59 protein-coding genes, 5 pseudogenes and 1 riboswitch (1 of these 65 running past the window's edge) are annotated in these 57,671 nt (G+C 35.7%); of the genes and pseudogenes, 27 read left to right on the plus strand and 37 right to left on the minus strand.

Features of this window, described 5'->3' with window-relative positions; all coding sequences use genetic code 11:
* Positions 1 to 237 precede the first annotated feature (237 nt).
* From BR77_RS19670 to BR77_RS17610, 6 genes are all read right to left on the minus strand, one after another.
* Positions 238 to 492: an AbrB/MazE/SpoVT family DNA-binding domain-containing protein gene (locus BR77_RS19670; RefSeq protein ID WP_080732592.1), complete on the minus strand. Its 255-nt coding sequence runs from the start codon at positions 490 to 492 to the stop codon at positions 238 to 240.
* Positions 493 to 581: 89 nt separating this feature from the next.
* Positions 582 to 869, minus strand: coding sequence for a hypothetical protein (locus tag BR77_RS17590; RefSeq protein WP_034558228.1), 288 nt, complete (start codon positions 867 to 869; stop codon positions 582 to 584).
* Positions 870 to 1,240: 371 nt separating this feature from the next.
* Positions 1,241 to 1,843 (minus strand): protein adenylyltransferase Fic, encoded by a 603-nt coding sequence (gene fic, locus BR77_RS17595; RefSeq protein ID WP_034558230.1) that lies wholly within the window; start codon positions 1,841 to 1,843, stop codon positions 1,241 to 1,243.
* 84 nt (positions 1,844 to 1,927) lie between these two features.
* Positions 1,928 to 2,278, minus strand: coding sequence for a type II toxin-antitoxin system PemK/MazF family toxin (locus BR77_RS17600; RefSeq protein WP_034558232.1), 351 nt, complete (start codon positions 2,276 to 2,278; stop codon positions 1,928 to 1,930).
* The gene (locus tag BR77_RS17605; RefSeq protein ID WP_051926839.1) at positions 2,272 to 2,535 is read right to left on the minus strand and encodes an AbrB/MazE/SpoVT family DNA-binding domain-containing protein; all 264 of its coding nucleotides are present in this window, start codon (positions 2,533 to 2,535) and stop codon (positions 2,272 to 2,274) included. The genes BR77_RS17600 and BR77_RS17605 overlap by 7 nt, the downstream gene beginning before the upstream one ends.
* Positions 2,536 to 2,815: 280 nt before the next feature.
* On the minus strand, positions 2,816 to 3,376 hold the full coding sequence (locus tag BR77_RS17610) for a tyrosine-type recombinase/integrase (RefSeq protein WP_034558409.1): 561 nt from the start codon (positions 3,374 to 3,376) through the stop codon (positions 2,816 to 2,818).
* A gap of 248 nt (positions 3,377 to 3,624) precedes the next feature.
* Between BR77_RS17610 and mazE the strand changes: the two genes are divergently transcribed.
* Complete coding sequence (gene mazE / locus BR77_RS17615; RefSeq protein ID WP_034558234.1) at positions 3,625 to 3,855, plus strand: type II toxin-antitoxin system PemI/MazE family antitoxin; 231 nt, start codon at positions 3,625 to 3,627, stop codon at positions 3,853 to 3,855.
* Entirely contained in the window at positions 3,855 to 4,196 is a 342-nt protein-coding gene (locus BR77_RS17620) for a type II toxin-antitoxin system PemK/MazF family toxin (protein WP_034558236.1), read from the plus strand. Before mazE ends, BR77_RS17620 begins: the two co-directional genes overlap by 1 nt.
* A gap of 231 nt (positions 4,197 to 4,427) precedes the next feature.
* Here BR77_RS17620 and BR77_RS17625 read toward each other — a convergent pair whose 3' ends face one another.
* Complete coding sequence (locus tag BR77_RS17625) at positions 4,428 to 5,747, minus strand: IS1380 family transposase (RefSeq protein ID WP_035067040.1); 1,320 nt, start codon at positions 5,745 to 5,747, stop codon at positions 4,428 to 4,430.
* A gap of 278 nt (positions 5,748 to 6,025) precedes the next feature.
* Between BR77_RS17625 and clpL the strand changes: the two genes are divergently transcribed.
* Positions 6,026 to 8,140, plus strand: coding sequence for an ATP-dependent protease ClpL (gene clpL / locus BR77_RS17630; protein WP_035067042.1), 2,115 nt, complete (start codon positions 6,026 to 6,028; stop codon positions 8,138 to 8,140).
* 334 nt (positions 8,141 to 8,474) lie between these two features.
* On the opposite strand, the pseudogene BR77_RS18880 reads toward clpL, so the two are convergent.
* A pseudogene (locus tag BR77_RS18880) lies at positions 8,475 to 8,798 on the minus strand (transposase); the annotation flags it as partial.
* A gap of 83 nt (positions 8,799 to 8,881) precedes the next feature.
* Here BR77_RS18880 and BR77_RS17635 point away from each other — a divergent pair.
* Complete coding sequence (locus BR77_RS17635) at positions 8,882 to 9,448, plus strand: recombinase family protein (RefSeq protein ID WP_035067045.1); 567 nt, start codon at positions 8,882 to 8,884, stop codon at positions 9,446 to 9,448.
* 193 nt (positions 9,449 to 9,641) lie between these two features.
* Here the strand turns inward: BR77_RS17635 and BR77_RS17640 are convergent, their stop codons facing one another.
* From BR77_RS17640 to BR77_RS17650, 3 genes are all read right to left on the minus strand, one after another.
* On the minus strand, positions 9,642 to 10,436 hold the full coding sequence (locus tag BR77_RS17640; RefSeq protein ID WP_035067047.1) for an ABC transporter permease: 795 nt from the start codon (positions 10,434 to 10,436) through the stop codon (positions 9,642 to 9,644).
* The gene (locus BR77_RS17645) at positions 10,411 to 11,400 is read right to left on the minus strand and encodes an ABC transporter ATP-binding protein (RefSeq protein ID WP_035067049.1); all 990 of its coding nucleotides are present in this window, start codon (positions 11,398 to 11,400) and stop codon (positions 10,411 to 10,413) included. The genes BR77_RS17640 and BR77_RS17645 overlap by 26 nt, the downstream gene beginning before the upstream one ends.
* Positions 11,401 to 12,121: 721 nt before the next feature.
* Positions 12,122 to 12,568 (minus strand): hypothetical protein, encoded by a 447-nt coding sequence (locus BR77_RS17650; RefSeq protein WP_035067052.1) that lies wholly within the window; start codon positions 12,566 to 12,568, stop codon positions 12,122 to 12,124.
* 468 nt (positions 12,569 to 13,036) lie between these two features.
* Here BR77_RS17650 and BR77_RS17655 point away from each other — a divergent pair, with 468 nt between their 5' ends.
* From BR77_RS17655 to BR77_RS19750, 4 genes are all read left to right on the plus strand, one after another.
* Positions 13,037 to 13,648: a helix-turn-helix domain-containing protein gene (locus tag BR77_RS17655; RefSeq protein ID WP_035067055.1), complete on the plus strand. Its 612-nt coding sequence runs from the start codon at positions 13,037 to 13,039 to the stop codon at positions 13,646 to 13,648.
* Between the two features lie 149 nt (positions 13,649 to 13,797).
* The gene (locus BR77_RS17660) at positions 13,798 to 14,052 is read left to right on the plus strand and encodes a helix-turn-helix domain-containing protein (RefSeq protein WP_035067058.1); all 255 of its coding nucleotides are present in this window, start codon (positions 13,798 to 13,800) and stop codon (positions 14,050 to 14,052) included.
* 184 nt (positions 14,053 to 14,236) lie between these two features.
* Positions 14,237 to 14,371, plus strand: a complete 135-nt coding sequence (locus BR77_RS19635) for a hypothetical protein (RefSeq protein ID WP_257613397.1) — start codon at positions 14,237 to 14,239, stop codon at positions 14,369 to 14,371.
* Between the two features lie 197 nt (positions 14,372 to 14,568).
* Positions 14,569 to 14,904: a DUF6075 family protein gene (locus BR77_RS19750; RefSeq protein ID WP_051926841.1), complete on the plus strand. Its 336-nt coding sequence runs from the start codon at positions 14,569 to 14,571 to the stop codon at positions 14,902 to 14,904.
* A 169-nt stretch (positions 14,905 to 15,073) separates the two neighbouring features.
* On the opposite strand, the gene BR77_RS17670 is transcribed toward BR77_RS19750, so the two are convergent.
* The 5 genes and pseudogenes from BR77_RS17670 to BR77_RS17685 all read right to left on the minus strand — a co-directional run bounded on the left by BR77_RS17670 (position 15,074) and on the right by BR77_RS17685 (position 19,846).
* A complete protein-coding gene (locus BR77_RS17670; RefSeq protein ID WP_080732586.1) occupies positions 15,074 to 15,958 on the minus strand; it encodes a hexose kinase in 885 nt (294 codons plus the stop codon).
* A gap of 110 nt (positions 15,959 to 16,068) precedes the next feature.
* Positions 16,069 to 16,185: pseudogene (locus BR77_RS19280) on the minus strand (tagatose-6-phosphate kinase); the annotation flags it as partial.
* 152 nt (positions 16,186 to 16,337) lie between these two features.
* Positions 16,338 to 18,028: pseudogene (locus BR77_RS17675) on the minus strand (PTS lactose transporter subunit IIBC).
* Complete coding sequence (locus BR77_RS17680; protein WP_010051933.1) at positions 18,025 to 19,485, minus strand: glycoside hydrolase family 1 protein; 1,461 nt, start codon at positions 19,483 to 19,485, stop codon at positions 18,025 to 18,027. The pseudogene BR77_RS17675 and the gene BR77_RS17680 overlap by 4 nt, the downstream one beginning before the upstream one ends.
* A gap of 49 nt (positions 19,486 to 19,534) precedes the next feature.
* On the minus strand, positions 19,535 to 19,846 hold the full coding sequence (locus BR77_RS17685; protein ID WP_029451375.1) for a PTS sugar transporter subunit IIA: 312 nt from the start codon (positions 19,844 to 19,846) through the stop codon (positions 19,535 to 19,537).
* 403 nt (positions 19,847 to 20,249) lie between these two features.
* On the opposite strand from BR77_RS17685, the gene BR77_RS19640 reads away from it, so the two are divergent.
* The 6 genes from BR77_RS19640 (at position 20,250) to BR77_RS17710 (ending at position 26,207) form a co-directional block, all read left to right on the plus strand.
* The gene (locus BR77_RS19640) at positions 20,250 to 20,435 is read left to right on the plus strand and encodes a hypothetical protein (RefSeq protein WP_010051928.1); all 186 of its coding nucleotides are present in this window, start codon (positions 20,250 to 20,252) and stop codon (positions 20,433 to 20,435) included.
* A gap of 34 nt (positions 20,436 to 20,469) precedes the next feature.
* The gene (locus BR77_RS17695; protein ID WP_010051926.1) at positions 20,470 to 22,221 is read left to right on the plus strand and encodes an IS1634 family transposase; all 1,752 of its coding nucleotides are present in this window, start codon (positions 20,470 to 20,472) and stop codon (positions 22,219 to 22,221) included.
* A 300-nt stretch (positions 22,222 to 22,521) separates the two neighbouring features.
* On the plus strand, positions 22,522 to 23,280 hold the full coding sequence (locus tag BR77_RS17700; protein WP_010051925.1) for a DeoR/GlpR family DNA-binding transcription regulator: 759 nt from the start codon (positions 22,522 to 22,524) through the stop codon (positions 23,278 to 23,280).
* A gap of 143 nt (positions 23,281 to 23,423) precedes the next feature.
* A complete protein-coding gene (locus BR77_RS17705; protein WP_010051924.1) occupies positions 23,424 to 24,407 on the plus strand; it encodes a DNA/RNA non-specific endonuclease in 984 nt (327 codons plus the stop codon).
* 181 nt (positions 24,408 to 24,588) lie between these two features.
* A complete protein-coding gene (locus BR77_RS19645; RefSeq protein ID WP_233638330.1) occupies positions 24,589 to 24,825 on the plus strand; it encodes a hypothetical protein in 237 nt (78 codons plus the stop codon).
* A 53-nt stretch (positions 24,826 to 24,878) separates the two neighbouring features.
* Positions 24,879 to 26,207, plus strand: a complete 1,329-nt coding sequence (locus tag BR77_RS17710; protein WP_420919914.1) for an IS1634 family transposase — start codon at positions 24,879 to 24,881, stop codon at positions 26,205 to 26,207.
* Between the two features lie 144 nt (positions 26,208 to 26,351).
* Here the strand turns inward: BR77_RS17710 and lacG are convergent, their stop codons facing one another.
* From lacG to lacA (BR77_RS17760), 10 genes are all read right to left on the minus strand, one after another.
* Positions 26,352 to 27,755, minus strand: a complete 1,404-nt coding sequence (gene lacG / locus BR77_RS17715; protein ID WP_010051923.1) for a 6-phospho-beta-galactosidase — start codon at positions 27,753 to 27,755, stop codon at positions 26,352 to 26,354.
* Between the two features lie 15 nt (positions 27,756 to 27,770).
* Complete coding sequence (locus BR77_RS17720; protein WP_010051922.1) at positions 27,771 to 29,486, minus strand: lactose-specific PTS transporter subunit EIIC; 1,716 nt, start codon at positions 29,484 to 29,486, stop codon at positions 27,771 to 27,773.
* A gap of 5 nt (positions 29,487 to 29,491) precedes the next feature.
* Positions 29,492 to 29,809 carry a PTS lactose/cellobiose transporter subunit IIA gene (locus BR77_RS17725; RefSeq protein ID WP_010051921.1) on the minus strand — a complete coding sequence of 106 codons (318 nt, stop codon included), beginning with the start codon at positions 29,807 to 29,809 and terminating at the stop codon, positions 29,492 to 29,494.
* 19 nt (positions 29,810 to 29,828) lie between these two features.
* Positions 29,829 to 30,809: a tagatose-bisphosphate aldolase gene (gene lacD, locus BR77_RS17730; protein ID WP_010051920.1), complete on the minus strand. Its 981-nt coding sequence runs from the start codon at positions 30,807 to 30,809 to the stop codon at positions 29,829 to 29,831.
* A gap of 3 nt (positions 30,810 to 30,812) precedes the next feature.
* Entirely contained in the window at positions 30,813 to 31,745 is a 933-nt protein-coding gene (lacC, locus tag BR77_RS17735) for a tagatose-6-phosphate kinase (RefSeq protein ID WP_010051918.1), read from the minus strand.
* Between the two features lie 12 nt (positions 31,746 to 31,757).
* Positions 31,758 to 32,273, minus strand: a complete 516-nt coding sequence (lacB, locus tag BR77_RS17740; protein WP_010051917.1) for a galactose-6-phosphate isomerase subunit LacB — start codon at positions 32,271 to 32,273, stop codon at positions 31,758 to 31,760.
* Positions 32,274 to 32,293: 20 nt separating this feature from the next.
* Positions 32,294 to 32,722 carry a galactose-6-phosphate isomerase subunit LacA gene (gene lacA, locus BR77_RS17745; protein ID WP_010051916.1) on the minus strand — a complete coding sequence of 143 codons (429 nt, stop codon included), beginning with the start codon at positions 32,720 to 32,722 and terminating at the stop codon, positions 32,294 to 32,296.
* A gap of 233 nt (positions 32,723 to 32,955) precedes the next feature.
* Positions 32,956 to 33,834, minus strand: coding sequence for an aldose 1-epimerase family protein (locus BR77_RS17750; protein WP_010051915.1), 879 nt, complete (start codon positions 33,832 to 33,834; stop codon positions 32,956 to 32,958).
* Positions 33,835 to 33,998: 164 nt separating this feature from the next.
* Positions 33,999 to 34,520 carry a galactose-6-phosphate isomerase subunit LacB gene (gene lacB / locus BR77_RS17755; RefSeq protein WP_010051914.1) on the minus strand — a complete coding sequence of 174 codons (522 nt, stop codon included), beginning with the start codon at positions 34,518 to 34,520 and terminating at the stop codon, positions 33,999 to 34,001.
* Positions 34,521 to 34,557: 37 nt separating this feature from the next.
* Positions 34,558 to 34,986: a galactose-6-phosphate isomerase subunit LacA gene (lacA, locus tag BR77_RS17760; RefSeq protein WP_035067063.1), complete on the minus strand. Its 429-nt coding sequence runs from the start codon at positions 34,984 to 34,986 to the stop codon at positions 34,558 to 34,560.
* A 244-nt stretch (positions 34,987 to 35,230) separates the two neighbouring features.
* On the opposite strand from lacA (BR77_RS17760), the gene BR77_RS17765 reads away from it, so the two are divergent.
* Entirely contained in the window at positions 35,231 to 35,983 is a 753-nt protein-coding gene (locus BR77_RS17765; RefSeq protein ID WP_010051912.1) for a DeoR/GlpR family DNA-binding transcription regulator, read from the plus strand.
* 582 nt (positions 35,984 to 36,565) lie between these two features.
* Positions 36,566 to 37,108, plus strand: coding sequence for an IS110 family transposase (locus BR77_RS17775; protein WP_035067068.1), 543 nt, complete (start codon positions 36,566 to 36,568; stop codon positions 37,106 to 37,108).
* On the opposite strand, the gene BR77_RS17780 is transcribed toward BR77_RS17775, so the two are convergent.
* The gene (locus BR77_RS17780) at positions 37,050 to 38,654 is read right to left on the minus strand and encodes an IS1634 family transposase (protein ID WP_034558278.1); all 1,605 of its coding nucleotides are present in this window, start codon (positions 38,652 to 38,654) and stop codon (positions 37,050 to 37,052) included. The two genes, BR77_RS17775 and BR77_RS17780, sit on opposite strands and share 59 nt — an antisense overlap.
* A 515-nt stretch (positions 38,655 to 39,169) precedes the next feature.
* On the opposite strand from BR77_RS17780, the gene BR77_RS19290 reads away from it, so the two are divergent.
* The 6 genes from BR77_RS19290 (at position 39,170) to BR77_RS17805 (ending at position 42,684) form a co-directional block, all read left to right on the plus strand.
* Positions 39,170 to 39,343 (plus strand): hypothetical protein, encoded by a 174-nt coding sequence (locus BR77_RS19290; RefSeq protein ID WP_155520245.1) that lies wholly within the window; start codon positions 39,170 to 39,172, stop codon positions 39,341 to 39,343.
* A gap of 235 nt (positions 39,344 to 39,578) precedes the next feature.
* Complete coding sequence (locus BR77_RS17785) at positions 39,579 to 40,052, plus strand: JAB domain-containing protein (RefSeq protein WP_051926833.1); 474 nt, start codon at positions 39,579 to 39,581, stop codon at positions 40,050 to 40,052.
* A gap of 277 nt (positions 40,053 to 40,329) precedes the next feature.
* On the plus strand, positions 40,330 to 40,539 hold the full coding sequence (locus BR77_RS17790) for a hypothetical protein (RefSeq protein WP_034558279.1): 210 nt from the start codon (positions 40,330 to 40,332) through the stop codon (positions 40,537 to 40,539).
* A 193-nt stretch (positions 40,540 to 40,732) separates the two neighbouring features.
* Positions 40,733 to 41,155: a cupin domain-containing protein gene (locus BR77_RS17795; RefSeq protein ID WP_034558281.1), complete on the plus strand. Its 423-nt coding sequence runs from the start codon at positions 40,733 to 40,735 to the stop codon at positions 41,153 to 41,155.
* A 120-nt stretch (positions 41,156 to 41,275) separates the two neighbouring features.
* Positions 41,276 to 41,929 carry an ABC transporter ATP-binding protein gene (locus tag BR77_RS17800; protein WP_034558286.1) on the plus strand — a complete coding sequence of 218 codons (654 nt, stop codon included), beginning with the start codon at positions 41,276 to 41,278 and terminating at the stop codon, positions 41,927 to 41,929.
* Positions 41,926 to 42,684 (plus strand): ABC transporter permease, encoded by a 759-nt coding sequence (locus BR77_RS17805; RefSeq protein ID WP_034558288.1) that lies wholly within the window; start codon positions 41,926 to 41,928, stop codon positions 42,682 to 42,684. The genes BR77_RS17800 and BR77_RS17805 overlap by 4 nt, the downstream gene beginning before the upstream one ends.
* Positions 42,685 to 42,837: 153 nt before the next feature.
* On the opposite strand, the gene BR77_RS17810 is transcribed toward BR77_RS17805, so the two are convergent.
* The 4 genes and pseudogenes from BR77_RS17810 to BR77_RS17830 form a co-directional block, all read right to left on the minus strand.
* Complete coding sequence (locus BR77_RS17810) at positions 42,838 to 44,676, minus strand: heavy metal translocating P-type ATPase (protein WP_035067070.1); 1,839 nt, start codon at positions 44,674 to 44,676, stop codon at positions 42,838 to 42,840.
* A gap of 99 nt (positions 44,677 to 44,775) precedes the next feature.
* Positions 44,776 to 44,880: riboswitch (NiCo riboswitch) on the minus strand.
* Positions 44,881 to 45,035: 155 nt separating this feature from the next.
* On the minus strand, positions 45,036 to 45,587 hold the full coding sequence (locus BR77_RS17815; protein WP_035067072.1) for a tyrosine-type recombinase/integrase: 552 nt from the start codon (positions 45,585 to 45,587) through the stop codon (positions 45,036 to 45,038).
* Positions 45,588 to 45,783: 196 nt separating this feature from the next.
* Positions 45,784 to 46,355: pseudogene (locus BR77_RS17820) on the minus strand (helix-turn-helix domain-containing protein).
* Between the two features lie 758 nt (positions 46,356 to 47,113).
* A complete protein-coding gene (locus tag BR77_RS17830) occupies positions 47,114 to 47,470 on the minus strand; it encodes a hypothetical protein (RefSeq protein WP_021150714.1) in 357 nt (118 codons plus the stop codon).
* Between the two features lie 153 nt (positions 47,471 to 47,623).
* On the opposite strand from BR77_RS17830, the gene BR77_RS17835 reads away from it, so the two are divergent.
* Both BR77_RS17835 and BR77_RS17840 read left to right on the plus strand, forming a co-directional pair.
* Positions 47,624 to 48,058, plus strand: coding sequence for an RrF2 family transcriptional regulator (locus BR77_RS17835; RefSeq protein ID WP_035067081.1), 435 nt, complete (start codon positions 47,624 to 47,626; stop codon positions 48,056 to 48,058).
* Complete coding sequence (locus tag BR77_RS17840; RefSeq protein WP_005237714.1) at positions 48,055 to 49,446, plus strand: dihydrolipoyl dehydrogenase family protein; 1,392 nt, start codon at positions 48,055 to 48,057, stop codon at positions 49,444 to 49,446. The genes BR77_RS17835 and BR77_RS17840 overlap by 4 nt, the downstream gene beginning before the upstream one ends.
* 374 nt (positions 49,447 to 49,820) lie before the next feature.
* Here BR77_RS17840 and BR77_RS17845 read toward each other — a convergent pair whose 3' ends face one another.
* Positions 49,821 to 50,099 carry a DUF1905 domain-containing protein gene (locus tag BR77_RS17845; protein ID WP_005875075.1) on the minus strand — a complete coding sequence of 93 codons (279 nt, stop codon included), beginning with the start codon at positions 50,097 to 50,099 and terminating at the stop codon, positions 49,821 to 49,823.
* Between the two features lie 227 nt (positions 50,100 to 50,326).
* Between BR77_RS17845 and BR77_RS17850 the strand changes: the two genes are divergently transcribed.
* Positions 50,327 to 50,647 carry a hypothetical protein gene (locus BR77_RS17850; RefSeq protein ID WP_035067086.1) on the plus strand — a complete coding sequence of 107 codons (321 nt, stop codon included), beginning with the start codon at positions 50,327 to 50,329 and terminating at the stop codon, positions 50,645 to 50,647.
* 178 nt (positions 50,648 to 50,825) lie between these two features.
* On the opposite strand, the gene BR77_RS17855 is transcribed toward BR77_RS17850, so the two are convergent.
* Positions 50,826 to 51,164, minus strand: a complete 339-nt coding sequence (locus tag BR77_RS17855) for a type II toxin-antitoxin system PemK/MazF family toxin (RefSeq protein WP_035067089.1) — start codon at positions 51,162 to 51,164, stop codon at positions 50,826 to 50,828.
* Positions 51,158 to 51,400 carry an AbrB/MazE/SpoVT family DNA-binding domain-containing protein gene (locus BR77_RS17860; protein ID WP_051926844.1) on the minus strand — a complete coding sequence of 81 codons (243 nt, stop codon included), beginning with the start codon at positions 51,398 to 51,400 and terminating at the stop codon, positions 51,158 to 51,160. Before BR77_RS17860 ends, BR77_RS17855 begins: the two co-directional genes overlap by 7 nt.
* A gap of 251 nt (positions 51,401 to 51,651) precedes the next feature.
* On the opposite strand from BR77_RS17860, the gene BR77_RS17865 reads away from it, so the two are divergent.
* Positions 51,652 to 51,858, plus strand: a complete 207-nt coding sequence (locus BR77_RS17865; RefSeq protein WP_035067092.1) for a hypothetical protein — start codon at positions 51,652 to 51,654, stop codon at positions 51,856 to 51,858.
* Positions 51,859 to 52,154: 296 nt separating this feature from the next.
* Here the strand turns inward: BR77_RS17865 and BR77_RS18885 are convergent.
* Positions 52,155 to 55,160: pseudogene (locus BR77_RS18885) on the minus strand (Tn3 family transposase).
* A gap of 184 nt (positions 55,161 to 55,344) precedes the next feature.
* Here BR77_RS18885 and BR77_RS17880 point away from each other — a divergent pair.
* Positions 55,345 to 55,929 carry a recombinase family protein gene (locus BR77_RS17880; protein WP_010051903.1) on the plus strand — a complete coding sequence of 195 codons (585 nt, stop codon included), beginning with the start codon at positions 55,345 to 55,347 and terminating at the stop codon, positions 55,927 to 55,929.
* A gap of 121 nt (positions 55,930 to 56,050) precedes the next feature.
* Here BR77_RS17880 and BR77_RS17885 read toward each other — a convergent pair whose 3' ends face one another.
* Both BR77_RS17885 and BR77_RS17890 read right to left on the minus strand, forming a co-directional pair.
* A complete protein-coding gene (locus tag BR77_RS17885; RefSeq protein ID WP_035067094.1) occupies positions 56,051 to 56,722 on the minus strand; it encodes a hypothetical protein in 672 nt (223 codons plus the stop codon).
* Between the two features lie 197 nt (positions 56,723 to 56,919).
* Positions 56,920 to 57,671: the 3' portion of a helix-turn-helix transcriptional regulator gene (locus BR77_RS17890; RefSeq protein ID WP_035067097.1), read on the minus strand. 139 nt of this gene lie beyond the right edge of the window; the window shows 752 of its 891 coding nt (coding positions 140-891); its start codon lies off the right edge, out of view — the gene reads right to left on this strand; its stop codon occupies positions 56,920 to 56,922.

Consider the following 57,671-nt stretch of genomic DNA (forward strand, 5'->3'; position numbering starts at 1 on the left):
TTTTTCCGAATAAATTTTTAATCTTAAAGTCTAAATAAAAAAAGAAATGCTGAGTTAGAAGCATTTCCTTTTTTATTGTAGAGCATACCGTAACTTTGGGTGAATGCGCTGTGTTGCAATGTATTATGTTCAACTTTCAGGAAAACTAATATTTTTATGAAAGTTGAATAAGGCTAACAACTGAATAGCTGTTAGCCTCTTTTAATTTGTATATTCAACAGAATACTCTATCATTTTCTAATTACCCCATCTATAATTTCCAAATTCTTTTACCATTTCTTTTTCAGTTACAACATTGCCTTCCTCGAAATCTTTAAAACTTTCTTCAATTAGATTTCTATCATGTAATTTTTGTGTTTCTGATAAGTCTAATTGAATGATGCTTCCATTTTCTTTATACGTTAATGATTCGTCAACTGTTATTCCGTTATCTTTAGGTAAAATGACTCCAAGAGAATTCCCGATACGTATAACTTTTGTTTTTTTATGAATTCCACCTCATTTCCATTTAAAACTTTACTCTAAATAATAAAAAAATTGACATTGGACTCAAACTCATTTAATTACATATCTTCATTATATTATTTATCTCTTAACTCAATAAGTTTATTTACATTGCTAACTATTAACTCAAAGTATTCTTTTTGATGATCAGTAAACTCAGGTGATTTTCTACTTTGATAGATCAGAATTTCTTCACTATCATTGAAAACTCCGTAAGGACGATTTTCTTTTAATATTGCCTTTTCAAAAAAACTTTTTCTTTTTGGAAACTGTGTATACTCAATAATTCTGTTTAAACTCAAAGTATCATTTTCTAATTCTAAAATATTACTAATCTCATTCAACAATTTTTCCCGTTTTTGCATAATTTATTCAACCTCTCAACAGTTATTTTTCTAACTTAATTATACCTTTTTCTTTCAACAAGTTAAAGGAAGTAAATAATGCCATAACACTTGATTAAGTTCTTATTTTTTTATTACTACTCTAATACAACTTCTTTATATAGAAGCCAAGTTATCTAAATTGATAATATTAAGATTTTGCGATAACTCCCTAATTGCAAATCCATTATGCTTAAAATATGATTAACTCATAATTTTTATCTCATTTTAAATAAAAAATAAAAGAATCAACTTATGTGCCGACATAGGTTGATTCTTTTATTTGTTTCTATCGTTATATATTTGTACTTATAAGATTAACATGATATCTTAATAATTACAATACCACAGAATTAAAGGTCTTCTGTATTGTATTCCGTATATCCTTCATAATAGTAACTAACATCGATACCTTTCATATATATTTCTCGGTTATCAATAAATTTAGTCAGGGCATTAGTCAGAAGATATCGTATTTCCAAATCGTTAACCGGACTACGCTCCATAGCTGATAAATAATATTCTTTATTGATTAAATTCCAATCAATAACTTTTTTCACTTCTTTTTTTAAAATTAAATCTAACCATATTCTAGTGCTGCGTCCATTACCTTCTCTAAAAGGATGCGCTACATTCATTTCCACATATTTTGCTACAATCTCTTCAATTGTTTGTTGCGGCATCTGATCAATAAACTTTAATGAAGCCTCTAAGTACATAACTGGAGCAAATCTAAAATTACCTTTAGAAATATTAACGGTTCGAATTTCACCTGCAAAATCATAAATATCTGAAAATAGGTATCTATGAATATCAGATAAACCTTTATACGTACCAACCTCTAATGTATGAATATCGCCTGAATCATATAATTTCTTAGCATTAGCTTTACTAATTTTTTCTTCAGCCCTTGCTAACTTTACTTGATCAGTAATCCCTAGTTTATTATTTAGCATATTTCCCCTCCGTAATACTTACCTAAGCAGCAAAGCAAAAAAATGAAATATAGGCCAGGTTGTAAAATCAAAAAAGTATATAAACTACTCATTTACTTTTTTTGTCAATTCATGTATAGTATTTAAAACCGTATCAAGAATGTCATTTGGTATTTTCTCAAGATACTTTAAAGGCCTTACTCTATAATCAATCGTCATTAATTGTTCTACAAATAGTTGACCACTAGTTTTTGTTCGATCATCCAATACTACATGAGTAGGATAATTCCATTTTCCATTACTAATAGGAACAACCCAAGTAAAAGGAGATGTTTTTGATAGTAAATTTGCACTAACAACTAATGCAGGGCGTTGATCTTTTTGTTCGTGTCCTAATGAGGGGTCAAAATTTACTAGAATAATATCTCCTTGCTTAGGTATATATTTTCCTACCATTCTTCTCCAACTCTCCCCATACTTAACCAAGCACTGTCTTCTACAGTTGGTTCATAAAATCCACCATCATAATTTTCAAACATCTCTTCTAAAGTTTTAGTTTGTCTTCTTTTTTTTATAATAATTTGATCCGCATCTGCTACAATTTCAATTTCTTCAGAATCATGAAATCCAGCAACTGCTAAAAGTTCTTTTGATAGACGAACAGCACTACCATTCCCCCATGTTTTAACACTAGCATCAACAACATAGCTCATAAGAACACCTTCCTTCTAAAATAAGTATACACGAAAGTAGATACATTGTAAAGTAGATACTTTCGTGTATACTTATACTTAATAATTATTTATGACTAAATTTTAGAAACGTATTTTGATGCATTTATGACCAATAATCCATATGAATAGTTTCAAATGACCTTAAAAAGCTCCTCACAACATTCAACTATCACTATATTTTAAAATTATCTTTGATTTCTCCTTGAACAATGAACTTATTAACTTCTGATGTATTCATTAAAGACTGATAATATTGGATTTAAAAGCCTAATTTAAAATCAGCCAAACTTTCACCAATTTCTTGATCTGTGATACCTAAATATCGTTTTGTAATCTTTTCGCTAGAATGATTAAAAATAATCATTAAGGTTCCAATATCTTTTGTCTTCATATAATAATTATAACCAAATGTTTTTCTCATCGTATGTGTGGCCAAGTCTGATCTCTCTAATTGGATACCTACATTTTGAAATACACGGTATAATCCATTTACAGTTAAGTGACTATTCCCCACATGTGAAGGAAACAAATAATCCTCTTCAGTTAAATTCATTTCTTCAATATACGTTTTAATTAATGGCTGTAAATTTTCTAAATGTAGTGTTTGAGTTTTCCCCGTTTTTTTCTCAATAATTTTTGGTGTAAGTGAATATGAAATATCTTTCACTTTTCGACAAACAATATCTGAAGCACGTAATCCAACATTGATTCCAAATAAAAAGAGAAAAACATTTCTTTTAGAATATTTTGTTCGTCTAAGAACAAAAAGTACATCGTCAATATCTGATTTTGTTCGAAGTGGTTGCACATTATAAGACAAAAAATCATTCCCTTCCGGAATTTTTAACTGCACTATTTCCTTTCTATTGTACCATATTCATGCGGTTAGTTATACAAAATTCAGAAACCCTTTATTTGAAACAAAGTAACCGCACTATTTTATCTAAAATAGTGCCCTTGTTTTATTTTTAATTTTCTCCTCAGTTTCATGTTGTTATTTATAAAACATGAAATTATCTTTGCAACACATAGTTTTTTATACTATAATAAATAAAAGGAGTGTTTAAAATGTTGCTAACAAAATCAAGAATGCAAGGTAGTTCTGTAGTGATAACACTACCACCTCATAATGGTAAAAAACCAGAGTCAAATAAAGAATATTTAGTTGTCTATTCTTCAGACGGCACTATTCTTTTAGTTCCTAAATTATCTGACCCTTTTGAAGGCGGAGATGAAGGAGAGTTTTATGAATTGGATGATTGGGAAGATATTTCACCTGAAGGGAGAGAATTAATCTAATGTCAGAAAAAGAAAAATATATTCCTAACAAAGGAGATATTGTTTGGGTTGATTTTGATTCCTCATCAGAACAAAAAAATCAAAAACGTCGATCTGGTTTGGTTGTTTCTCGTTATGATTTTAACAGAAAGACACGATTTGTAATTATTTGTCCGATTACCTCTACAATAAAAGACCTACCCACTAGATACACACTCCCAACTGAAATGGATATTAATGGACAGGTCCTCATTTCTCAATTAAAATCACTGGATTTCAATTCTCGGAATTTAGTACTTGCGGATTATTTACCATTACAAGATATGGCAAAAATAGATCAAATTATTGACTATATATTTTAGTTTTTCTATTCTTAATAACTAGCATCTATCCTGAATAATTCATAGATCTAATTTTTTTGGGAAAATAACGTTTATACATCGATTTGAGTTGAATTTTCTTTTTTCAACCGGTTTGTACTTGCGAAAACAGATTTCCTTTTGTTTTTTTAACGAAGATAGGGAATCTGGAGCTGTTTTTGGGCGCACGAATCCCTTAGTGATTCCATGTCTTTTTAAAAGCTGATTGCTATTTTACGCTTGCCAACTGAGTTGCTGGATTTTATCCAGTAACTGATAAAACAAGTCTTGATAGACATGATAGGAGCTCATCCGTAAAAGCAATCTTCGGCCACTGTGGACTAATTTACCCGACACCTTGAACAGGCGGAGCCGCAATGTGTCGACTTGGAATGTCGCTTCCTTTTCAGGTAGACAGATGGTCTTCATGAAGTTGACCAGGTTGTAAGCCAACAGGCTTACCATCATCCGCGCATGATTTTCCAAGAAGCTTGAGCTATCCGTCTTGTCGAAATAGAACCCATTTTTCGCTTCCTTGATGAAGTTCTCCATGGTGCCACGTTTATGGTAAATCTGGAAGATGGTTTTCGCGGATAATTCCTCGTGAAAATTAGTGACCACGTACTCGTGACTGAACACCAGCTGATTCGCTTCCCGAGTCGATTTGATACAGATTCGACGTTTTTGGGGCCAGCTATTGGCTTGATAGAACGCGGAATAGTGGTGGACTTCCCTTTCATCCCAGGAATGGTTGTCCCCAACCAGGACATAGGATTCCGCTAGTTTTTCCACGACTTTATTTGATTTCAGGCGGATGACATAGAAACTTCCGTTGGATTCACATGTATCATAGACCTCGGGCGTCGCAAAGCCGCTGTCTCCCCGGACCAAAATATCAGTGCAGGGAAGGACTTGACAGTAATGTGCGAGCATCGGTGCCAGAAAATCTTTTACACCTTTTGACGTATACACATTGCCAGAACGAAGTTCTGCTTTCAGAAAGTCTCCCGTGAGGCCATCGAAGGCCACCAACGGATGATAGCCCTGTGTGCCGTAATGGGCATTGTACTCAGTCTTTTCTTGGTTCCCGAACGTATCCGAATGTGTGGAATCTAAATCGATGATCATTTGGGTATTGTTCCGTTCCATGCGGACCTTGTCCAGCATGGCTTGGTTCAGTTCCTGAAACTGTGCAATGTTCTCCTCGCTGATCCGGTCCCAGAAGCGGGATAGTGAGGCCTGGGAGGCGATGGCTTCCTTATCCAAAACCAACCGAAAAATGGGATCTTCCTTCAAGAGATTGGCGGATGAATCCGCGGAATATCTGGCAATCAACTGGAAGAGCAGCTGTTCGAGCAGGGAGATGTTGTCATGAGTCCAATAAATACGGTCCTCATTGAAGTGGAGGAATTGCTTCGCGAACGAATAAAATCCAAGCGAATCCATGAATTCCTTCACCAAGATGAGACCGGCATCCGACGAAAGATTACCACCGGTGTTTGACACCACCATTTTAGAGTTGAATTTTACGTGTTTTTCCTGTAATGTAGCCATTGAGAGAACCCCTTTCTTGGTTTAGTTTAGTCACTTTAACCATAGCAGATTGGGGTTCTTTTTGTACACCCAAAGGGTGCGGAAAAAGAAAAGAAGAACCGCGCGTTAATAGGCTTTTAATAGAGTATCAGAAATTCTATGAATTATTCAGGTTCTAATTGATTCTATAAGCACTTTACTTAGCGATACATAAAAATTGTGCTATAATACAGTTGTAGTCTTAAAGGATATTATGGTCACTAAGTTACACATATAAATTTTTATGGAGGTGTTGTAATATGGCAAATTTTTACGGAAATGATCCTTTTTTCAACAATGATATGGATGATGTTTTCAATCAATTATTTCGGCGCATGGATAATCAAAATTCGGAGCGTGCACGGTATTTAGTTAATGGACAATCGTTGACACCGGATGAGTTTACTCAATACCGAGCAACTGGTAAGCTACCCCAAAATAATAAAACAATAGAAGTATCTAAAGATGGTAAACAGGCTGTTAAAAAAGGAGGGATTTTAGAAAAGTTAGGGACTAATTTGACAGAACAGGCTCGTGATGGATTACTAGATCCAGTGATTGGACGTGAGAAGGAGATTCAAGAAACTGCAGAAATTTTGTGTCGTAGAACGAAAAATAATGCAATCTTAGTTGGTGATGCCGGTGTAGGTAAAACTGCAGTCGTCGAAGGTCTGGCACAAGCAATTGTGGCTGGTAAAGTTCCAGAAACGATTCAAGATAAAGAAATCTATTCGATTGATTTATCGTCTTTGGAAGCAGGAACTCAATATCGCGGTTCTTTTGAAGAAAATATTAAACAGCTGGTAGAGGAAGTTAAAGCAGCTGGTAATATTATTCTATTCTTCGATGAAATTCATCAGATTCTCGGCACGGGTGCCACTGGTGGTGAAGATGGTGGCAAAGGATTGGCTGATATCATTAAACCTGCTTTGTCACGTGGCGAGTTGAGTGTAATCGGGGCTACGACTCAAGATGAATATCGCAATACTATTTTGAAAAATGCGGCTTTGGCACGGCGATTCAATGATGTTGTGATTAATGAACCGACGGCCGCTGACACTTTACGTATATTACAAGGTATTAAAGAGCTGTACGAAAAACATCATCATGTTGTATTACCAGATGATGTTTTGAAGGCGGCTGTGGATTATTCAATCCAATATATACCACAACGCACTTTGCCAGATAAAGCTATCGATTTGATCGACATGACTGCGGCTCATTTAGCGGCTAAAAATTCGCAAACTGATGTTGAGACATTGGATCAACGCCTTAAAAAATTAGAGGCAGCTAAGGAGGCCGCCATTAAATCGGAGGACTTTACAAAAGCCGCTGATATCAAGAAGTCGATCGAGGAAACCAAGCAAAAAATTAAAGAAACGGATCAAAAAGAAAAAATCACTGCCACGATTGATGATGTGGCACAATCGGTTGAACGTTTAACTGGTATACCAGTTTCTGATATGGGCGCTAATGATATTGAGCGCTTGAAAAATCTTGATAAGCGTCTGAAAAGTAAGGTAATCGGTCAAGATGAAGCGGTTGAAATGGTAGCAAAAGCAATTCGGCGTAACCGTGCGGGCTTTTCAGAGGGTGATCAGCCGATTGGAAGTTTTCTGTTTGTGGGCCCAACTGGCGTAGGAAAGACTGAATTAGCTAAGCAATTAGCCTTAGATATGTTTGGAAATGAAAATGCGATTATTCGGCTAGATATGAGTGAATATGCTGATCGTACAGCTGTGTCGAAATTAATTGGTACCTCGGCTGGATACGTAGGCTATGATGATAATGCTAATACTCTAACTGAACAGGTTCGGCGTAATCCATATTCCATTGTATTATTAGATGAAATCGAAAAGGCTCATCCACAAGTATTAACGTTACTGTTACAAGTGATGGATGATGGGCGCTTAACGGATGGACAAGGCAATGTCATTAATTTCAAAAATACGATTATTATTGCTACTTCTAATGCTGGCTTTGGTAATGAAGCATTAAGTGGTGACAAGCAACGAGATCAGTCATTAATGGATAAGTTAGCACCATTTTTCCGCCCAGAATTTCTGAACCGTTTTAATGGAATCGTGGAATTTTCACATCTGACTAAGCAAGACTTAAGTCAAATTGTCGATTTGATGTTGGCGGATGTACAAAAAACTTTAGCCAAAAAATCCATCAAACTTGAGGTAACTAAAGCGGCCAAAGATTGGCTGATGGAACAAGGCTATGATGAAGCAATGGGTGCGCGGCCGTTACGGCGAGTAATTGAACAACAAATTCGTGATAAGGTAACGGATTTCTACCTTGACCACTTAGATGTCAAAAACTTGAAGGCTGATTTAGTGGATGCTGAGATTGTGATATCGGCAGCTTAGCTTAAATCAGTGTTCATAAATAACTTTATGTAAGAGGAGATTTATTAGGAAGGAGATTGCTTGATAGATCTCCTTTTTTGGCTCTTCGACATTTAGTGTTGGTAGAGAAAGATACAACTGAAAATTTAGTCATAACCAGTTAGGCAGAGTGCTTAACTGGTTTTTGTTGTGCGCCCAGCATGGGCGATAACTTGGTGTTGACAGTCCAGGGGCTTAGTATCCCTAAGCGAAATGGTAGAGTCTGCTTACGCAAGATATTGAACCGCCGTATACGGATCCGTACGTACGGTGGTGTGAGAGGTCGGAGCCGTGAGGCTCCTCCTACTCGATTTACTTAGAAGATCAAGCCTTGAATGAGATAAATTCTTGCTCGAAAGTTGTGGAAATTTCGATAGCCGTAGGCTACTCGTTTTATCACTTTTATCTTGTTGTTTGTTCCTTCTAATGCACCATTACTATACCTGGTTTTTAAAGCATATTGAATCCCTAATTTGTATTTATTTAAAAACGTCAGCTTCTTACAAAACCATTGTGGGAGGCGTTGGTCTAAGCTGTTGATCGTATCGAAAAAGCTTTGGCTGTCCTTGTGTTTAAAGTGATAGAGGAGGAGCTGACAAGTCTCGTAAGCTCATGTTAATTGCTCGTCATAACTCATGAGTATTGACTACAGTTTTCAGTTCCAGTAAAATCAAGGGATACAAGTGTGTCATAACTTATATTCAAAAGTGAGGGTGAAAAAAGATGAAATATGGCTACGCACGGGTGAGTACCCGCCAACAAGATCTAGAAGGACAGCTACGTCAACTCGAAGAGGAACGCTGCGACCGAGTCTACTTCGAGAAAATTACCGGAACAAAAAGTGATCGTCCCGAGTTCCAAAAACTCCTTCAGGAAATTGAGACAGGAGATACGTTGGTTGTGACGAAACTGGATCGCTTCGCTCGCAGCACGCAAGATGCATTGAACACGATCAAGCTCTTATTTGAGAAGGGCGTGCGGATCAACGTGCTGAATTTAGGAATTATCGAAAACACGTCCACTGGAAGATTAATCTTCACGATTTTCAGCGCTTTTGCGGATTTTGAACGCGATTTGATTGTGGAACGTACGCAGGAAGGGAAAGAGCTGGCTAAACAGAAACCTGATTTCAGGGAAGGGCGACCAAAGAAATTTAATCAGCAACAAATCAATCTGGCCATGAATCTATTGAAGAATCATTCCTATAAAGAGGTAGAGAAAATGACCGGTATCAGCAAGAGCACCCTGACTCGTAACAAAAGAATAATGCAATTAAGTGCTGAGGGTTAGAGATAGTCTGAAAATCGTATTATGATAGTGAGCAAGAGAAAGGGTACTGCCCGAAGTTACCTCCACAGGATGGAAGCTGCACCAAGGTACTCCAAAAAAAGGTTCCAACCACCACAATTGGTGATTGGAACCTTTTTTCACTCATTTCAGCTAGGAATGCCCCAGCCTAATCAAGAAAATTGTAACAAAACAATTAACGAATCGCCATTTTAGTGAAACGTCTCATACCCAACCAGCCCATTGCGAGTGTGAATAGAATAATTCCCGTCAAACTAAACCATAGCGGCATAGCAGTAGTGGTTTCCATCATAGTGTATCTCAAGGCTTCATTGATATATACCAGAGGATTAAATAAAACGAGCCCCTTGATTATGGGAAGAGGAGTTAAGGATTGCCAACTGAAGAAAACTGCTCCTGTAAAGATGATTGGCATAAGAAACCCAGGGAACATAGCGGCAATCTGCATGGGCTTCACAATCGTACCAACCAGTAGACCCAAAGAAGCAGATGCAACGGAACTCAAGGCCAAGATAAGGATCAGCAGTAAAATATCTAAACTGGACATGGAGAAATTGAGATAGCTACCCATAAACATCAGTGAGATGGGCAGAACGAGCAATCCACCAATCCAGGACTCAATGATTCCGACAACCATTTTCGACCAAGCCGTCACTCTGATATCGACTGGCGCCTGCAGCCGATCTTCAATTTCCCGAGAATTGTTAAAGTCCATGGACAACGGGATTGCTGTACCGTGGATTCCCGTGACTAGAAGGCTCATGCCAACCATCCCAGGAAACATATTGTTTGGGAAATCTTCCGTTAAAACACCGATGCGCGGCAAAATAAATCCATAGGTGAGAATGAGGATAAAGGGCAACATGGCTACCCGAAAAATGAACTCCGCCCAGTTCCGCCATTGGACCAGTATATCCCGTTTCACCATCGTCCAAAATACGGAATTAGTTGATATTTGCATTTGTCCCATTGTTTTTCTCCCCTTCCTTATTATCCGTCAAACTGATGTAAATATCCTCTAAGCTCGTAGAACTTAACTGAATATTTTCTAAAGTAACATTGTGCTTATCGACCAAATTGATGATTTTGTTCAATGCTTGTTTGTGGTCTTCAGGATAGATTGTTAAAGATTTCTGGTCATTTTTAACAACTTGTCTAATGGCAGAATCATTTTGAAGAAATTGCTCGAACCCAGAAGGAATTTGATCAAGGGTCAAGTATATAATATTAGCGGTTGGGACCAATTCCCTTAGTTCTTCAATCGTTCCTATTGCCTTAATTTTACCAGCATTGTAAATGGCAACTCGATCAGAAAAGCGTTGAGGCTCTTCCATATAGTGAGTTGTCAAAAAAACTGTTGTATGATTCTTCTTATTAAGAGTCAATACGTGCTTCCAAAGAATTTCTCGATAGGCGGGATCCAATCCTGTCGTTGGTTCATCTAGAAAGAGAAGTTTAGGCCGATGCATAATCGCTCGGGCAATTTTGAGACGCTGTGCCATCCCACCCGAAAAACTTTTTACATAATCATCTTTCCAGTCGGATAGTCCAAAGTCTTCCAAAAGAGAATGGGCGCGCTCTTCTGCTTCCGCTGTTCCCATCCCGAAGTATTTCCCATGAAACACCAGGTTTTCGAGAGCCGTCAGCCCCCGATCCAAATTATTATGTTGGGCCACAATCCCAATTTTCTGCCTCGCAAGAGCGGGATTTTCCCGGATATCCTGTCCTTCTATTTTTATCATTCCACCTGATGGGGAAAGTTGGGTGGTGATCATATTGATAGTTGTACTTTTCCCAGCCCCATTTGGACCCAAAAAGCTGAAAATTTCACCAGCTCTGAGATCAAAAGAGATGCCATCCACCGCCGTGTGCGCGGATCCATCTGCTTTCGTAAAAATTTTTTTAAGACTTTGAACCTCCAATATTGGTACCATCCTCTTCACTCCTTTTTTTCGTTTACATTTGTAATCAGTGTAATTAGTTTACATCTTTAAACGTATGTTGTCAATAATTTATAATCGTGTCTTGGGATTTAAGCAGCATTTAAACAGCATACTAAAATAGAATTTATCTCACTTTGGTAATCAGAAAATCTAATCAAGCGGTTAAAAGAAAGGTACGGAAATACAGTAGTACGCCAACTATACGGTGAATATAGTCCATTAGTGCGAGAAATAGCGCCACTAAATGCGGAAAGAGAAAGCAACCGATACGATTGCGGTGGCTACGTTCTTATTTTTCTAAAATGTTATTAATGAAGTATAACCATAAGCTCGCATTCAAACATCCATATAAATGATTTGTAATTTTTTAAGTGTGTCACAACTTTATTATGCATAATTAATTGAACATCGATTTTGCAATGGGTTTATGGACACGTATTTCAGATCATTTAGAGAGAAAATATACCAAAAAAGGAGTGTCCAGAAATGAACCATTTTCTGGACACTGCTATTCCTTTTTCCAACACGCGTAAAATTTATACTAAAAAATCTACGAGCAGTCTTGCTACCTTCATAATAGACACATGTCTATTATCGATAAATCAATATTTTTTAAAGATCCATTACTTTTCCTTTTTATCTTTACTTTACATTTCAAAAAAGTAAAGTAAAGATAAAAAGGAGAGCCACATGTATTTAGCTGTCTTTTTCCTTACTGTATTTTTTCAAATTCTGTTTCTTCTAAAAATTTAATATCAATCAAACCGTCCAAGCTTAGTGCTTCATAGTAGAGCTTTTTAGGGAGGAATCTACGGTCAATATGAGTGACTCGATAAGGATTTTCTATTAGGTAATCTCCTTCCTCTGTATAGATACGAATAAAATCATTTACTTTTGCTTTTTCCTTCATTTTTTTCTTTCCCCTTTCGTTTTGTGTCGGCCCAGCGGGAGCGAAAAGCTGAATTTTTTCCGTTTTGTTGGCCAGCCAGTCACCTCGAGGCATTAAAGGGAATCCAGAAAAAAGAGTCCCTTGCCGCTTCAGCGGGTAGGGACTCTTTAGCCAAAAAATTTTTCGGACGGGACCGGAACAGCGTGGAGAGGACGGAGGAAAAACTTTTTGCGATTCTTGATTCGCTTTTCTGTTCCCGGATAGCAGCATGTGGGACCGCAGGGAGGGCTCCCGCCTGTCGATTGCCGTGGAACAGTCCGAAGAGGTAAAGCCCTGATCCGGCCGCGCCGGATTGCCTAGGGCATATGGCGACACAAAACGAAAAAAGATCTCCATAAACGGATTTCTAGAAAGTAGTTTTTAATTTTTAACGACACAATAACGCCTAATCAAACATTCCCAGATTGCTATAGTCGTCCTCAATACTGAAGTAAAAAAATGAATTGGGGTGTTCATCATGACCGAGAAACGTGAAATTTTGAAGAACATGATAAGGCGAACTGTACTCGACCATTTTTACCAAAACCTCTCTATCATAACCAACAGTTTTCCCGATTTCTCCTACATTAAGCTGAGTGAAGATGCTACTGGGCACAAAATCCAGTATTCTGTCTTTTTTTTTATCTTTACTTTACTTTAAAATATGGTAAAGTAAAGATAAATGAGAGGGGGAGTCACATGTTAAACGTCTCTGAAGTACTCACCATTCTTGAAAAAGAAGGCCTTACGAGTTCTAGACAAGTGGTCTTGCGATGGATTCGTCAAGGGGACTTGCCAGCTGTACAAGAATCCAGAAAAACAGGCTATCAGATAGAACAATCAGACCTCGATGAATTTATTGCAAAGAAGAAGGAAGCAGCTGCAAGCACCGAATCCGTAGAACAGACAACCTCCGACTATCGAGCAGGCTACCAGGCAGCCATAAAAGATCTGTTGGAGAAAGCTATGGTGAGTGGGTCAGGAGACCTTTTTCTTTTCAGGAAAAATGCCAGTATCCCGATCCATTTAGCTGATTTCAAGGAAATGGCTGCAAGAAATTTCAGCACCGGTAAGAACAATCCCTTTTACCAAACTGCGATCAAGAATCTCTTTCACCCCTTCGGACGGAAGACACCGGAGAACGTCATCTATGTCTATCCTTTGGGGGATTATTATAAACTGGCCAATCTGATCGTCAGTAAAGAAGAATTGTCTGATTTCATGAAAGAGATGGATTTGGAAGGTGCCAGCCTTTCCGATGTTTTCGTACGCCTTTATCTTTACTATCTGACTTCAGGTAAAGTAAAGTAAGAAATATTTCAGTCGATTCAGACAAATAGCTGTTTTTGAGACTCTTTTTCCTGCTATTTAGACAAAACAAATCCGAAATAACGCATTTTGAGGCGATTTCAGATTTGATTTGCCGGTAAGCCATCATTTAGAAATGAAAGGGTGATTTCATGATTGATTATCGTTACCAAACATTCCTGGTTTTAGCGGATTCCTTAGACTATGCAAAGGTTGAGGAAGATCTGTGCCTATCAAAACAAGCGATTACGCAGCATATCCACTATCTCGAAACTGATCTGGAAGTTAAATTATTCCAGAATCAGGGCGGGAATTTAGTGCTGACTAAAAAGGGGCAATTACTGAAAAACCGTTTGGTTATCATCAATGAGCACATTGATGATTTATTACACCAACTAGCAAATTAATAACCGTACTACGAAAAAGGAACGTTTGTTCTTGATTTATTTCCTTGTTTTTGATAAGATAAAGACACTCGAGAAAAGGCTTTCAAAACCAAAGAAGCCTTAGATTATCAAATAAAAATTGGTGTGATTCCTGATATTCTACCCTCTTTCTTCTGTAAATAGAGCAAAGTGAGGTGATAAGATTATGGGAGAGAAAAACTGTAAAAAAATTCCTCGTAAAGTAAGCGAAGCCGGAAAAGACTTGGCTACTAGTAATAATAAAAAAACAAAAAGTCAGGCAGGAGCGATTCTATCTGACCATAAACAACGCTATCATTAACACAAAAAGAGGCTTAGGCCTCTTTTTGTGTTAACGGGACACTAAGGGAATTTTTTTATCAATGCTCATTAAATTTTGAGTCTGTATTATTTTCGAAATCCACCATAATTCTATACTTATACGTTATAATTAAATATAATTGTACAATTTGAAGAGTATTTCTTATTTTAAAAATCGAATGGAATCGAGGGGGAAATATGTACACGGACAATTACACAGAGCTACTTATTAAGGACAAGACTGCAGAGACCGACGTCGAGCGCAAAGCTTTACTTCTTATCTTCTCAACTGACGACTTATTCAGAAAAGTGACGCACTTTTATGACTTTAAAGAACACTCTATTAAACCGGAATCCCTGGAAAACGACGAGGTGGACTTAAGCAGCAGTTCACGCAAATTAGTTATGGCGGCGTTTAACTTATACAACGGACACTACAACGCCGATATATGTGATAGCTTCGCTGGTCTTGACGACGAAAACTTTGACTTACTAATACAAGCCATAAAACTTCGATTCAATAAGGACGAATAGAACAAAAATCATCTTATAGACTTATTTAAGCCTATATAAAAAATACCGTAATTCCTATCCCTTCTTCATCTTCAATTGCATTATAAAATGTTTCCATCAAGAATTTTAAATTGATTGATAGAAAAAAACCAAGAAAAAGATTTATCTTCCTCTTGGGTACTAAATAGAATTATTTAATTTTTATAATTTTCACTTGTTCGAATAATGCTTCGAAATTATCTACATTAATATATCCCGTTTTTTCTTCTTGTGTGTTAAGCATACCAGTAACCATCCCAGTTTTTATAACAACTTCAGGGGTTTCATTTTTATATAAAGAGTATGCCAAACCAGCGATCGTTGAATCTCCAGAACCAACTGGGTTTTTTACATCAATTGTTGGAATCTCGACACGGTAGTAATTATTTTTATTCTTAACTAAAGCACCATCTGCTCCTAAAGTTACAACAATCCATTCAATGCCATCGAATTTTTCATCTTCTAAAGCTTCAACCAGTGTTGGTTCTGACTTAATTTCTTTTCCAATTAAGTCCGCGATCTCAGTTTCGTTTGGTTTGATTAGAAAGGGTTTGTAGTCACTTTCGATACTCCTTTTCAAAGTGGCACCTGAAGTATCTAACAAAACTCTTGCATTAGCCAGAGTTGCTTTTTCAGTTAATACTGAATAAAAATCGTGATGAATACCTTTAGGCAAGCTGCCTGAAATGGTCACATAGTTCGCATCTGATAATATTTTTTCGAAGTTTGCTATATAGTTAGCTTGTTCTTCTTTTGATACTTGGGGGCCTGATTCTAACATTTCAGTTTGTTGGCCTTCGTGTAAAATGGCAATACAGCTTCTCGTTTCCCCAGCTATTTTTGAAAAATTATGGTGAATGTCGTCTTTATCAAGTTGCTCTGTTAAGTAATTTCCATAATGTCCACCGATGACACCTGTCGCTGTAATGGGCGCTCCTAGTTGAGCCAATACTCTTGATACATTTAACCTGTATTCCCGGATAGTCGTAACTAGGTCGGATAAAACCTTGATATAAAAGCATTTCTCCCTAGTTATGCGTTTAACACATAACTAGGTGAATCGAACCTCAAAATACTGTCCAAACCTTGATTTGACGGGTTTTGCATTTGTTCCTAGTTAGGTGTCTCCGGGAATCCAGGATTTAAGCCTTTTCCACCAGCCGTTTTTGAAACCTTGCTGAGACGATTCACAGTATCGATGTTTAGTTGTTCCAATGGGTAGGACACATCAATCGATGGATTCATTGTTACAGTTAAAATCATTTTAAAACTCCTATACTATAAAAATGTTGTGTTATTGAAATTTAGTAGTGTATTTTTATTTGCACCCATTTCAATACCACATTTCAGAGGTGTTTCGCTCACCTATACTCTTTTCGTTTGGAAATGTTATTATTGTTTTCACATTGGTCTTTTTAAAATTTATCTAGTACAAAATCCATGGCTTTTTTTGGATCGTTTGTTAGCGATATATATTCTTGACCTTTTGTTTTTATTAGTTTAATGCCGAGTTTATCCGTATCTTTCTTTATGGTTTCATAATTTGATGCAACTTGAGGCGCTAAAATAACCAAATCATAATCCTTTAATATATCATTATGGGATCCATAACTACCCGCAGTAGCTTCTAAGGGGGCATCATATTTTTCTGAAGCCTTGTTTAAAGCATTGCTTAATAGCCCACTGGTTCCTCCGCCTGCACAAAGTACTAGTACGTGTTTCTTATCATCTAAAACAATATTAGTCGTAGGCACTACATCATCCGAAATCTCAGGGGTATTGGGTACCGTATTTTCCTCTTGTACATCTATCGCTTTGTTTTCATCTTTGTTGGTTTCAGCGGCTAGTTCGTCTTCATACACTTGATTATCATATACTTTAAAGAAAGGAAAATAAATCAGTGCATCCACTACAATCAAAACTAACGCTAATACAAAAGAAAGTGGATGAAAACCGGCAGCAATCGGAATACCAATTGGTCCTGGTATTGTCCATGGTAAAACGAACATAAAAGCTGTCATTCCAAGGACCTCAACAAATATTTTGAATATCCAAATATTTATTATCGGTGCTAAAATAAATGGAATAAAGAACACAGGATTAAGTACTATTGGTGCTCCAAATAAAATAGGTTCATTAACTGCAAATGTACTTGGAATAAATGTTGCTTTTCCTACAGCTTTGTTTCTTTTAGATTTGGAAAAAAACATAAATAAATACGGAACTACAAAAGTCGCTCCCGTTCCTCCTAATGTCATGACAAAAGCTCTTGCTGGATCAGTTAATAATTTTGTGGCTCTTCCTCCTGCTAAATACGTTTGAATATTTATATCAATATTTAAATATTCTACAGCAGATGTTGCTGGTCTCACTATAGATGGACCATGAATACCAATAAACCAGAAGAAAGACATAGCTCCTGCTATAATCGCTAATCCTAGATACCCATCAGAAGCAGTGAATAATGGTTGGAAAATACCAATAAGCCATTCTGCAAAACTTGTTCCAAAGGTAGATCTGATTACAAAATCCACTAACAATGTGACGGAAATTGTCGCGGCAAAAGGTGCTATATCTGCAAATGCTTGAGATATGTTGGGTGGAACCTCTTCCGGCATAGTTATAATTATTTCTCTTGTTACAAAAAATTTATAAATGTGTACTGTTAGTATAGCTGCTACGAATGAAGTTATTAATCCAGAAGTACCCATAAATTTCGTTGCAAAACCATTTTCTATTTGATCTACTGATAATATTAAAAAACCTGATATAGCTCCCATGGAAATGGAAGTACTATTTAATTTATGTTTATTAGGTAAGTCTCCATTGAAAGAATCGGTTAAAGCTTTTGATGTATTACTCGCTACGAGCAAACCGGCAATCCCCATTGTGTAACTATAAGGTTTCATTATCCATGCTTTAGTCGCTTCACTCCAATGATAACCAAATACTTCTGGAAGATTCGCAACTAACATAAATAAACTGGAAAATAATATTACAGGCATTGCTGCTGTAAAACCATCTTTAATAGCTCTTAAATATTTATTTCTAGATATTTTTCAAAAAAAGGTTGTGCTTTTTCTATTTGTGCTATTAAACTATTCATAATTGTTCATCCTCACTATGAATGATTTCTTTATTAAATAAATAATCCCCATTTGATTCTATAACTTTACGATACCAATCAAAACTCTTCTTTTTATACCGTTTCATGGTTCCCGTCATATCATCATAATAATCAACAAAAATAAACCCCCATCGTTTTTCCATTTTTCCAGTTGATCCACTAACAAAGTCCATTACAGCCCAATTAGTATACGCAATAACCTCTGCACCATCACCAATAGCTTTATTCAACTCTAATAGATAGTCACGTAAACTGTCGATTCTATAATCGTCAATAACCGTTAACTCTCCATTTTCATCTTCTTCTGGTTCCTCAATCTTAGAAAAACCATTTTCAACAATCATTTGTGGTAAGTGATAACGATCGTGAACGATATTTAGAATATGTCTTAATCCAATCGGATCAATTTTCCATCCCCATTCGTTTTCTTCAAGTTCTGGATTTCGTAAACCACTGATAACATTAACGTCTTTATCTGAAATATCTTCATAATCGTGTCTAGCTACTCCACTGTTGTAATAGCTATAAGCTACAAAGTCTACTGTGTGATCTTTAATGAGTTGTAGCTCTTCTTTTGTAATATCTAATTGTAAATTCTTTTCTTTTACTTCTTTAATTTTATAGTCAGGATATTCTCCAAAAGCATGAACATCCGTAAAGAATAACATCTCACGCGTCTCGAAAAAGGCTTGTAGAGCATCTTCAGGTTTAGGCGTTAATGGATAAATCGGTCCAATCGTTGTCGTACAACCTAACTGCAATTCAGGATTAATTTCTTTAGCAATCTTAATTGCTTCTGAATTCGCTACAAATCTATTATGAAATACCTGGAAATGAAGCGATTCATCCATTGTACTCGGATCTTGAGTTACTCCTGCTGAGAAAAGAGGCATCTTATCAGATATATTCACCTCATTAAAGGTCAACCAATATTTAACTTTATGGTGATACCTCTCAATAATCGTACGAACATATTTTTTGTAGTATTCAATGACCTTTTTATTCGCAAAGCCATTGTAATGATCCGCTAAATAGAGAGGTATTTCTCCAGAATGAGTAATTGTTACGATTGGCTCAATTCCGTAAGATAATAATTCATCGAATAAATCATCATAAAATTGCAAACCTGCTTCGTTCGGCTCTTCTTCAATTCCATTTGGATAGATTCTAGTCCATGCAATCGATGTACGAAATGCCTTCAATCCTAACTCTGCAAAAAGAGCAACATCTTCTTTATATCTGTCATAAAACTCTATTGCTCGATGCTTCAAATTTCCTGGTTCCGGATGCTTTGTACGCCCTTGTCTTGTACCATTAGGCACTACATCAGCAACTGCCGGTCCTTTACCATCTCTATCCCATGCTCCTTCAAAATGATATGCTGCTGCCGCACTTCCAAAAAGAAAACCATCCGGGAAATTATTCCGTTCAACCATTTTACATTCTCCTTTATTTTAAAATGTTATTAGAAAAACTATGGATTATTTAAGGTTTATAGATATCCATTAAAAACTCTAAGATATCTTTTAACAAAATTGTCGTCATTAAATGATCTTGACCGTGTACAAAGATGAATCCCAATTCAACTTCTTCTCCGCCTGCTTCTTTTGCTAACAATTGAGTTTGGCTATTATGGGCTAAGTTTAGACTAGCATTTCCTTCTTCAATTAATTGTTTGACTTCTTCTTTACTTTCTCCATTTTTAACTTTTTGAATTGCTTCTATGAAATTTGATCTTGCTTCTCCTGAATACGCGACAATTTCAAAACCAATCCTTGCTACTTGTTCTTTGTCTATTATATACATCTCCCCACATCTATTCGTTTTGTTTGTTTAATGTTCGTTACAAACAATATAAACCGTTTTCATATGTTTGTCAAGGCTAAACATCTATTTAACATAATTACTTTAAACAGTTGACATCCTTGCCTCATAGTTGTATCCTGGATTCCCGGAGACACCTAACTAGGAACAAATGCAAAACCCGTCAAATCAAGGTTTGGACAGTATTTTGAGGTTCGATTCACCTAGTTATGTGTTAAACGCATAACTAGGGAGAAATGCTTTTATATCAAGGTTTTATCCGACCTAGTTACGACTATCCGGGAATACAGGTTGTATTATAACCTCAAACAGCTTATGTTCGATTCAAACATTTAATTGTTTGTTTATCACTGTAAAGTCGATTGGAGGTACAGGAATGATTAAAGAGCGTCGTCACAGAATGATTTTGCAACTATTAGATGAAAAAAATGCCGTGAAAGTTTCCGATTTAGTCGAAACACGGGCGTTTGACACTTACGAATCGAAAAAGCATCCGGAAAGCCCGAGAGGGCTTATTTTTTTTGTCAAATTTATCGGTTGTATTTTGCGTGACTTAGCGTGATTTGTTATAATGAAAATAAAAAGGGGCTGTTCTTATGCGGTTGAAAGTTTCAAAATCTAAAAACGCTGCCTCCTTCTACGTTACCAAAACCATCTATGAGAACGGAAAGGAACGAACCATCACGGTAGAGAAGCTCGGCACTGAAAAGGAACTCCGTGAAAAACTGGATGGGCAAGATCCTTATGCATGGGCAAAAACGTATGTGTCGGAGCTTACTGCGAAGGAAAAAGAAAACCAGCGAGAAATCCTCGCTCCCTTATCCCCTATCAAACAAATCGAAAAAAATCATCCTTGTCTATTCAATGGTGGCTACCTGTTCCTCCAGGATATTTATTATGATTTAAAGTTAGACAAGATTTGCCAAACAATCAGCGACCGGCACAAGTTCAGCTTTGATCTAAATAGCATCCTCTCCTATCTGATTTACGGCCGAATCATTTATCCCGCTTCCAAGAGGGCTACTCATGAACTATCCCAAAAATTTCTGGAGCGACCCTCTTTTGAACTGCAGCATGTATATCGAGCGCTGGAAGTGCTGGCAAAGGAATTCGATTGGATTCAGGCCCAACTCTATAAAAATAGTCTGGCTATTCTTCCTCGGAATACGCGCGTCCTCTTCTACGACTGTACAAATTTCTTTTTCGAAATCGAACAGGAGGAGGGGTTAAAACAATACGGCTTGTCGAAGGAGCATCGGCCCAATCCGATTGTGCAAATGGGGCTTTTCATGGATGGAAACGGCATGCCACTGGCATTCTCAATTCAGAAGGGGAATACGAACGAGCAGACAACCTTGAAACCCTTGGAGAAGAAGATCCTTTCAGATTTTGAATTATCTCAATTCATAGTTTGTACAGACGCAGGATTGGCATCGACAGCTAACCGCAAGTATAACAATCTAGGAAACCGAGGCTTCATAACTGTTCAATCCGTCAAAAAACTGAAAGCCCATCTGAAGGATTGGGCGTTGGACCCGAAAGGTTGGCGGCTAGCTGGCCAATACGAATCCCCTGAAGATGGCTATGATGTGAGGAAACTTTCTTATGATTCGAAAGAAGACCGGAACAAGAACTTTTATAAAGAGCGATGGATCAATGAAGATGGTCTAGAACAAAGACTGATTGTCACTTATTCTCTGAAATACCGCATTTATCAGGAGCAGATTCGCAATCGTCAGGTGGAGCGCGCACAGAAATTAATTGATACCGCTCCTCAAAAATTCAAGAAAGCCAACCAGAACGACTACAAACGGTTTATCGAGCAACTCCCCTACACCTCTGATGGTGAGAAAGCAGAAAAGGTTGCTTTCTCCTTAAATCAAGATGTAATCAATAAAGAAGCTCGGTATGATGGCTTTTACGCTGTATGTACGAATCTAGCAAGTTCCGCTGAGGAAATTATAGCCATTAACCACAGGCGTTGGGAAATCGAGGAAAGCTTTCGCATCATGAAAAGTGAACTGAGGTCCAGACCCGTCTATCTGAGTCGTGACGATCGCATTATTGCTCATTTTATGACTTGTTTCATCTCACTTATGGTAGTGAGGGTGTTGGAGAAAAAAATGGGAGAAAAGTTTACTTGCCAAGAGACCATCACAAAACTAAGGGAAATGAACTTCATGGAACTCCGTGGCGAGGGATTCATTCCGGCCTATACTAGAACAGATTTCACAGATTCCCTACACGAAGCCTTTGGCTTCCGAACAGACTATCAGATTCTACCTACAAAAAAAATGAAAAAAATTTTTAAAATGACCAAAACCACGAAAAAGGTACGCACTTTTTAACAAAATAAAAAAGCCGGAAAAGCTGTAATAGCAGCATTTTCTCGGCTTTTTTCCTTCTACAAGTGTCAAAGACAGGAATATAAACCGTTTTCATATGTTTGTCAAGGCTAAACATCTATTTAACATAATTACTTTAAACAGTTGACATCCTTGCCTCATAGTTGTATCCTGGATTCCCGGAGACACCTAACTAGGAACAAATGCAAAACCCGTCAAATCAAGGTTTGGACAGTATTTTGAGGTTCGATTCAAACATTTAATTGTTTGTTTATCACTGTAAAGTCGATTGGAGGTACAGGAATGATTAAAGAGCGTCGTCACAGAATGATTTTGCAACTATTAGATGAAAAAAATGCCGTGAAAGTTTCCGATTTAGTCGAAACACTCAACGTAACAGATATGACTATTCGAAGAGATTTACAAGAACTAGAGGACGAGAACCTTCTTATAAGGACACACGGAGGGGCTCGTAAAACTGAAAATCAAACTTTACCATTTCTAGAGTTGAGTCATCAAACAAAAAGAGAAATTAATCCGGATGAAAAGAATGAAATCGCTCAATTGATCGCCTCAAATATCCATGATAACGAAACAGTATTTCTAGGATCGGGTTCTACAATTGAATTGGTTTATGATTATCTAGCTTTAAATCATGCGAAAATTATTACAAATTCAATATACGTCTTTGACAAGTTCAAATACGATGAAAGATACGAATTGATATTAACGGGTGGAGCCTATCGCTCTAAAACAGGCTCATTCACCGGCACAATAGCAAATGATTTTATTTCTACTATTAATGTAGAAAAATCATTTATAGGGGTTAATGCTTTAAATGAGTATTCTCTATACAATGCAAATGAAGATGAGGGTGTTATCCAGCGTTCCATTTTAAAGAACTCTCGTAAAAAATATGTCATTGCAGACTTTGAAAAATTCGACAAAATGGATTTTTATCAATTTTACGACTTAAGAGATATCGATTATTTAATTACAGATAGTAAAGTGCCTCAAGAGACGAAAGACAAATATTCCAAGTGGGTACAAATAATTAATTAAAAACGCTTAATTGCAATATCAAATGCATAAAAAATTTATTAAACACTATGCTATCGGCATATGCTCTTCTATACAGTCCGTATCTGGAATCCTATTAAGATAGGATTCTTTTTAATTTCAAATTTAAAAAGGGAGTGAATCGCATGATAAAAGGAAGAAAGTTATTGTGGGCTATGAGCAGTATGATGTTTCTCAGTGCTTGTACACCAACAGAAGCAGTAACAGAAGAAATAATGGCGTCCAGGTCGATCGAATCTAGCGTTGCAGTCGCTTCCGTGGCTACCGATACGAAAGAAAGTAAAGAAACCGAGGAATTTCCTTCAGAATCAACCGATTCCTCAACGTATTCTGAAAGTGTCGAACCCCAATTAACTGTATCTCATGATGGCTATGCATTAATCGAAGTCTATGGAGGGGAATTGTCAGGATATCGTGCAGCAAACGTTGTCGTTGATATCGGGTTTGGTGACAGGGAATATTGGGCCTATACAAATGAATATGGACAATTGGTTCGGGTTGTTGCAGCAGAAATTATTTTGCAAGATAATGCCACTGAACCAGTCAATTCTGAAGGACGCTATTATGATGATGAAGCAAAAGTGCCGGGGACAGAGAACGCAAATCTCGACGAAGGACATGTCATTGCCGATTCCTTAGGAGGTGTGGCTAATGCCTATAATATTACGCCACAAGACAGTGTGCTGAATCGTCACGGGGACCAGGCTTATATGGAACGAAACATTGTACAAGCAGGTGGTGCCACTAATTTTGAGGCGATCATTACCTACCCAAACACGACTACCCACATTCCAATTTCTTATAAATACACGTATACAATTAATGGGTACCAAGTAGTAGATGAATTCCAAAATGTTAACCCAGATGAATACAATGCAGCACAAGGGCTAACAGGAGAGGCTAGCTCACCTCCTGACAGTTCCGGAATAGCAGCCGCTGCGCCCACCGAAACTGCCGGAGGAGGCGTATCTGCTGTAGATACGAACGGAAATGGGCAAGGCACAATCCAAGAAGCGAAAAACGCGGGTTACGCCATGCCGATTTATAGTAATCATTGGTTATATCCGCATATGGATGACCGAGATGGGGATGGACAAGTCGGGGAATAATTTAAAAATATTCAAAATGGTTATATTAAAACTGTATTCTTAACAACCTGCATTCCCGAAACACCTAACTATGATTTAACAAAAAAAAGCTGAAACCATTGATATTAATAGGTTTTAAACACTCTCGCCATTACATAAACCTAGTTATGTGTTATACTATACATAACTAGGAGGCGGCAGAATGGCTATTATAAACCAGTTTGATAAACGAAGTGGCATTACCTATGTTTACGAATCCATATCCTATTGGGATAAGGAAAAGAAACAACCCCGGGCGAAACGCACACTGATCGGTAAGCGTGATTCTAATACAGGAGAAATCATTCCGACCGATGGTCGTGGCAGAAAACACAAGGAGGATCCGGAAGCTGCTAACTCAAGGAAACAAGGAAACCAGGACCGGTACCTATCGAAATAGCTAGCCGCAGGTTTTACGGTACCACATATCTACTGGATGAGATTGGTAAAAAACTGGGTCTAACAGAAGATCTTAAGCAATGCTTTCCCGCTAGCTACAAACAAATCCAATCCATTGCTTACTATATGATTCTTGAATCTGAATCCCCGCTTTTTCGTTTTGAAAAATGGAGCACACTTCATAAGCATCCCTATGATAAAAATATTTCTTCACAGCGCAGCAGTGAACTTTTTTCAGATATTTCTGAAGAAGAAAGAACAAAGTTCTTTATGCTTCAGGAGAAACGACGCTCCGGAGATGAATACTGGGCTTATGATACTACCTCAGTGTCCAGTTATTCCCAAACGCTTCGCCAAGCTCAATATGACAAAAACAAGGAAGACGATAGACTGCCTCAGATTAACTTGGCACTCGTATTCGGTGAAAAATCCGGTCTTCCTTTCTATTATCGAAAGCTAGCCGGCAACATTCCGGATGTGCGGACTGTTCAAAATCTTCTAGCGGATTTTGCAGTTCTCGGCTTTGATAAAGTGAAACTGGTCATGGACCGTGGATTTTATAGCGAGGCGAATGTCAACGGCCTTCTTAAGGAGCACTTGAAATTCATTGTTGCGATTCAGACAAGCAATTGCTTTGCACGCAAAGCAATCGATACCGTTTATGACAACTTCCGTTCTTTCGAGAACTTCGATGAGCAGCATGAATTGTATTCCAAGACTGTCCTTTCAGAATGGGAATATAAGCAAGAACGCCCCTACAAGAAGGATGTTCTCACAGATAAAAAGCGGGTTTATTTACACATTTACTTCAACATCGATAAGTTTGCTGAAGATGAAACCAACTTCGATCGTAAACTTATGGCTATGCGGAAGGAGATTCTGAGTGGCAAACGTGTTGCGAAACATGAGCGATTCTACAAGCAGTATTTCCAAATTAAAGAAACTCCGATTCGTGGCTTACAGGTTACTGTTATAGAAGATGCAGTGAAGGCGACAAAACGTTATTATGGCTACTTCACTTTGATATCCAACGAAAAGATGGATGCCATGGCCGCACTGGAATTATACAGAAACAAAGATCTCATCGAGAAAGCCTTTGGTAATATTAAAGACCGCTTAAATCTTCGCCGCCTATTGGTGTCATCTGAGAAAAGCCTTGACGGAAAACTCTTCGTTGCATTTGTCGCGCTCATATATTTATCTTATCTCAAAAAACACATGCATGAAGCAGAACTTTATCAAAACTATACGATTCAGTCTGCCTTGGATAAACTTGATATTATAGAATGTTTTGAGTATCCAGGCTACGACCTTAGGGTCGGTGAGGTTCTTACAAAGCAAAAACAAATTTACGAAGCACTAGGCATCACCCCGCCTGCATAGTTATGTGTTGGCGGGAATCCAGGTTGCAACGGAGATGAAGGTTCGTTGAAGGGTTGAAACCCGTGGTACCGGACAATACGACAAAAAAACAAGAGAGGTATATTTTCATATAGCTCTCTTGTTTTATATTTATGAATAAACGTACTATTCGATTATCTGAGTTTCTGCCAACTTCTTATACCAGTATGCACTTTTCTTCGGATAACGTTCCTGTGTTTCAAAATCCACATAGAATAATCCATAGCGTTTCTCATAGCCATTTGACCATGAGAAAACATCCATCAATGACCATATGAAATAACCTTTCACGTTCACACCTGCTGTTATTGCATCTGAAATGATCTCTAAATGCTTTTTAACATAATCGATACGTGCATCATCCTTGACTGTACCATCTACGAATTCATCTTTATAACCTAAGCCATTTTCAGTAACATAGATTTTTTTATAATTAGGATAATCATTTTTGACCCGCATCATTTGATCATATAAGCCTTGTGGATAGATCATCCAGTCCCAATCAGTTCGTGGAACATCTACGTCAAACTCTCTTCTTCCGACACCTTTTAGCTGATATTTAGATCCGCCTTTAGCTCCGGTTGAATTATGCGTAATTTCTGATTCACCATCAAAGGCACGCATCCAATCGCTCATGTAATAATTAATACCTAGAAAATCATTTAAATCCTTAGCTGCTTCAAGCATTTCAAAATCTTCTTCACGAAGGTCTAACTTGCCACCATTTACGGAGAGAATATGATTGACACCCTCCATCGTTTTTTGAGAGTACCTACCCAAGTAAGTGGCATCAAGAATAAATTTATTGTGAATAATGTCTTCCAATTCTGCTGCTCGAACATCACCTGGATTAGATGGATCATAAGGGTACTTTGTTGGAAGTGCATGAACGACACCAATTTCTCCTGAATATCCATTATCCTTATAAAGCTTGACAGCTCTTGCATGTGCAAGCATCATATTATGATGGGATTGGAATAATTTTTCAAAATCATACTTAATCCCTGGTGGGAATTTACCCACTAAGTACTGACCATCACCTATCGGGCCTATTTCGTTGAACGTAGTCCAATAGTTAACTTCTGAAAATTCTTTAAAACAGAATTCAGCGTAATTAACAAAATAGTCAATGTTTTTACGATTTAAGAAGTCTCCATCTGAATGCAACACTTCAGGAGTATCAAAATGATGCAGCGTGACAAAAGGTTCTACATGACGTTTATGACATTCTGAAAAGAGATTATGATAGTATTCAACGCCTTTAGGATTTACTTCACCAAAACCAGTCGGAAAAATACGTGACCATGCTATGGAAATTCGAATGCCATTTACACCAAATTTTTCACTAAGTTCCAGATCCACAGGATAACGATGATAAAAATCACTGGCTGGCTCTGCTGTATACCAATAGTTTTCTTCAAGATAAGTATCCCAAGCTACACGGCCTTTGCCATCTGTTTGCGTCGCCCCTTCAGCTTGATAGGCTGCTGTTGCGCCGCCGAAAATAAAATCTTTTGGTAACTTCTTCATATTATAACCTCCCGTCTAGTCTTCGAATTGTTCTTGAACAAATGCAAGAGCCCCTTGGCCATCACGGGTCAATTTAATGTATTGACCTCCTTGCGTTTTAGCAAGTTTAACGCCCAATCTATCAGTATCCTGTTTGATATCTTCGTAATTCGAAGCCACTTGAGGTGCTAGAATGACTAAATCATAGTCTTTCAAGATATCCATGTGAGCACCATAGCTGCCTGCTGCTGCTTTTACAGGAGCCCCATATTCAGCCGCAGCTTTATTTAAAGCATTAGCAAGAAGGCCACTTGTTCCACCGCCGGCACAAAGGACAAGAACATTTTTAGCTTCTATTATTTTATTTTCAAAAACTTTCGGATCATTCTCGTTCGCATCAACACTTGCAAGGACCGCTTTGGCTTTTTTAGTGTCAAAGCTGCCTTCAACTTTTTCTTTCAAACTATCCGTAGATGATACACCAGCTTTTTCTTCTTCAAGAATTTGTGCATCGTAGACTTTAAAGAATGGGTAGTAAATCACTACGTCCACTACAATCAATGTAAGAGCAAGAACAAGTGACATCAGCCCGAATCCTGTTCCGATAACGATCCCTAAAGGACCTGGTGTTGTCCAAGGCAAATTCACGCTAAAGCTGTTCATCCCAAGAACATCAACGAAGAATTTGAAAATCCAGACGTTGGCAATCGGTGCAAAAATAAAAGGCACAAAAAATACTGGATTTAAAACGATAGGTGCTCCAAATAAGATGGGTTCATTAACCCCAAAGAAAGTTGGTACAACTGACGCTCTGCCGATCGCCTTATTCCGTTTTGATTTTGATAACCACATGAACATGAACGGAACAACCAGCGTTGCACCTGTACCACCCATTGTAACGATAAACATCTGTGTTCCGGATGTCAGAATCTTATCTGCATGCTGTCCAGCTTGTAAAAGTTGGAAATTTGTTTCAATATTCGCATAAGTAATCGCTGCAATAGCAGGTTCAACGATAGATGGCCCATGTATACCGACAAACCAGAATAGTGCATAGGCACCAAATATGATTGTAATACCCAAGTAACCATCAGCCGCTGTGAACAGGGGCTCGAATAACTTAATGATAGACTCAGCCACATTCGTGCCCATAATGTTCCTGGTCACTATATCCAAACCATAAAGAACGACTATCACTAAGGTAAAAGGAATAATATCTTTAAATACTTGTGAAATGTTTGGTGGTACTTCTTCCGGCATCCGGATTGTCACATTATTTTTCACAGTGATATTATAGATGTTCACAGTAATGAACGCTGCAAGAAACGCTGTCAATAGTCCTTTTGTTCCTAAGAATCCGTTTGCAAATCCACCGCCCTCAACTGCATCCGCAGCAAGGAGTAAGAAACCGGATATGGAAGCCAGCATAGTGGAAAGGAAGTTAATTTGATTGGTGCTTTCCAGCTTTCTGTTGAAGGAATCCGTTAAAGACTTCGCAGTTGTGCCGGCAACCAAAACGCCTAAAATCCCCATTGTATATCCGTATGGTTTCATAATCAAAGCTTCAGTCGATGCACTCCATGAGAAACCGAAGATATTAGGAACATAGGCAATCAATAGGAAAATACTTGAAAACAGAACAACAGGCATCGCTGAGATAAAGCCATCACGTATTGCGCGTAGATAGATATTACGGGATACTTTCTCAAAAAAAGGTTTAGCTTTTTCAATTTGTGTAATCAATGCATTCATCATAATTAGTTGCTCTCTCTTTTATACAATTCAATCAAATGTTTCATCAAATCTCTAAGCAGCAATGTTGTCATCAAGTGATCCTGTCCATGCATCATCGTAACGCTGTATTCAATATCATCACCTGAAGCTTCCATAGTAAGCAAACTTGTCTGAGCTTTATGAGCCTCTTTGATGCTGGTATTTGCTTCTTCGCATAATGCTTCGGCTTTATCATAATCACCTTTTTCCGCTGCTTTTAAAGCCTCCAAAAGGTATGATCGCGCTTCACCTGCATAGGCAACAATTTCAAACCCTAATAAAGTAGCTTCTTCCCTGTTCATTACATTCCCTCCAATTTGTTCAGATTTTTTCTGTCCAAGATGTTGCTGTCGTTTCAAGAACTTTGTTTAGTGTATCGATATTATTAAAGCCAGTCGTGCGCAACCATTCACGCGCAGCTTGCTCACCTTCTTTGATATAAACTGGAACTACACCCGCCCATGTTGCACGACCACATAAGACACCATTAAATTTAGCACCCGCATCGTGAGCAAAACGAAGTGTTTCTTGGAACAATTCCGCACTAACGCCTGCACTTAAATAAATATATGGAAGATGTGATGCTGCTTCTTGTTCTTTAAAAAAGTTAGCTGCTTCTTCTTTAGTATAAACAACTTCTCCATCTGAATATCCTTCTACATAATTCATATTCACTGGAACTTCAACTTTTAGAACGTCTACATTGTATCTATCATCTGAGAATACTTTCATTGCTTCGATAACTTTTCTTGGTTTAATTTTAGCGAACTCTGTGCTACTGTTATCCGTAACATTCTCATCATATGTTAAAATCTCCAGGAAGAATGGAATATCTTCAGCCACACATTCCGAACCTATACGCTCCATATATGCTAGTTTTTGAGTATTAATATAATCTGAAGAATCAACATCATAGTAAAGAAGGAATTTAACAGCATCTGCGCCTCTTTCTTTAATACGTTTAACTGACCATTCAACTAGGCAATCTGGTAATCGTCCTTCTGTATTTGCATCGTATCCAGTTTTTTCATATGCTAGCAGAAGACCTGAATTCTTATCACGAGCATCAGCAGCAGGCAAGCCATATTCAGGATCCAGAAGAATAGATGATGAATATTTTGTTAGTTCTTCTGAGACAAGCGTTTTCAATTTTTCCATATCCCCAACAGTTGGCTCTTCCGTTTGATGTGCAGCCATCATTTTTTTCAAAGCACCACGTTGATCAAATGCCAATGCTGAAATGATGCCTTTATCATCGCTTAAACGTTTTAAATATTCTTTTTTATTTTCGGTGTTTATCATTTTTTATACCTCTTCTACTTTTATTTTATCATATAACTTCTCAAAATTATCTAAGTTTACATGTCCAGTAAGTTTCTCTTGGGCATTCAGCATGCCCAACGTATTTGCTTTCTTCAGTAAGGAATCATCCGCTTCATCATTTACCAAGGCTGATACAATTCCGGCCACAGTTGAATCACCTGAGCCCACAGGATTTACGACAGAAATTTTAGGGATCGTCACTTGATAGAAAGTGTTTTGGTGTTTGGCGAAGGCACCTTTAGAACCGAGTGATACGACAATCCATTCGATACCTGTAAAAATATCTTGGGACAGTGCTGCTTTTAAGCTATCAACATCATCGGTAATCTCTTTGTTCAATATCTGTGATAATTCTTCTGTATTTGGCTTAATGACGGTTGGCTTACCGCTGCCTCTTAACACCTCAAGCATAGCCTCTCCTGAGCAATCAAGCACGACTGGCTTGTTATGCCTATTGCAAATTCCAATCATTTGAGAATAGTAAGTTGACGCAATTCCTTTCGGCAAACTACCTGAAATAGCGACTGCTTTGACTTGCGTTAGTAGTTGCTCGAAATGATTTAGAAATCCTTCTGCCTCAGCTTCTGTGATCACAGGTCCTTGCTCCAAAACCTCAGTTTGATGTCCATCATGGAGGATCGCAATACAGTTTCTTGTGTCGCCAGTAATTTTGTAGAATGAATGTTTAATATCAGTCTTATCAAGTTCATTTTCAATAAACTCACCCAATTTACCTCCAATTAAACCGCTCGCAACAACCGCTTCATTTAATTGCGATAAAACTCTAGTCACATTCAAACCTTTACCACCAGGTGTTTTGTATGTCTCTTCAACACGATTAACGGAATCGAGATGGAAATCTTTTATTTGGTAAGCAATATCGACTGAAGGATTCATAGTTATCGATAAAATCATCTTGCTTCTCCCCTAGTCATGATATTCACCGTTATCCCATTTCACTAAAAATTCATCAAAGAAATGAGGATCCATTTGATCTTTATTTACGCTTTCAACATGAGCTATTTTTGCAATTAATTCTTTATTTTCTTCTGTCTCTTGATACTCTGCATTGATAAAAGCCTCGATGATGTCACACATAAGTAGCTCACCTGTTATTTTCCCACCGAAACCAATCACATTTGCATTCAATTCTTTTTTAGCATACAGCGCTGTAGTCATGTCACGAACAAGAGCAGATCGAACTCCCGGTACTTTATTAACTGCATTGTTAATACCAACACCCGTTCCGCAAATACAAACACCTAAATCTGCTTCCCCGCTTGCTACAGCCTCCCCCACTTTTTTCCCAAAGATAGGATAGTGAGTACGATAAAAATCATATGTTCCAAAATCAAGAACTTCATGACCCAGCGATTTCAAAAAACTTGATACTTCCATTTTTGTGTCCGTTACAATGTGGTCACAACCAATAGCAATTTTCATTTTCATCTACCTTTCTTTAATTAACCCATTTTATTTAGCATATCAACGCGAATTTGATGTCTTCCACCTTCGTATTTTCCTGTAACGAATCCTTTTACGATATTTTTTGCAAGCGTAACCCCTACTATTTCACTCCCCATCGTAATCATTCGGGCATTATTGTGTCCCCTAGTCATATAAGCAGAGCGCTCATCTGAAACTTGAGCTGCAATCATACCTGTGATTTTTGTTGCTACCATAAAACTACCTGCGCCATAAGCGTCAATTACAATACCTAAGTTGTCGTCATCTTTTTTAACTTCTCGTGCTACTGCTAATGTGGTTTCAATGAAATCACTAGCTGAATTTCCACTAACATCGACTACCTCATAATTATTTTCCACAAGATAGTTTTTAATAATTGATTTCAATTCCTTACCCGCTAAATCTGCACCCAATATAATAGCCATATTAATTTCTCCTTACTAAAAATATTTTAATGAACTTACGAAGACAGTTTGGAAATTTGCAAATCATTTTTCGGGAAGCGTTTTTATTTCCTCATGCCCCTATTATAAACAGAACAAAACATATAATCAATCTTTTTTGTTCTTTTTTTTGTTTTATTTTTCTTTTTGATTCTCTATTCGTTCCTTTTTGTTTGCCGGCATGATAAAAAAGCTGTTTTTATTAGTGTTTCGCATCAAAACATTTCAATTGTAAATTTCAGGATTTTTTCCCTGCTTTTTTGCAAACAAATCATGCCATCTTTCTCTTCTAGTGATCCGATTTCACCCGCAATATCAGGTAATCCGTAGAATGGCTCGATACAAACAAACGGAGCATCTATTGTTTCTTTTGTCCATAGGCATAGGTAGGGGAAATCAGTCATATGCACGCTAACGCCATGCTTGCCTTTTGATGACGTCAATGTGACGGTCTCAATGTCTGCTTCATCAATGATGATAAGACCCTCACGAAATACTTCATGGCTCATTGGTAATGCCCCATTTTTCATTGCTGCGAATGGTTTTTTGCCACCCTTTCGGAATGGCGCTGGACCAATTTCGAAAAATTCCACATTTTTTTGGGGATTTATTGTGATTGTGTAGTCTTCATACGTCCCTTCACCATTCATCGGCACGTTAAAGCCTGGATGGCCCCCTACTGAGAACGGCATCATTTCTTCAGAATGATTTTCCACCTTATATGCTGTTTCCAATTTATTGTCCGTTAATGTGTAAGTAACCGAGTATACAAACTCATATGGATAAATCGCCTTCGTTTCTTTGTTTGCTCTTAAAGTGAAGGTTGCTTTTGTATCCGTTTTTTCCGTCACTTCTAATTCTGATATCTTTACAAAACCATGTTGTGGTAATTCATATGTTTTACTATTTTTTATGTGTTTATGTTCGTTCAAACGACCGATGATGGGAAATAAATTTGGTGCATGGCTAGACCAAACATTAGGATCTCCACCCCACAGATAATCAAAGCCTTCTTTTTTATTGTATATTTTTTGAAGTTCTGCTCCTTTTGTAGCTATCTCTACTAAAAGGTATTCATTTTCTAATAGGACCATTATGTCCCCTCCAATAATATTATTTTCACCTATTGCATACTATTCATATCTTGAAAAAAAGGAGCGGTATACGATTCGAACTATCTCCTGACCGAACACTGGTGCTAGCCACCGAAATTTCTGGAAATGGGAGACTTCTTTCGGAAAAACGTCAAAATAACTGATCAATCGTGATAGAATCCTTCAGACCATTTCTTCATTTCTTCATCGAATAAATGTTCGTTTATTTCAGTATTTGTTTCTTTTTCAGGTGCAATAGCATTAATTTTTTCAATTAATTTTTTATTTTCAGGTGTTTCAACATACTCGGTATGAATAAAAGCGTCTATAATTTCAAAAATCAAGTTCTTCCCAACAATCATGCCACCAAAACCAATTACATTTGCGTTCAATTCTTTTTTCGCATAAACTGCACTAGTCACATCTCTCACTAATGCAGCTCTAGCACCTAGTACTTTATCTGCTGCAGTTGTTATCCCAACACCTGTGCCGCAAAGCGTGATTCCCAAATCAGCTTTTTTTGATACAACGGCTTCCGCTACTTTTTTCCCAAAAATCGGATAATGTGTACGGGTAAAATCATATGTCCCAACGTCAATTACTTCGTGCCCTTGTTGTTTCAAGTAATCTGATACCGCAATCTTTACATCCGTGACAATGTGGTCACAACCTAATGAAATAATCATTTTTGTTCCTCCATTTTCCATATTATATATTTGGTTATCACAACATTTTATTTAACATATCAACTCGGACCTGATGCCTGCCAGCTGCGTAATCAGCATGGATATAATATTTAACTAAGTTAACAACTAAATCTTTTCCCACTATACCTGAACCAATAGTAATCGCTTTTGCGCCATTGTGTTCGCGGGTCATTTTTGATGAATTTTCATCCGTGACGTTTGCGGCAATCATTCCTTTGATTTTATTTGCTGCCATATAAGAACCTACACCAAATTGATCAATTATAATGCCTGTCCTACCTTCGTCCTTTAAGACTGCTTCCGAAACTGCAAGAGCGGCATCAACAAAATCTTCAGCTGGAGTTTCAGACAAATCGACCACTTCAAAACCCTCTTCTTTGATAACTTTCTTCAACAATTCTTTTAATTCAAATCCGGCATTATCTGCACCCAATACAATACTCATTTTTCTTCCCCTCCATTTTCTGATCGATAACCTGATAATTAGTACATTGATTCTTTACACGCACTAATTTACCATCACAAACTAACATTGTCAAACATTTTTGGACATATATTATTCAACCAAATTTCTATCTTCCTTTTTATCTATTTGACATACGTTTTCAATGGTGATAAGTTATAATTAACAGTATTAACGAAATAAATCGGAACAATTTCGAACATAACAAAGCAAAGGAGATAGCCCCGTGTTAAAACAACAACGTTTAAATATTATTCAAGAGTTATTGTCACAGAAGGAAATTGTTCAGGTGTCTGATTTAACAAACATCCTAAATGTTACAGAAATGACAGTAAGACGAGATTTAAAAACTTTGGAGGATGCAGGCAAACTTCTACGGATCCACGGTGGAGCAAAACCTGTGGACAATTCATTCAACAAAGAACTGTCTAATATTGAGAAGCAAGAAATCATGATAGAAGAAAAAAAATATATTTCAAAAAAAATTGCAAATTTAATTAAAAGTGGCGACACAATATTTTTAGGTCCCAGTACAACAATCGAGAATGTGTACGGTTACATGGAAGACTTTCCAACAAGGATCATTACTAATTCAATCCATGTCTTTAATAAATTTAACAACTCCAACAAATATGATTTGATTCTAATAGGCGGTAGCTATAGATACCGAACAGGAGCTTTTGTTGGGAGTATCGCCAATCAAGCGCTGTCTAAGATGAGAATTTCAAAAGCTTTTATCGGAACAAACGGAATAAGCAGGAATGAAATATATACTGCAAATGAAGAAGAAGGCACTACTCAAGAAATTGTGTTGAACAATGCCAGGGAAAAATATATTGTCGCCGACTCAAGCAAAATAGACAAAGAGGATTTTTATAAGTTTTACAATCTCGATGAAATAACAGCCTTGATTACAGACGAAAAAATAACGGATAAAGAAAAAAAAGACATTGAAAAATATACTAGAATTATTTGCTAACCTGACCGTTTCCTTACAACCTTTATAAATTGAACTTGGATATGATGGACTTCCCAATCTCTGTACGATATTAGCTTGAGTATGTTTGATTCACTAATAACTTGATTGAAATAAAAAAAATCCAAATTTCCTCCTGATATAAGTCTTTCGTTTTCCAATCCAATATATCCCCTCAGTTGAAAGTAGATTAGATAACAAAAACAACGATTTTTCGCGGATCGTTGTTTTTTAGCTCCTTTCATCAAATTGTACATGAAGGTTTCCTTCAAACAGCTTCGTTGACCGCTTTCATTACCCGAAAGATGTTTGCATATTTCGGGTAATGAAAGCCCGAAATGCACAAAAAACTTTAAGTTCGCTTCGCGAACAAATCCATGACAGAAAATAAGTTGCCGCTTATAATTTAATCGAAGGTAACACAAATTCAACCTCTTTAACGGAGTTTTGCCGAACCCGTACAAAAAACTGAATGATTTCATCTTGTTGAGAAAAACCGAATATACCTATGAGTATGGAAACAAAATTACAGATCTATTTCGATGAAATCCGTTATCTTCTCATTTTTTTATAGGAGGGATTTCCATGGAAGTTATGGTTGAAACCTGTTGTGGTATCGATGTGCATCAAAAATCCATTGTTTGTTGTATCCTTGACGGCCCGTTAGACACGAACAAACCAAAAAAGCAGCCTCGTACCTTTGGTACAACAACAAAGAAACTACGAGAAGCATTGACGTGGATTCAATCTCAGAACGTAACGCATGTTTTTTTCGAAAGTACTGGGCAATATTGGATTCCCATATTTAATATTTTTTATGACAGTAATCTAACGTTGATACTGGCGAATCCGCAACACATTAAAAATCTTCCTGGCCGGAAGACGGATATGAATGATGCGGAATGGATTGCCCAACTTGGTAGATGTGGTCTGATCCAGCCATCCTACATCCCTTGCGAAGAAGTTCATCAATTGCGGCTTCTGACAAGACGTCGGAAAGCCTATACCGAACGCATCACCCAATGCAAAAATGAAATTCATAATATTTTACAACCTGAATTCCCGGAATTTATAACGAGGGAAGGGCAACGCCTAACGCCTCGTATAATTCCTTCTGCTTCGTCGTAACCTCTCCCAACACGCGACCGTGCCCGGGGGCCTCAAATAATTCAATCATGTCCAGTTCGTCCAGTACACCTTGAAGGGTCCATTGGTTAAATAGCTCGGCATCCTGCATCTTCTTTTTCACGTAGGATAAGTAGATTAAGGCGATGAATTCCACAAAAAGCTTCCCATTCAGGGACAATTCGGATGAAACTTGCATTCTTCTGAAGTTGAGGCGCTCTTTTAAATTGCCGAAGGCTTTTTCAACAACATCCTTGCTGCGATAAAGAGACAACGCTTCAAACGGATCATTGACCTCATTAGAAAGCAAGGCGAAGTAACCATAATTTCTAACCGCATTGCGCATCGCCTCTTCTTTAGGCGTGATTTTCTTCCCTCGTTTAGGTGTCTCAGTAACTTCGAAGTACTTATCATAATCTTTCATACGATAATCTTTTAGTGTATTTTCCTTCAGATCTTGGTGAAGGGCTGTCAGATAGTCGTTCATGTCTACCTGATCTTTAATCGCTTTTTCAGGATTGTAGAACAGATGCAGATACGCGCGCTTTTCCAATTTTATCACATCACCTTTATACGGACGTTCCTGTTCGTATTCCCAGTTTATTGTGCGACATACACCGTAGGTGGTGAACTGTGTTTCGAAGTTTGACCAAAGTTTCAAGTTCTCACGTTCCGCTTCCAACACACCCTTGACATATTTGAGTTTGAGTTGCACTCCTATCACGAATTTCTGGTGGTGTTTATACAAGGCGTTGATATTATCCTTGCTGTAAAAACCTCGATCAAATATCACGTTGACCTTTTTGTAGCCCATTACATCAAATTCCTTCATGAGTTGCCGAACCGTTTTAACATCGGTGATATTTCCGGAGAGCTTGCGGTAATAAAAGGGCAGTCCGGATTGCGCCCCAAACAAGAGTGCCAAGTTGATTTGTGGCAAGCGGTCGTGTTCCTTGTTTCGTCCCTTCTTCACTTGCGATAAGACCTCTGAGTAACTCGATATCGACGTAGTGTCAAATGCCCAATACTCCTTTTCCATCCGGCGGTTGCCTTGTTTCTGAAAGAAGGCCATCCGGCCTTCCTCATCGATTGCTTGGAATAGGTCGCTGCTTCGTTGTGAAGGAATATCCTGGCAATACGGGTGATGATGCAGTTTTTGCCAATGGGAAAAACGACTCAAGGCGTTATTCTCTTCGAGAATCAAGTAATAGGCGATCGACAGAATTTGCTTATAATGCTCCGGGAAGATGGCCTTAAGGTCCGCGTATACGCCTGTCTGCTTGCCAATTTGATCGAGCAGATAACCTGCCCCATAGAAGATTCTTCGGACTTGTGTCATTGGAATCGGCCCTGGCTTAACTTCCGATGAAGTCGGGGCCGGTTTCTTTTTGTACGAACGTGTTGGGACGATTTCACCTGTAACCGGATCGACTTTTCCAATCAGTGTCCTCTTAGCGCGTGATTGTTGCTTTTCCTTATCCCAGTAGGGTTCATTCTGATAGGCATAAGTAATGCCCGTTTTCTTGTTTGTCTGAAAAATAACTGCCATATCAACACTCCTCGTTATACATTATATTATATAACGAGTTATAAGTCTACAAAAAAACCGCTATATATCAATCGTTATAGCGGTTTTTCGAGTGATTATCGTTACACAATTCGGGAATGCAGGTTTAATGCAATTGTACATGCAAGTAGTTTAACAAAAGGCGGTACTGCCATTCAGAGAAGTCGTATGGTAGGCGGACATAAAGGATAGTGATAATATGACAACAATACAAGAAATAATTCAGGATTATAAGGAGAACAAAATACCATTAAGTGAGTTACAAGAAACTATCTGGGGATTATCAGAAAGCTCATTAGAAATGATTTCAGAAGAATCCATACATTATTATATAAATTTAATAGAACCAAGGATATGAACAAAATATACAACCGTAATGAAAATGTATGTTGGTTATCCATTAAAAAAGATAAAAAAATCAAAGACAATATATTGTAATATGATGGTATAATAATACAAAATCTTATTTACTATGAGTGTTTTAGGAGATGTTTATAGTGTTCGATGTATTAAAAGAAATGATATATAACAATTATAATGCGAATACCTTGCAAGACCATATAGATTCTTTACATACAATACTAGATAACAATGTAGAAAAAATGACTATTTCAGAAGTAGAATATGAAGTACTAAATGAACTGATTGGTGATTTAAATAATATCAATTAGTATATTGGCAGATCGGTAAGTGTAAATAACAAAAGATATGTAGGTAAAAAACATGTATATGCCTATCCAATTAGCTTTATTGATTTTTTATCTTATTTAAAACAATTTGTAAAAGAACCATTTACTGTTTTAGCAGTAAACGGTTCTTTTTCCCTAATTACAATAAGTGATATAAAAAAATGATTTGAATATTAAAAGCGTACTTTTAATACAACAAAGAAAAGGGAGGTACAAAATGAAAACAGTAAAAGAGATAGAGGGGAAAAAATCAGTACAATTAATAAAAGAAGTGGTGAGAGTAAAACAAACTGTTGTAGAAAGACCAGTTGAATACAATACAATGATTACTAGTACTACGATAGCTAAACAAATAGGAATTGACGAAATAGGAGACGAAGCTCAAGAAGTGTTACTTTTAGTTGCACTAAATACTAAAAATAAAATCAATGCTATTCACAAAGTGTTTAGTGGATCACTAGATAGCAGCATAGCGCACCCAAGAGAAATATTCAGAAGTGCTTTGTTGAATAATGCAGCAAGAATACTGATTTATCATAATCACCCTAGTGGAAATACTGATCCATCAATTGAAGATTATGAGCTTACAGATAGATTTTTTGCAGCAGGAGAATTGCTAGGAATAGAAGTGTTAGATCATATTATAGTTGCTGGAAATGATGCAATATCTTTTAGAGAAAACACTTTATAAAATAAAAAAACAAAAGAGTAGTAAGAACTATGGGTTGGGCGTTATAACTCACTGGAAAACTTATTCTGCAACTTGATAATTTTTTTAATGTTTAATTTTTTAGTTTAGCTATATAATTAAGAATAAGTAGTAGAAGAAATAAAATTAATAGGTTCAGAACAAAAAAAGAAAAAATCCTATCCAGAAAAAATAAAAAATAAAAAAAACTAGTGACTTTAAATATTTTTTATGTAGGTCAATAAAATAAGTAACAACTTATAAGAAAGCAGGGATGAAAATGACTCAGACAGACTTAGATTTAATTGCAGAGTCTTATCAAAAAGCTTTATTTTTACCTAAAAGAAGAAAAAATGAAACGTTAGTTTCGTTGATGAATCAGCTTGAACATAGGTATTCCACATTCATTATTAATCCTATTGGAGAAGATCTAGAACGAGAAGAAGTACGGTTATACAAGGAAATCAGTAATGCGCGTGACTTTTCATAATTATATAACTGGTGGTAATCCAAGTAGCTCCGTCACAACATGAGCGACGGAGCTACTTGGTTTAATGGGTGATTATGTTAAGTAAATGTTAAAATAGGATTTAAAATACTTGCTTTTTAGATAATGATAAGATAAAATTAGATTGTAATAAATATTATTAAATAATTAGTATAAAAACGGAGGGATTAGGATAATGAGTATTGATTTTAAAGATCATGGCAAAAAACCTTATGTAGTCAATATTGAAGAGGCTACTGTGCAAAACGATAATTATCGGACAACAATATGGACAGGAGAAAAATTACAAGTAACGGTAATGACTATTCAACCGAACGATGATATTGGTTTAGAAGTGCATAAAGGAATCGATCAATTTATTCGTATCGAAGAAGGGCAAGGATTATGCCTTATGGGACCGTCCGAAGACAACTTGAATTTTGAACAATCCGTTTCTGAAGATGAGGCAGTTTTTGTTCCAGCAGATATGTGGCATAATATCAAAAACACTGGAGATACTCCCTTAAAGTTATATACCATTTATGCTGGACCTGATCATATTGAAGGAACCGTTCATCCAACCCATGAAGATGCAAAAAATGATCCAAACGAACATTAAAAAAAATTACTGAAAAAATAATGATTTAAGCCCAAAAATTTGAGTTCTACTTTTATTTTTGGGTTCTTTTTTATTTTTTTGAAATAAACCTACATATGAACGATTTGAGGAGGTAAATATATGGAGGCACCATTATTAAAAACAACAAATTTAGAATTCGAGGTAGATGGTAAAACTATTTTAAAAGGTATCACTCTAACTATTGAAAAAGGAGATTTTTTAACGATTACAGGTCCATCTGGTAGTGGTAAAAGTACATTATTAAAAATTATTGCCTCAATGTTATCGCCCACCGAAGGCAAATTATGTTATCAAAATAAACCAGTTGAAGAATATGAACCGACTGATTACCGAAAAGAAGTATCCTACTGTTTTCAAACGGCGACTCTTTTTGGAGAAACAGTAAAAGATAATTTAACGTTTCCTTATGATATTAGAAATCAGCCTTTTAATGAAAAAAAGGCCTTATCTGCTTTAAAAAGCGTTGGTTTAGGAAAAGAGTACCTAACTAAATCAGTCCATGCATTATCTGGCGGTGAAAAGCAAAGAGTAGCGTTAATTCGTAATATATTGTTTATGCCTAAGGTTCTATTGCTAGATGAAGTGACAAGCGCATTGGATGAAGAAAATCAGACTATTATTCGTTCCTTGATCCGTAATCTAAATCAAGAGCAAGGCATTACGATAGTATGGGTCACACATAATACAGTAGAGATTCAATCTTCAAATCGTATTGTCCACTTAGTTAATGGAGAAATGGAGGAACCTAAATGAACTTAGCTATTAATAATGCATCTTTATTATTTGCAACAGCTTTGGTTGGAATAGCACTTATTGTTGTTTATAAAGAAAAATTAGGATTAGGTAAAGATATTTTAATCGGTGTGGTTCGAGCAGTTATTCAATTAGTTGCAGTTGGTTTTTTGTTGGGCTACGTTTTTAATTTAAATAATATTATTGTGACATTAGCACTTGTTTTAGTCATTATTTTTAACGCCTCTTTTAATGCTGGTAAGAAAAGCAATGGCATATCAAATGCATTTAAAATATCGTTTATTGCTATATTAACAGCAACTAGTTTGACTTTAGTAGTGCTCCTTCTATCGGGAGCTGTTTTATTCATTCCTTCGCAGGTGATTCCAATATCAGGAATGATTGCTAGTAATTCAATGATTGCGATTGGAATTTGTTATCGAAACTTAAATGCAAAATTTAAAGACCAACGTCAACAAGTATTAGAAAAGTTAGCTCTAGGAGCAAATTTAAAACAAGCCTCTATTACAATCGTACGTGACAGTATTCGCTCAGGTATGTTGCCTACCATAGAGTCTGCAAAAACAATAGGAATCGTTAGTTTACCCGGAATGATGTCAGGATTAATGTTTGCTGGTGTAGATCCAACACATGCAATAAAGTACCAGATTATGGTTACCTTTATGTTGCTTTCTACAACAAGTATTGCATCTGTTATGGCTAGTTACATGGCATACAAAGAATTTTATACCGAAAGCAAACAATTAAAGAATTAAAAGCTCCTTTTTTCTAGAGAAGTTTGTTATTGAAAAGTTTATTTTTTTATAAAAAATAGAGTAAGAAAAGGAGGAAATTAAGATTGATTCCTAGATCCCCGTTTTCTCACTCTGTTTTAGTATCAACTTGTCTTTTATTTAATTACATTGAGGCTACACTTTTTTCTCCTTTTGCAATAAACGTAGCCCGTTCAAGATAACCAAAATTGTTGAACCTTCATGAAAGACAACTCCTACTGGTAAATCTAGATAGCCTAAAAGATTCAAAAAAATCAGTATGACAATGACGCTGATTGAAAAAATAATATTTTGCTTAATGATACGGTTTAATCGACTACTTAGTTTATAACTATAAAGTAGTTTTGCTAAATCATTTTTTACGATTACCACATCAGCTGATTCTATTGCCACGGATGAGCCGCTACCCATAGCGATACCAATATCAGCATTTGCTAATGCTGGTGCGTCATTGATTCCATCTCCAACCATGCCGACTACCTTTTTATTTCGTTGGCTTTTTAAAATATAATTGATTTTATCTTCTGGAAGACAGTTTGCTACATAATCATTTACTTTGACTTCTTTGGCTACTTTCGCAGCTACTCTTTCGTTGTCACCCGTTAATAGAACAACTTGAATACCTTCTTTTTGAAAACCCGATACCGCTTCTATTGCTTCATAACGTACTTGGTCGGAAAGAGATACGTAACCAACAATTCCATTGTCTTTTACCACAATAATAGTTGTATTTTCCTCGGCTATTTTATCAAGATAATGATTTTTATCGAGGTAACCGTTAAAAGCACTGGGTTTTCCTATTGTGATTGCTCCTTTTTTAACACCGGATCCAGCTATTTCCTCCACAGGTTCTGAAGTATCAATGTCTTTAAAGGTTCTATCTTTGAAAGCTGCAACAATCGCGTTGGCTATAGGATGGTTAGATTGTTGTTCCATATAAACTACTTCATTAAGAACATCATCTGGAACTTCGTAATCTAATACTGTGAAATCGCCAAGTGTTAATGTCCCTGTTTTATCACTATACAAAATATCCATAGTGTTCAAAGATTCCATCGCTGCCCCACCTTTAACTAGTACCCCATTTTTTGCCCCATTGCTTATGGCACTGAGAGTTGCTGGTGTAGCAGAAGCGACCAAAGCACATGGGCTAGCAACGGTTAGTAAAACCATTCCCCGGTAAAAGGCTTCTTGAAAGCTAAATCCATTAATAGTATAGAGGGTAACAATAAAAATGGGTACTATAATTAAAACAGCAATTACATATTTTGTTTCAAATCGATCAATAATTTTTGAGATTTTTGAGGGTCTTTTTTGTGCTTCTTCCACCATGCGAATAATATTTGAAAAAACAGTTTGATCACTCGTTTTATTCACTTTAAGATGAAATGCATTCCCTTCATTGAAAGTCCCAGAAAAGACTTCATCTCCGTTTTCCTTTTCAACAGGTAATGATTCTCCAGTAAGACTTGCTTCATTGATTTGTGTTTTCCGATCCGTATACCCATCGATAGGTATTTGAACTCCTTTTGAAATTACTACGGTATCACCAACTTTTAAGGTGTTAGTAGGCACCTCAACAACTTCACCATTCTCTTTAAATAATTGAGCTACAGCTGGAACATGGGACATTAATTCAGAAATAGCACTTTTTGATTTATTAGTAGCATATGATTCTAGAGCTTCTGATCCCGCAAAAATTAGTAATAGTATAGCTCCTTCTGATTCATAACTGATTAAGCATGCACCTAAAGCCGCTAAAATCATAAGCAAATCAACATTTGGAGCTTTAGAATGAATTGTTTCTACAAGGGCTTTTTTTGCTGAAAAGAAGCCTAAAAAGAAAATGGCAAAGTAAAAAGAAAATTGACTATAGAAGCCTCCTAATGAATTCAAAACAAAACCACTAAGCGTAAAAAAAATTCCAATCATTAAAAATTGACCTGAACGTGTGTTACTTAAAAATTTCAACATTTCCCTCTTCCTTTCTATAAACAATATCAATCTAGTAGCTAGATTTCCCCTCCTTAATAAAAAATAAAAACAAAAAAAGGCACACCTATAGGACAGTATTACTGTCCCACAGGTGTGCCTTTTTGGCACTACTCTGCTATCACACATCGGTGATCCGGCTGCATGTACCTCGAAGAGGTCCACCGCCTGTTCAGATTTAAATAGCTCTCATTCTAAAACATAAGCAAGAAGAGCAAGTTAAATTAGATTTATACATACAAATAATATCATTTGTAGAATAGTATATCAACAAAAAAATATAAGAGGAGTATTTAAAATTGAATTTTTATAGAATTAGTAAAAATATACCTAAAAGAATATTAAAAACCTAATCTGAAATTAAATAAGGTCTCGCTGATTTCATCTTCATTGATTCCAATATAACGTTTCGTAATCTTCTCGTTGCTATGGCCAACTATTTCCATGAGTGTAGCCACGTCTTTGGTTTTCTTATAGTAATGATAACCGAACGTCTTGCGCAACGTGTGCGTGCCGATATCGTCTCGATCCAATAGGTCGCCCACCTTTTGAAACATCTGGTACACCGTGTTGACCTTTAAATGGCCACCGGTGGTGCTAGGAAACAAATAATCCTCTGGCTTCAAGTCTTTGGTGTAGTCTTGGATCAACTCCTGCAGGCTGCTTAAATATAAAATACGTGTTTTCCCGGTCTTTTGTTCCACAATGCGTGGATTCTTCGAGGTAATCACGTCTTTTTTCTTTAGTTTCACGATATCGGACATGCGTAAACCGCTATTAATACCGATCAAAAACAGAAAAACATCGCGTTTGGCGTTCTTATTGCGGCGCAAACAAAATAAAAAGTCGTTGATTTCTTGCTGCGTTCTTAAAGGTTGGACGTTATATGTCATTGAAAATGGCTCTCCTTTCAAAAAACGATACATGATTTCATTCAGTATACCACGAAATCATGTATCGGAGGGGCTTAGAAAAAAAGAACCCTATAGAGATAGTATTCTGGATACATGATTTTATACAATTTCATGTATCTGGACTAATAAACTAATGTAATTTTACAACGAAACAATAGAGCTTAAACAATAGAGCTTAAACAATAGTGAATAACCATATAGATAATAAAGCAATAATTCCTGCTACTAAACAAAAAACAAGTACTATTAATCTTTTATCTTGCTTATCCTTTCGTTTGTTTCTTTTTTTCTTACAGCTTCAATGTCTTTATTTTCCATGAAAGCTATGATTTCTTTATATGTTTGGACATCTTCCGATTTTTTGATTTTCTCAACTTTTATCGCTCCATACATTCCTACTAACCATAGAATAAATGGGGGAAGAAAAAACCAATAACCCGGTAGTAATAAAGAAGGACCAATTGATAACATAGCCAACACAATAAAAACAATCATTACCTTAGTATATTTGTCCATTTCTGAATGAGATACCCAATCTTTCATTGTTTCTACATCTCCTTTTACTAACTCATCTAAAGAAACATCAAAAAGAGCGCTAAGTAATAATAAGTTATGAATATCAGGATAACTATGTCCATTTTCCCAGTTTGAAATGGTTTGTCGTGAGACAAATAGTTTTTCCGATAATTCTTCTTGAGAGAGTGCCAATGTAGCTCTATATTTTTTTATTTGTTTACTTAGATTCATATTATCTGCTCCTTCTAACAATAGGATAATTTAAGTGGAAGAAATATACTATCAAATGTCTTTATAATCAGGAAATTTCGAGTGTCAAAATGTTTTTACAAACAATAAATACGTACTTGAAAACCACTAGTATTACTTATTCAAGGAACTTATGTTGTATTTTATACTAAAAAATAACCTTATTCGAATAAGGTTCAAGATATATATTTCTATCTAATTTCATGTATGAAAAAACGAAAAGGAAGTGTCTCTATTGTTTGCCTACCAACCATTCTACCCTATGATGCTAGCTCTAGTTTATATAGGAGTAACTTATTTCTTAGTTAGACATGAAAATAAGTATATCACCTACGGAATTACTATTTTCTCGTGTCTTTTGAATTTCTCATTTCTTTATCTCTGGCTTGATAAAATAATTTTTTTGATGACCTCTGCAGGTGAAGGATTCCAACGATTTATGGAGTTTAGTCAATTCGTTGATGTTTCATACTTTATCTTGCTTGTTCCTCTTCTGCTTCTTTTTGCGTGGTATGGCATCAAGAAAATAGTCCAGCAAGATCAATATCTCGGGTTAAAAATAGTCTTTATCTCTTTTTACATCGTTGCACTAGTTGGACTATTAGTATTAGGACAACTTGTATTTAGCTTATTATATTATGGTTTTGCTCCTTAAGATACATAAAATAAACTTAATAGTAACCTTGATTCAACAACATCCTATATACACGACTTTATGCAATTTCATGTATTAAGATGATTTAGAAAACCGACAGTACGCCATACATTAAGAAAAACTCAATAAGAGCTCCTACTATCGCCAAGCTAGATTTTTCTAAGTTCATTCTCTTCCTGTTTTGTGTTTTCGGATCATTTCTTACTTCTCTATTGTCCATATAATCTAAGATTTTTTTATAGGTTTTTAGATTTTCTTTATCTTGGATCTTTTGAAGTTTAATAGCAGCATTGACCATGATTACTATAAAAGTAACTGGCAAAATCAAAGAAAAATCGCCCCAGTATTTAAATAAGGATGCAGTAATGAGGGTTAAAACAAATGATCCTATAATAACCAACATTAATTGATTCATCTTAGCAATAGTTACTTCTCTTTTCATCTTATCGTCATCTCCTTTAATCAATTCGTCTAAGGAGATATTAAAATAATTGCTTAAAAGTAACAGACTTTGTAGATTTGGATAACTTTTAGGTGTATACTTAATTTAGATAAAGTAACTTTAAAAGTTACTTTTTAAAGAAGGTGAATAATTTTGAGTGAATTTACGATTGCAGTACATGGGTTGGTCTATTTAGGTCATAACAATTCAATTTTTACCAGTGAAGCATTAGCTGAGAACATTTGTAAGAATCCAGTTCGTGTTCGCAGAGTTCTGGCAAAATGCCGAAAAAAAGGATTAGTTCAAACAAAAAAAGGTGTGCATGGCGGATACTTTCTAACCGATAATTTAGAAGCTATCACTTTAAAAAATGTTTATGAGGCGATAAAGATCCCAATTATCCAAAATACTTGGCATTCAGGTTATATCAATGAACAATGTATGATTTCGTCTGGTATGTCAGAAGCTATGGATGATCTTTATGATGAGCTGAATAAAGATGCAGTAGCAAAACTAGCAACTATTACATTAAAAGATATGGAAGTAAAATTATATGCAATACAAAATGAGAGGGGCACTAAAATATGAATGAGTACACTACAGACGTAGCCATTATTGGATTTGGTAAAGCAGGAAAAACATTAGCAGGTGCTTTAGCTAAAAAAGGAAAAACCGTCACTGTGATTGAAAAATCAGCTAAAATGTATGGTGGAACTTGTATTAATGTGGGATGCTTACCGACTAAATCGTTGACACATAGTGCAAAAATTATTGATCAATTATCAGAATTTGGCATTGAGCGAAATCCTGAGATTAACAACCAGTTTTTCAAACAAGCCATGGACTATAAAACTGAATTAGTAACCAAATTAAATAAAAAAAACTACCATAAAATTGCTGATTTAGATAACGTAACAGTCTTAGACGGTTTTGCTCACTTCAAAGATGACCATACTTTGTTAGTGGATACAGATACAGAAACGCTACAAGTTACGGCTGCTAATATCATTATTGGAACTGGATCTACGGCTGTTATTCCAGATTTTGAAAACAAGCAAAACAGTCCACACATCCACACAAGTGAAGAAATTTTAGAGCTAACAAATCTGCCAAAAAAACTAGGTATTATCGGAGCTGGTCCAATTGGATTAGAATTCGCTTCTTATTTTGCTGAATTTGGTTCTGAAGTAACCGTTTATCAATTCAATGACTCATTATTGCCACGTGAAGATAAGGATGACGCAGCAGCTATTTTGGAAAGATTAGAAGAATTAGGGGTAACTATTGAATTTAACGCTCAAGCTAAACGTGTTCAAGATACGGATAATGGTGTACGTTTAACATTTGAACAAAACGGCGAAGAAAAATCTGCTGAATTAAATGAAATTTTAGTTGCTACTGGCCGTATTCCTAACACAAATAAATTAGATATTGAAAAGGCTGGCGTGGCGCTCGGCGCTCGTGGAGAAATCAAGGTAAACAAGCACTTGCAATCTTCTGTTGAACACATTTGGGCAGTGGGCGACGTTAAAGGTGGACCACAATTCACTTATATTTCTTTGGATGACTACCGTATTGTTTTGCCTCAATTGCTAGGAGAAGAATCCAACTATAATTTAGAAACGCGTCGTGTTTATCCTACAGCAACATTTGTGGATCCAACATTTGCACGGGTAGGCTTTAATGAAAAAGAAGCAACTGAAGCTGGTAAAAATTATAAAGTTGCTAAGATGCCCGTTGCTGCTGTTCCTAAAGCTCAAGTATTGCGTGAAACAAGCGGCTTTTTGAAAATATTAGTTGATCCAGAGACTGACCTTATATTAGGCGCAAGCTTCTTCAGCTACGAAGCTCACGAAATGATCAACTTAATTGCATTAGCAATTAATGAAAATATTTCATATAAGAGTTTACGAGACGGTATTTATACTCACCCTACAATGAGTGAATCCATGAATGATTTACTTGAAATGATTTAACTTAAATTTAACCACAAAAGAGGCTGGGACAAAATAAAATGGACCTTATAGAGATCTATTTTTCAGAGTCCACTCTATAGGAGTCATTTTACACTATTCACCTCCTATTCATTATTACTTATAACAGATAAGAGGTGAATATCATGCCCTCACTAGACGTTTATGTACCAATTAATAACTCTATTTTAGTACTTGTTGAAGAAATAAAAGAGTGTCTATAAAATCGTATAAACTAATTTATATAAGAGATTCCGGAAAACATCGTGTGCGATATAAAAATAAATTCTATCAAATATAGAACTTACCCAAATCTTTAAGCCCATCATAGCGTAAGTTTCATATCTAAAAAGAGAAGATTGGATTTATTGAGTAAATTAATCATGCAAATATAACATTACCGTTACTATATCGCCACCGCTTTTCCCTATCGCGTCTCTAATTTCCTTATTGATTGAGATGATCTTATCTTCATCTTTCCTTGGAGCCAAATAAATGTTTTTCACTTCAAAATCGTCAATTGTACCAGATACTTTTAAATGTCCCCATCTCCCTTTATTATCAGCTGTTCCTGGTAGTCTAAGGTGATAAGTCCATGATCCAAATCCCTCTTTGTAATGTAATTTGAGTTTCTGATTGTCAATTATTTTTATCATTTAAATAGCCCCATTTCTCATTCACTTTATCTATAGTTATGATACATGAAACTATCTAATATCGTGTATTTTAAAATAATGATCGTCTAAAAAAAACACATATTATATTATATTAATTATTCTTTAAGAATACACTTAAAATAAGGATTTCTCTTGATCCATAGTTAGTTTATTGCTTAATATATACTTGTAGGTATTTTAAAATACAAAAGAACGGAGGATCTTTTATGATGACTCATTTTTTTGATTCATTCTGGTGGATGTTTTCAGGAGTTTTTATTACTGCAAGTATTTTAATTACTTTAAATTTAATAAAAGTGATTAGTTTTAGAAAAGAACTTTCCTTAAAGTTTAAAATAGTAGATTTAATCGTTCCAATAAGTTTATTAGTGCTATTGATTTTTGCTAATTTCTTTTCAGGCGTTTTATATGATCAATTTAATCTAGCTACAGATAATATGCTACTTATACTAACTTTTTATTCAGGTATCATATTTTTAATTCAAGTTTATTATACGTTTAAGAAAGAAAAACAAAAAAGTGTTTAGAAACGCAATTTCTAATTAAAGCAACACAACAAGACATTATTGAAGATGCTGTTATTTTCTTAAGTACTCAATATAAATAATAGCAAAAAGGACTCTACCGCTGTTTAAGCGATAGGGTCCTTTTGAGCATTAACTATTAATAGCCTTCATTGCTAAATTTAAATTTTCACTGTCAACATTACTTTATATTTTCATTTTTTTGAACAATTACTTTTACTTTCACTAATAATTCATCTATCAATTTCTCTGGAACAGTCTCCACATAACTATATTTTCTTGCATTGTAATCAATGGTTACTAATTGATCTAACAAAACTTTTCCTGAAGATTTCGTACCTTGTAATGGCACATATAAAGGATAGTTGCGTTCTGTGTTTGATATTGGAGCAAAGACCGCTATATTAGCATAGTCACTGACACCATGATAGCTTAAACAAATATAGGGTCTGTATCCTTGTTGTTCATGTCCTTGTTTAGGATCTAAATTTATCTTAACAATATCGCCTTGTTTTACCATTTCTCATTTCCTATAGGAGAAAAACTTTGTAGTTCTGTTGTAAATGTTTCTTTGTTGTAGTCTTTGAAAAGTTCTTCAAAAGTTACTTCTTTTTCGGCTTTGGTTAATACAATCGAATGATTAATAACTTCTACATTTAAGTCATCATCTTTTTCTGCTTCCAATGCTTCTAATAGGCTTTTGGGTAAACGGATTGCCTGACTGTTTCCCCACTGTTTAACTGGTAGTTGAATCATTAGAATCCCTTCCTCTCTTTTGTCCATTGTAGCAGAAAGTATCTACTTTGTATATACACGTTATTCAATAAGAGTAAGAAATTAATTCTATTAAATTAAAATTTATATAAGCAGATTTTCATAATAGAAGCTGGCTAATCAATATAAAAAGTATAATTGTTAAAAATGTAATAAAGTGAATAATATAATTGTAGCCTATTACACAACAAGGTACAATTATAGGTGTTATAAAAAAGGGATATTGAAAAATTATGATACAAATAGGCTTTTCGGACCAAGTAAAAAAAGATATTAATGTTAAACCATCTAAAAATAAACATCAGAAATCAGAGGAAAACATTACTACCGCAGTTAGAATTAGCACACAATATTATGAAGTATTAAGAGAAAGAGCTTTTCTTGAAAAGACCTCTGTCCGTCAATTAGTTGACGATAGACTAGCAGAGAAATTAGATTAAAAAACTGTAACAATAAGATATGTGAGAATGTATTATTTACTTTAAAGCTTGTATAACAAGGAACCACAATTTTTGTGGTTCCTTGTTATACAAGCTTTTTTTTTCACTTATTTGATAAGAACTATTTCTTTTATACGGGGTCAATGGAACATCTTAACGAAAAGTTGCGGTATAATCGACTATTAAAAAATAGAAACGCTGATTTAACAGCATTTCTATTTTTTTTAGACTTTAAGGCTCCAAAATTGTCTGGAACAATCGAACGAAAAGTTGCGGTATCTTTATAAACACGAACATTAGAGAGAATCAGGTGTTTTTAATGGTCGTAATGATCCGTCTTCTAGACCTTGATTATACTGGAATGAATATTTACCAACAAAGTTTATATGCTCAAATAAAAGTGGAGATAATTTTCCTATAAGTTCTTCTGAACAGTCATATCCTTCTACTTTCATCTGCTCCAATACTTTTTCAAGATACAGTGTATTCCAATAAATTACTGCATTTGTTACAACGCTTAAAGAGGTTAACTGCTCCTCCATTCCATCAATATAAGTTTGATATAATTTTCCATTTCTTCCGTAAAATATACTTCTGCAAAGTGCATGACGTGATTCACCCTTATTTAGCTGTTCAAGTATTTGACGAGCATAAATTTCATCTGAAAGATAGCGTAGTTGATGTTTGGTCTTATAAACCTTTCCATATTCTGTAATTGCTTTTCCAAGTGAAGTTGGTTGACCAGATCGTTGTAACGCTCGAGTTAGTTCAGTTGCATTGACTTTACCAGATTTCAGGGAACCTGCTACTCGAAGTATATCTTCCCAATGTTCTTCAATTAAATCAGTGTTAATTCGACTTTTAGTAACATCATTCAATAAACCATAATCAGCATTTTTTTCAATTCTCCATAGTTTGGTACCATGTTTATTCGCAATTCTAGGACTAAATTGAAAACCTAGTAGTCCAAATAATCCAAAAATAAGGTCACTATATCCAGCTGTATCTGTCATTATCTGAGTGGGCTGTAATCCGCTGGTTTGATTAAGAAGTCCCTCTAATAAGTAAAGAGAGTCTCTTAACGTGCCTGATACAACCATTCCATGGAAACCAATATAATGATCTGAAACAAAGTTATAGAAAGTGATTCCTCGGCCTTTGCCAAAGTATTTTGGATTACTAGCAGAGTAAAGTGATCTTTGCGGTGTTATATACCGAATTCCATCTGCAGACGCCATTTCTCCATTTCCCCAAGCAAGAGCCAGTTCCAATTTCTTATGTGAATGAATAATTTTTTGATTAGCTGCAGTTAAGGTATCAATACGTAAGTATTGATGAGCTACATAGGTGAGCCTATCATACTTCAAACTATCAATATTATTTTTGGGAACTGGAGAAAATCCAATATTACATGATTCCGCTAACAATACTGCTAAAATACTAATATCTAACTGTTTCATTCTGGATTCTTTCTCATTTAAATGTTTAAAGGATTGAGTTAACCCAACTCGTTGGTTTACTTCCAATAATAAATCGGATAAATCAATGCTAGGCATGAGTTGGCGCACACGTGATTTAAACTCTTTTTCATTAGGCTGCTCATTTCCCTTTTTCAAATTTGAAACAACTACTTTTACTTCACCATTTATTTCTTCAAGCCTTGCCATATTAGATGCATCCCAATTTGATTGTGTTTCTATAAAAGATAGAGACAAATCTTCGCTTAATTTTTGTACAGCTAAGGTGCCTGAAGAAGGTAAGTCAAGTTGAGTAATCAAAACTTCCCGTTGCTCTATCCACGTAGAATCATCCAATAAATAGCTCATTGGGTCTGCATATTTTTCACTATTAGTAACAAATATGTCATGCTTTTTTAATCCTTGAAAGAGAAGTTCTAGCCCAGCAATTAACACGCACTGATTTACTGAAGTGGGATTTTCATGTATATAATATTGCCATTTTTTAGATAAACAGGGTTCAATATCATAAAAATGGTCTAGTGTTATTGGTTTTGGAAAAACTTCTTTTATCTTTTCCCAAACGACTAAGCTATCTGCCCCGTAATTGTTACCTTCAAAGTTAATGGATAAAAGAATAGAGGGGATGAACTTTTTAATTTTCCTGAATGCTTTGCGAAGTTCATTAATTGCAATGGGTTCTTGTTCGTTACGAACAATATCCTTAACTTGAAAAATGGCTGCATCCATTTCTTCTTTTTGAAATTTATCTGAAATAACTTTTCGAATTTCTTGGTTAGTAATGGATTCGTCAAATAAAAGTTCTACAATTTTTGATAACGTAAGAGCAGCTCGATCTAAATCTTTTATTGTTCTCATTCGATCTTTTATTTCTTTATTTTTTGCACGTCTAAAAATAGCATCTACATATTTTGATAGTGCTAAAAGTTGTTCATCCATTGCTTTTTTCTGATGTTCATAAACAAATGCCACTAAATGAGCTATTTGGCGATTTAGTGGCATTCTTTATATAGCTTGAGCTTTTGCTTTGAAAGCATAGCTGGCAAGTTTTTTTAATTTCCCTTCAGGAATTACAGAAAAGTCCCAGTTTTCTGTATGAAAAGATTGGAACATAATCAGTCTATTAAACCCACGAATAAGCTCCTTTTGACTTTCGTCAATCAAAGGGCTTCGTAAAATATCCATTTTAAGCGTTGCACCACGTATAGGCTCACCAACAAAATCAAATAATTCTAACAAACGTTCTACCTCTGATGTAGCAGGAATCTCAGAAAGTAATTTATAGAGTTGTTTTTCAGAAGAATCAATAATTTTAGATACAAAGCGTTCAAAAGTAGAAAAACCTGGTAAAATAATTTTTTCATCCAAACATTTTTTTAATAGCATATCAAAAAGCATATTATCCGTCTCAGTTGTATACCATGACCGATCAAGTAACCAATCAGATAAATATTTTTCTACTGCATTATCAGTAAATAGTACATAGTTATAGTAGTCTTGTATAAGTTTCATATGTTGCCAAATTGTTTGTTTACGTGTGTACCCATAAAATTCCTTGTAGTCAATATTTAGTTGCGCAGCTAAATGCTGAATGACCACTATTGGAAGTGTTTCAAAATCAGATGTAAAGCATCCGAGGAACCTGACGGTTCCTAGTTGAACTGCGAATCCTAATTTTGTGGACGATTTTTTCATTTTTGCAATAACCTCTTTATCAGAATCATTTAAATAAAAGTAGAGATTAAGTTGTTCTTTAGATGGCTCATTTATAAATTTCCCAAATCCTTCTTTGTGGTGTCCCTTCAATTGTTTAATTTCTACCATTTTAATCCCCCTGAGTGGTTACCAAAAACCAATGTTTTTGTAACCTCATATTTTTTGAAACTCGATACTGAATAACTAGCTTTTCTAAGTTACAAAAACTAGTTATAAATAAGTTTACAAGAAACACTTGCAAAAATATAGTTATTTACCGATAATAAAGTAAAAGAGCATCAGGAGGAATTATATGATAATAGGATACGCAAGAGTGTCAAAAGATGAGCAACATCTAGATCGACAATTAGATCAGTTAAAAAAATATGGAGTTGAAAAAATTATTAAAGAAAAATATACTGGAACAAAAAAGTCACGGCCAGGAATTGAAGAACTGTTAAAAATAATCCGGACAAATGATACAGTAGTTGTAGAAAGTATTTCTCGACTTGGTAGAAATACTTTGGATATATTGACTCTTCTTCAGCACTTAGAAAAAGAAAAGGTAGAATTCATTTCGTTGAAAGAAAATATGGATACTTCTACGCCTACCGGAAAAGCAATGCTCCAGATGATGAGTGTGATTGCTGAATTAGAGAGGAATTTATTAGCCGAGCGTGTAAAAGAAGGAATAACTGCAAGCAGGAGACGTGGCGTAAATATTGGAAGACCAAAAATTCCTCAAGAAAAATTGAATTTAGCAATGAGAATGTATGACAGTGGAGATTATTCGATTAAAGAAATTCTTGAATCTACCACTATTTCTCAAGGAACGCTTTATCGAGAAATAAATAAAATGAAATTGAAAAAAATAGAAGATATAAAAAACGAAAGCTAAGTTGTTAATCCAACCTAGCTTTCGTTTTTATACCGCAACTTTTCGTAAAGATGTTCCATTGACCCCGATTCCATTACCTTTTTTCTATTTATACATTCAAATGTTCCTTTGATCAAAAGCATTATAATTTTTTCATGTATCTAAGTTCTCGTTCAACCGATAGCAATAGATAACTATTCTTAATTCCTAAATATTTTAAACTTTGGAAAGATTTAAAATCAGTCCACATTACCAAAACCATCGATACAATTAAAGTACAAAGAAATGCTAATACATACCCTAAGAAATATAAATTGCTTATAAGTCCAGTGAAAATTGCAGCAGTAATGGGAAATAGAAATAGCTTCATAATCGACAATAGAATCTTTCCAATTGTATCCCTTTCATTTTTATAGCTAATTTTTAGGTTTGCAACATCTTCTAAAAGTTTATCAATATCCTCATTATCCAAGCTTCTTTCTGATTTTAAATCTTTCAAAAATGCTATATATTTCTTACTTCTGCTGCCACTTTTTCTATTTTTAAAAAGAACTATCATTGAAGGAATAAATAATAGTAGCCCACTAATAAATAATGCAAGAAGTCTTTTGATAACGACAGTATTCATAGTAGTTGTAAGTATATTGTTAATAAATATAAAAAAGCTCATTATACATAAACTCAGTCCAACTGTCAAAATATATAGAAATGTCGGTCTAATTACCCATAAAGAATTACAAGCCTTCTTGTAAATCTTTGTATAAAAATTTATAGAATCTATCTTACCTACCAGCTCAATATTATTTTGACTCATTTCTTAACCACCTTAGTTTTCTTTCTTTTAGTGTATGGGGCTCCTGTAGCAACAGATTAGAAAGTTCCATAGGAATCCGAACAATAAAAAGTAAAACACTGATATAACTACATTTTTATTATTAGTCTTACCTTTTTTCTTGATTAGATGTTTTTTTCCTCCAGATTATTATAAATAAATCGGAAATGAATAAAATTTTAAAACAACTCTTTTCCAATATCAAACCCTATAGCGTCTTTTTTGATTATATCTATAACAACTTGATTCCCATTGAAATCTGCAAATGCCAGTGCATGTAAATAAGATTTTATCGCTTCATCTTTTTTTCCAAGCTTCATTAAATTAAAGGCCTTTTCATACGTTAAAAAATCTAAGTAGTATGCTAAACCTTCATTTTTCAATAATCTAATCCCTAAATTACATAAGTTCATGCTCTTACTGTACTCATCAATTTTAGAATAGAATTTGGCTGTATTGTAATAAATCTTTGCAATTTCAGGACTTTCATTTATTGTATCGATCAACGTAAACAATTCATCTAATTGCTCTAATGAACGTTCAAAATAAGTTAATGCTTTATCGCTCTCATTTTGCAAATCATAAGCTATTCCAATTCCATTGGTGGCTGAAACATCTAAAAAATCTATACTTTTTTCTAATTCACTATCCAGCACTTGATTAAAATAATAAATCGCGTCTGTCGGACTTTCTTTCCCCATTAAGCTAGTAATTCCCATAAAGTAATAATAAAGTTTCCAGTCATAAATCGTTTCTAATTCGTCTTTTTTTATACTTGATTCAAGTAATTCAAAGGCTTCTTTGTGCTTAACTTTACTACAAAGTTCTCTAACTTCTTTAAATACTGGATTATTTTTATGTTCCGCATCTAAAGCATAGTCATAAATGCTATTGAACTCAATATTTAGTCTTTCTGCTAACTTTAGTAAAA

Origin of the sequence: Carnobacterium maltaromaticum DSM 20342 (genome assembly GCF_000744945.1) — a bacterium.
GTDB classification, from domain to species: domain Bacteria; phylum Bacillota; class Bacilli; order Lactobacillales; family Carnobacteriaceae; genus Carnobacterium; species Carnobacterium maltaromaticum.

Coding starts and splice junctions, on each gene's coding strand:
- lacB (WP_010051917.1), bottom strand. CDS start 32,273: ATGAAAATTGCTATTGGTTGTGACCACATTGTAACGGACACAAAAATG.
- BR77_RS17845 (WP_005875075.1), bottom strand. CDS start 50,099: ATGATAAAAATAATTGACAATCAGAAACTCAAATTACATTACAAAGAG.
- BR77_RS17620 (WP_034558236.1), top strand. CDS start 3,855: ATGTCAGAAAAAGAAAAATATATTCCTAACAAAGGAGATATTGTTTGG.
- BR77_RS17605 (WP_051926839.1), bottom strand. CDS start 2,535: ATGAGCTATGTTGTTGATGCTAGTGTTAAAACATGGGGGAATGGTAGT.
- BR77_RS19640 (WP_010051928.1), top strand. CDS start 20,250: ATGATTAAAGAGCGTCGTCACAGAATGATTTTGCAACTATTAGATGAA.
- BR77_RS17775 (WP_035067068.1), top strand. CDS start 36,566: ATGGAAGTTATGGTTGAAACCTGTTGTGGTATCGATGTGCATCAAAAA.
- BR77_RS17695 (WP_010051926.1), top strand. CDS start 20,470: ATGCGGTTGAAAGTTTCAAAATCTAAAAACGCTGCCTCCTTCTACGTT.
- lacG (WP_010051923.1), bottom strand. CDS start 27,755: ATGAAGAAGTTACCAAAAGATTTTATTTTCGGCGGCGCAACAGCAGCC.
- BR77_RS19635 (WP_257613397.1), top strand. CDS start 14,237: ATGGGAGAGAAAAACTGTAAAAAAATTCCTCGTAAAGTAAGCGAAGCC.
- BR77_RS17640 (WP_035067047.1), bottom strand. CDS start 10,436: ATGGGACAAATGCAAATATCAACTAATTCCGTATTTTGGACGATGGTG.
- BR77_RS17655 (WP_035067055.1), top strand. CDS start 13,037: ATGTTAAACGTCTCTGAAGTACTCACCATTCTTGAAAAAGAAGGCCTT.
- BR77_RS17880 (WP_010051903.1), top strand. CDS start 55,345: ATGATAATAGGATACGCAAGAGTGTCAAAAGATGAGCAACATCTAGAT.
- BR77_RS17790 (WP_034558279.1), top strand. CDS start 40,330: ATGACTCAGACAGACTTAGATTTAATTGCAGAGTCTTATCAAAAAGCT.
- BR77_RS17680 (WP_010051933.1), bottom strand. CDS start 19,485: ATGGTTGAACGGAATAATTTCCCGGATGGTTTTCTTTTTGGAAGTGCG.
- BR77_RS17830 (WP_021150714.1), bottom strand. CDS start 47,470: ATGAAAAGAGAAGTAACTATTGCTAAGATGAATCAATTAATGTTGGTT.
- BR77_RS17645 (WP_035067049.1), bottom strand. CDS start 11,400: ATGGTACCAATATTGGAGGTTCAAAGTCTTAAAAAAATTTTTACGAAA.
- mazE (WP_034558234.1), top strand. CDS start 3,625: ATGTTGCTAACAAAATCAAGAATGCAAGGTAGTTCTGTAGTGATAACA.
- BR77_RS17750 (WP_010051915.1), bottom strand. CDS start 33,834: ATGGTCCTATTAGAAAATGAATACCTTTTAGTAGAGATAGCTACAAAA.
- BR77_RS17800 (WP_034558286.1), top strand. CDS start 41,276: ATGGAGGCACCATTATTAAAAACAACAAATTTAGAATTCGAGGTAGAT.
- BR77_RS17885 (WP_035067094.1), bottom strand. CDS start 56,722: ATGAGTCAAAATAATATTGAGCTGGTAGGTAAGATAGATTCTATAAAT.
- BR77_RS17650 (WP_035067052.1), bottom strand. CDS start 12,568: ATGCTGCTATCCGGGAACAGAAAAGCGAATCAAGAATCGCAAAAAGTT.
- BR77_RS17785 (WP_051926833.1), top strand. CDS start 39,579: ATGAAAACAGTAAAAGAGATAGAGGGGAAAAAATCAGTACAATTAATA.
- BR77_RS17720 (WP_010051922.1), bottom strand. CDS start 29,486: ATGAATGCATTGATTACACAAATTGAAAAAGCTAAACCTTTTTTTGAG.
- BR77_RS17600 (WP_034558232.1), bottom strand. CDS start 2,278: ATGGTAGGAAAATATATACCTAAGCAAGGAGATATTATTCTAGTAAAT.
- BR77_RS17810 (WP_035067070.1), bottom strand. CDS start 44,676: ATGTTGAAATTTTTAAGTAACACACGTTCAGGTCAATTTTTAATGATT.
- BR77_RS19750 (WP_051926841.1), top strand. CDS start 14,569: ATGTACACGGACAATTACACAGAGCTACTTATTAAGGACAAGACTGCA.
- BR77_RS19645 (WP_233638330.1), top strand. CDS start 24,589: ATGGCTATTATAAACCAGTTTGATAAACGAAGTGGCATTACCTATGTT.
- fic (WP_034558230.1), bottom strand. CDS start 1,843: ATGCTAAATAATAAACTAGGGATTACTGATCAAGTAAAGTTAGCAAGG.
- BR77_RS17840 (WP_005237714.1), top strand. CDS start 48,055: ATGAATGAGTACACTACAGACGTAGCCATTATTGGATTTGGTAAAGCA.
- BR77_RS17635 (WP_035067045.1), top strand. CDS start 8,882: ATGAAATATGGCTACGCACGGGTGAGTACCCGCCAACAAGATCTAGAA.
- BR77_RS17780 (WP_034558278.1), bottom strand. CDS start 38,654: ATGGCAGTTATTTTTCAGACAAACAAGAAAACGGGCATTACTTATGCC.
- BR77_RS17805 (WP_034558288.1), top strand. CDS start 41,926: ATGAACTTAGCTATTAATAATGCATCTTTATTATTTGCAACAGCTTTG.
- BR77_RS17850 (WP_035067086.1), top strand. CDS start 50,327: ATGATGACTCATTTTTTTGATTCATTCTGGTGGATGTTTTCAGGAGTT.
- BR77_RS17865 (WP_035067092.1), top strand. CDS start 51,652: ATGATACAAATAGGCTTTTCGGACCAAGTAAAAAAAGATATTAATGTT.
- BR77_RS17660 (WP_035067058.1), top strand. CDS start 13,798: ATGATTGATTATCGTTACCAAACATTCCTGGTTTTAGCGGATTCCTTA.
- BR77_RS17625 (WP_035067040.1), bottom strand. CDS start 5,747: ATGGCTACATTACAGGAAAAACACGTAAAATTCAACTCTAAAATGGTG.
- clpL (WP_035067042.1), top strand. CDS start 6,026: ATGGCAAATTTTTACGGAAATGATCCTTTTTTCAACAATGATATGGAT.
- BR77_RS17860 (WP_051926844.1), bottom strand. CDS start 51,400: ATGATTCAACTACCAGTTAAACAGTGGGGAAACAGTCAGGCAATCCGT.
- BR77_RS17725 (WP_010051921.1), bottom strand. CDS start 29,809: ATGAACAGGGAAGAAGCTACTTTATTAGGGTTTGAAATTGTTGCCTAT.
- BR77_RS17815 (WP_035067072.1), bottom strand. CDS start 45,587: ATGACATATAACGTCCAACCTTTAAGAACGCAGCAAGAAATCAACGAC.
- BR77_RS17855 (WP_035067089.1), bottom strand. CDS start 51,164: ATGGTAAAACAAGGCGATATTGTTAAGATAAATTTAGATCCTAAACAA.
- BR77_RS17590 (WP_034558228.1), bottom strand. CDS start 869: ATGCAAAAACGGGAAAAATTGTTGAATGAGATTAGTAATATTTTAGAA.
- BR77_RS17705 (WP_010051924.1), top strand. CDS start 23,424: ATGATAAAAGGAAGAAAGTTATTGTGGGCTATGAGCAGTATGATGTTT.
- lacA (WP_010051916.1), bottom strand. CDS start 32,722: ATGGCTATTATATTGGGTGCAGATTTAGCGGGTAAGGAATTGAAATCA.
- lacD (WP_010051920.1), bottom strand. CDS start 30,809: ATGATAAACACCGAAAATAAAAAAGAATATTTAAAACGTTTAAGCGAT.
- lacC (WP_010051918.1), bottom strand. CDS start 31,745: ATGATTTTATCGATAACTATGAATCCTTCAGTCGATATTGCTTACCAA.
- BR77_RS17795 (WP_034558281.1), top strand. CDS start 40,733: ATGAGTATTGATTTTAAAGATCATGGCAAAAAACCTTATGTAGTCAAT.
- lacB (WP_010051914.1), bottom strand. CDS start 34,520: ATGATTATTTCATTAGGTTGTGACCACATTGTCACGGATGTAAAGATT.
- lacA (WP_035067063.1), bottom strand. CDS start 34,986: ATGAGTATTGTATTGGGTGCAGATAATGCCGGATTTGAATTAAAAGAA.
- BR77_RS17700 (WP_010051925.1), top strand. CDS start 22,522: ATGATTAAAGAGCGTCGTCACAGAATGATTTTGCAACTATTAGATGAA.